This is a genomic window from Arthrobacter sp. BPSS-3, assembly GCF_044628475.1.
Taxonomy (GTDB): domain Bacteria; phylum Actinomycetota; class Actinomycetes; order Actinomycetales; family Micrococcaceae; genus Arthrobacter.
Genome location: NZ_JBIMMV010000006.1, coordinates 55048 through 109742 on the forward strand (window position 1 = coordinate 55048; position 54695 = coordinate 109742).

The following is a 54695-nucleotide window of genomic DNA, read 5'->3' on the forward strand; positions in this document are numbered from 1 at the left end:
CGTTCCTGAACGCGTCGGCCAGCGGCATCTTCGTCGCCGCCTCCGCCGGCAACTCCGGCCCCACCGCCAGCACCGTCAACCACGGCGCCCCCTGGGTGACCACCGTGGCGGCCAGCAGCTTCTCCCAGGAACTGCAAGGCACGGTCGAGTTCGGTGACGGCAGCAAGTTCCGCGGAGCCAGCATCATGAACCGCGAGGTCAAGGACGCCGGAGTCGTGCTGGCAGCCAACGCCGCAGCGGCCAACGCACCCTCCTCGCCGGCCCTCTGCGGCCCCAACACGCTGGACGGGACCAAGGTCGCCGGCAAGGTCGTCGTCTGTGACCGCGGCGTCGTGGACCGCGTCGCCAAGAGCGCCGAGGTTGCCCGAGCCGGCGGCGTCGGCATGATCCTGGTCAACCTCACCAACTCCTCCCTGGACGCGGACCAGCACGCGGTGCCCACGGTGCACGTGAACCCGCCCGCCACCCAGACCATCAAGGACAAGGTCGCGGCCAACCCGGGCATCAAGGTCTCACTGGTCAACAAGGACACCACCGGCCTGCCCCTGGAGGCGCAGCCGCAGATCGCCGGGTTCTCCTCCCGCGGACCGCTGCTGGCCACCGACTCGGACCTGCTGAAGCCTGACGTCACCGCCCCCGGCGTTGCCGTCCTGGCCGGCGTCTCGCCGATCGGTGAAAACGGTGCCAAGTTCGGCTTCATGTCCGGTACCTCGATGGCTTCCCCGCACGTGGCCGGCTTCGGCGCGCTGCTGCTGGGCAAGAACCCCACCTGGTCCCCAGCCGCGGTGAAGTCCGCCATGATGACCACCACCTCCGACGTCAAGCTCGCCGACGGCACCAAGAACACCGACGTCTTCGCCACCGGCGCGGGCGAGGTGGACCCGGCCCGCATGGTCGACCCGGGCCTGGTGTACGACGCGAACACCCAGGACTACCTGAAGTTCATCCAGGGCACCGGCGTGGACCTGGGCCTGAAGTCCAGCACCAAGGCTCGTGACATGAACGTCCCGTCCTTCGCCCTGGGCAACCTCACCGGGAAGATCGAGGTCACCCGCACGGTCACCGCCCTGACCCCGGGTGTCTACAGGGCCAGCGTCAACGTCCCCGGCATCAAGGTCAGCGTGGCTCCGGCGGCGCTGAACTTCAAGGCGGCCGGCGAACAGCGCACCTTCAAGGTCACCTTCGAGAACCAGGGTGCCCCGCTGGGCCAGTTCGCCATGGGCTCGCTGTCCTGGCAGGGCGCCGGCAAGACCGTCACCTCGCCGATCTCGGTCCGCCCGCAGTCCGTGGTGGCCCCGAAGGACGTCACCCTGACCACCAACCAGGGCACCGGCTCCGGTGACATCAAGGTGGTCTCCGGCACGAACAACCCGACCAACATGACGCTGGACGGCCTTTCCAAGGCCGACGCCACCGCCATCTCGCTGGTTCCGGGTCCGTTCACCGCCACGGCCGACGCCTCGACGTACATCAAGACCGTCCAGGTTCCGGCCGGCGTGCCGCTGGCGAAGTTCTCCGTGATCTCCTCCGATCCGGGCGCCGACTTCGACATGTACGTGGTGACCCCGCGCGGCGTGGAGCAGGTTGCGACCTCGTCCTCCAGCGAGACCCTCTCCATCCCCAACCCCGCAGCCGGTAAGTACACGATTTACGCGAACCTGTACGCCAGCCCGGGCGGCAAGGCCACCAAGGCTTCGGTTGAGGCGGCGGTGCTCGGCGCCAACGTGGGCAACGCCTCCGTCTCGCCGAACCCGCTGAAGCTGACCAACGGCAAGGCCGGCAAGGTCACGCTGAACTGGAAGGGCCTCGCGGCCGGTTCGTACATCGGCCGGATCACCTTCGAAGGTTCCAGCGACCCGACCTTCGTCACCGTCATGGTGAGCCCCGACGGCACCACCGCCGTGGCCCCCACCGCCGAGGACCAGGCCAGCAACACCGGCCCGGGCGACGAGGCGGGCACCGGCGACGCGGCCCAACTGGAGAAGGGCGCCCAGGTCAAGAAAGAACAGGCCAAGGTGGTCCCGCAGGATCCGGACAGCCCCAACAACGCTATCTAGCGGTAGCGCGTAACACCTGAACACAGCAGTGGCCTGCGGTCTTACCGCCGGCCACTGCTGTGTTCTCCTGCTGTTTGTTCAGTGTGCCTTGGCGCCTTGGCGCGTTGGGGCCTTGGCGCGTTGGGGCCCAGGGCTCGGCGCCGGGCGCCCGTGCGCCGGTCCGCCCCTGCGGCGCTTAGACCGCGCCGGTGGAACCGGCCGTCCCGCCCAGGAGCGGGGCCATGGACTTCCACCGGGAGATCTCGCAGCCGTCGGTCCGGCTGAAGCGGGCCTCGACGCCGCGGCCCCGGTACGTGCCGGTGACCACCGCGACCTGCGGGCCGCCGTACTGCTGGGTGCAGAGCTTCGGCGGCCCGGGCACGGGGAAAAAGATGGCCTCGCCGTGCTGCCGGACGGCTGCCAGCGCGGCGGCGGCGTCGGGGAGCGTGGATTCAGGGCCGGGCTCCTGGCCGTCCGCGACCAGCCGGAACACGTACTCCGGGCCGCCCGGCGCCTCGGTCAGCGTGATGGTGAGGTCCACCTCGGGATTCGTGGTCCGGTCGTGGGGTGAAGCTGCCGGCTCGCCGGCGCCATTGGTGGCGGTCATGGCGTTCCTTCCTGGGCTGCGGTGCGGGGCTGCTGGCGGGCGGCGGCCGTGAGCAGCGGGTCGAGTTCCTGCAGCAGACGGCCCCGCAACTCCTGGGCGGCGTCCGCGAAGCCGCGCTGCCGGTCCACATAGTCGGCCTTGCCCTCGGCGGTTTCGATCCTGATGGGCGGGTAGCCCCACTCGCTGAGGTCGTAGGGGGAGGCCTGCATGTCCATGGCCCGGATCTGCCAGGAGAGTTCGAAGCAGTCCATCACCAGTTCGCTCGGCAGCACGGGCGCCAGCTTGTAGGCCCACTTGTAGAGGTCCATGTTGGCGTGCAGGCAGCCGGGCTGTTCGAGGTCCCGCTGGTTTTCCCGGCTCGGCGAGAGGCTGTTCAGCGGCACGGCATCCGGGGTGTAGAACCGGAAGGCGTCAAAGTGCGAGCAGCGGATCCTGATCTCCTCCACCACCTGGTCCGTGCCCGCGGATCCCAGCCGCAGGGTGAGGTATTCGTGGCGGAGCGCAAACTTGTCCTGGCGGTAGACCATGGCCCATTCGTGCAGGCCGAAGCAGCCGAACTGTGCCGGCCGGGCCGCCGTGCCGGCCAGGATGATCCCGGCGAACTGCACCGCCTCGCGCCGTTCGGCCAGGAAGCGCTCGACGTCGACGGTCACCGCCGGGACGCCGTCGGGCACGCCCGCGGCGGCGCGTTCGGCGTCGTCGGCCGCGCGGTAGTACTTCCAGTCGGTGCGCGCGGCGGCGGCTGGGCCGGAGAGCACGACGCCGGCGCCCGGGTGCCAGCGCAGCAGTTGTCCGGGTTTCTGGGTGTAGTAGGTGAAGAGGAAGTCTTCCACCGGGTGCTTGCGTCCGGCCGACCGCCGTGCCAGGTAGGGGTCGGCGTAGGTCCGGACGCGTTCCTGGTGGGCGGCCTCCCGCCGGGTCCACTGTTCGTCTGTCAGGTGCTGCAGTTTAGCCAGCCCCGCCGCTCGAGCCCAGAACGTCCTTGGCGGCGTTCCATTGGGCGATTTCGCAGCCGTCGCGCAGGCTGAAGGTGGCTTCGACCGGCCGGTCGTCCACCGAGCCGGTGACCGTGGCCTCCTGCGGGCCGCCGTACTGCTGGGTGCAGGCCTTGTCCGTGGGCCGCGGCGCAGGACTGAGCAGGGCGGCGTTGGCCTTCAGGGCGGCGCAGGCGGCAGTGGCGGAGGGGTGCTGGCTTTCCGCCGCGGGGACGCCGTCGCGGCAGACCAGGGTGTAATTGGCCGGCTGGCCGCTGCCGCCGGGCTTGACCATGATGGAGAGCTCGGCGTTGCCGGCGCCCGGCCCGGCCGTGGGTGCCGCGGCCGAGGGGGACGGTGCCGCCGCGGTGGTCTCGGCGTCCGCGGACGGGGTGCCGCTGGTGCCGCTTGAGGGTGTGCCGGAGGAACTGCCGGCGGAGCTGGAGCCGGCGGGGGACGAGCCTGTCGGGCCGGGGCCGCCGGGGCCGCCGGGGGCGCCCGGCGAACAGGCGGCCAGGGCAGTGGCAGTGGCCGCGATCAGCAGCACGTGCATCAGGGGTTTGCGCATGGCGGACCTCCTCGGGTTGGTGTCCAGTCTATCGCCGGGTGGCCGCGATCAGCCGGGTCATGGCGGCATGGAGTTCGGCCACCTGGTCCCGGCTCAGTCCCAGCCGGGCCATCATGGTGCCGGGAATCGCCGTCGCGTCCCGGCGGAGGGCCGCGCCGGCCGGGGTGAGTCCGACGGCGAGGCTGCGTTCGTTGCCTTCGGCCCGTTCCCGGGTCACGTAGCCCACGGCCTCGAGCCGGCGCAGCAGCGGGGAGACCGTAGCCGGGTCCAGGTCCAGGGCGCCGCTGATCTCGCGGACGGTGCGCGGGCTGGATTCCCAGAGGGTCAACATCACCAGGTACTGCGGGTGAGTGAGGTGCAGCTTGTCCAGGACGGGTTTGTAGGCGGCCACCACGTTGCGCGAGGCGACGGTGAGGGCGAAGCAGAGCTGGTGTTCCAGCAGCAGGTCTTCGTCGATGAAGTCGGGGCTGGCGGTGGCGCTGTCGGTCATGGAACTCCTCGGGGCGCAAGACGATTAGTGCACTAATCATTAGCGTACACTGGTGGCATATCCGTTGCGAAGGAGTGGTGATGGCGAAGGAATCCGCCGCCGAGCGTTTCATGCGGGCAACCGGGAAGTTGCGGGCCGTGTTCGGTCCCGCCAGCCGCGGCTCGCTGGGTCACGACATGACCGAGCAGAACCGCCGGCTGCTGGCCCAGCGGGAGGCAGAGACCCGGCAGTGGGAGACCGTCCGCCGCCCCGACGGCAGCACCTACGTGGTGCCGCGGGACCCCGGGGACAAATCGCTCCGCTAGGCGGGAAGCCCCGGCTCATTTCCCTCCGTCGGGCGTAAAATTGAGGCACCGGCGGCCCCGGCCCGCTCGCAGGAAACGACGTCCCGGCCGGCGCGCCGTCCTTCCGCTCATCCTGTCAGCAGGGGAGGAGGTGGAAACCATGGCACATGCACTGCGCAGGGCCGCCCACAGCAGCCGGCTGCACCCGTCCACCTGGGTGCGGTTCGTCTTCGGCCCGGCCTCACGCGGAGACTACGCCGCCCCGGTGGTGCACCGGCACGACGACTTCGAACTCGCCTCCGAGCAGGAGCTCGCCGGCTTCGAGATTGAGACGGATGCGGCGGGGCATCACTACGCCGTCCGCCGCGAAGACCTTCCCAAGGAACAGGTCTGACCCGCTGTTCAAACGCGAAAGGGAGCGGCAGGCTGCCGCTCCCTTTCGTATGTCCCGCGTGAAGTGCCTTAACGTCCGGTGCCGCCGTAGACCGTCGCCTCGTCCTCGCTGTCGAGGTCGAAGGCCTTGTGGATGGCCCGCACGGCGTCATCGAGCAGGTCCGCGTGGGTGACCACGGAGATGCGGATCTCGGAGGTCGAGATCATGTTGATGTTGATCCCGGCCTCGGACAGGGCGGCGAAGAACCGCGCCGAGACGCCCGGGTGGGAGCGCATGCCCGCGCCGATCAGCGAGAGCTTGCCGATCTTTTCGTTGTATTCGATGTTCTCGAAGCCGATCTCGGCCTGGGCGGCGCGCAGGGCGGCCAGGGCGTCGGCGCCCTCGACGATCGGCAGGGTGAAGGAGATGTCCGTCCGGCCGGTCCCGTGGGTGGAGACGTTCTGGACGATCATGTCGATGTTCGAGTGCGCATCCGCGATGACCTGGAAGATCGCCGCCGCCTTGCCGGGGATGTCCGGGACGCCGACGACGGTGACCTTGGCCTCGGAACGGTCGTGTGCAACGCCGGAGATGATTGGCTGCTCCAAGGCAACTCCCTCTTGAATCGTGATCTTGTCGTCGGCGCTGGGCAGCACCCAGGTGCCTTCGTGCTGGCTGAATGAGGAGCGGACGTGCAGTGGGACGCCGAAACGGCGGGCGTACTCCACGCACCGCAGGTGCAGGATCTTGGCCCCGGAAGCGGCGAGTTCCAGCATTTCCTCGCTGGAGATGCTGTCGATCTTCCGGGCGGAAGGGACCACGCGCGGGTCGGCGGTGTAGATGCCGTCAACGTCGGTGAAGATCTCGCAGACGTCGGCGTCGAGGGCGGCCGCCAGGGCCACCGCCGTCGTGTCCGAGCCGCCCCGGCCCAGGGTGGTGATCTCGTTCGTGGTGCGGCTCATGCCCTGGAAGCCGGCGACGATCGCGATGTGCCCCTTGTCCAGCGCCGTACGGATCCGGTGTGGGTCGACGTCGATGATCCGGGCCTTGCCGTGGATGCCGTCGGTGATCATGCCGGCCTGGGAACCGGTGAAGGACTGGGCGGAGGCGCCGTATTTGTTGATCGCCATGGCCAGGAGGGCCATCGAGATGCGTTCGCCGGCGGAGAGCAGCATGTCCATTTCGCGGGCCGGGGCGGAGTCGGTCACCTGGGCGGCCAGGTCGAGGAGTTCGTCCGTGGTGTCACCCATGGCGGAGACGACGACGACGACCTCGTCGCCGGCGTTGTGCGCGTCGACGACGCGGCGGGCGACCCGCTTGATGCCATCGGCATCGGCCACCGAGGAGCCGCCGAACTTCTTCACGACGAGGTGTTTGGTGGCGCCCGGGATAACCGGCAGCCCCTGCGGCTGCGGTCCGGGGTGGACTTCGGTAGTGGGCAGACTCATGCGCGCACCCTCACTGGATCATCGGGGTTCTGGGTGAAGCAGCCAAACGGCGCGACCGAGTGGTGCGACGGCTGCTTCAGCCCAAGTTTATCGCCGCGGCCGGTCCGGCGTTCAATTGTGACCGGCGGGCGGACCCGCCGCCGGTGGCCGGTCCAGCCGGTAGCGCCAATAGTGGAGGCCCTTCCCGGCGCGGTCCTGGGTCGCCGTGAAGTAGTGGTCCGGGACGAATCCCAGCGTCTCAAGCAGCCTGCGGGAGGGGAGGTTGGGTTCGTAGACGCCGGCGAGGACCGTGCCGACGCCCCGGTCTTCGAACAGCCAGCGCACCAGGGCGCCCGCCGCCTCCCGCCCATAGCCGTGGCCGTGGTGGTCAGGGTGGATCAGGTAGCCGAGGGCGGCGGCGCCGGCCGGGATGGGTCCGGGGGCGGGCGGCGCTTCGGCGGTCCAGGTCCGGGCATCGCCGATCACCTCGCCGGTGGCGCGCAGGACCACGGCCCAGCAGAGGTCGAAGTGTTCCGGGGTGGAGGCCTCGGCCCGGGACAGCATGGTGTGCAACCGGGTGGAGTTCTCGGCGGGACCCAGCGGGGCGTGCGAGAGATACCGGGTGACCTCCGCGTTGCCGCGGAACCGCAGCAGGGCGGCCTCGTCCCCGGCCGTCAGGGGCCGGAGAGTCAGCCGTTCGGTGGGGATGGGGTCCGGGATCATTGTCCGGAACTCTACCGCCCGGCCTGCCGCCGGTCTGTTCCGGCCGGCGGCAGGGGTGCAATACTGGCCCGAAAGTCGGAACCGCACTGTGGGGGTTGCTATGAGCCAGAGGCCAGCGTTGAGATTGTCCGGCGTCGTGCTTGACGCCCCCGATGCCCGCGAGTTGGCGGACTTCTACCGCCGCCTCCTGGGCTGGGAGCTGGGGCAGGATGAGCCCGAATGGGTCACGCTGGTCTCCCCGGACGGCGGCGCGGGGCTCTCATTCCAGAGCGACGCCGGGTACGCGCCGCCGGTCTGGCCCGCCGGGCCCGGGGCGCAACAGATGATGATGCACCTGGACATCGCCGTCGCGGATCTGGCCGAGGCCTCCGCCCATGCCCAAGAGGCGGGCGCGACGCTGGCCGACTTCCAGCCGCAGGACGACGTGCGGGTGCATCTTGACCCGGCCGGACATCCGTTCTGCCTCTTCCTTGACGTCTGAGCCGCAGCCGACACCGACGGTGCGGCCTTCACGGAAGGCGCTGAGCAGGTGGGGTCGGAAACACCCGTACCTCGGTGCGTTGATCGGCCTGGTGGTGATAGCCATCGTGAGCACCTCCGCCTGGCTGGCCCTTTCCGGGCGGGAACCAGGACCCGTCATCTTTAGCGGCCTTTCAAATGTTGTCGTGTATTGGCTGATCACCGTGGTCTATCTGCGCGCGACGCGGAAGGAGCGAAAGGAACTCGCCGGGAAGGGACAACTGCGCGCCTTTCTTCGCTACCCGGATTCTCTGCCGGGTTCCCTGAGCGGTATCTGGAATCCCGGCATCGTCACCCCCACCGAGGGAGCGCTGCGGTTCCAACCCGCCGCCTACGAGACCCGTGAATCGTCCGGGCGCTCGACGAACTTCACGGTCGCGGACGTCTCTTAGCGCTGGACGATCACCGGCAAGGACCGGAAGTACCTGCCGGCGTCGGCCGGCTACGAAGCGGTCACCCTGGCCACCGATAAGGGGAGGGTGGAGCTCGCGGCGAGTCCGGAGTCGCTGGACCTGTTGGCAGTGATCCGCCCGCCCATCGGACAGGACGATCCCGGGCCGCGCGTTCACTGAGCCGGGCGCCTCCCTTTCCGGTCCTGCTTCGGGCTAGCTGAGGGCGTTGCGGCGGCCCTCGAAGGCGCGGCCCAGGGTGACCTCGTCGGCGTATTCGAGGTCGCCGCCCACGGGCAGGCCGGAGGCCAGACGGGTGACAGTGATACCGATGGATTTCAGCATCCGCGCCAGATAGGTGGCCGTCGCCTCGCCCTCCAGGTTGGGGTCCGTGGCGATGATGATCTCCTGGATCGCGCCGTCGTTGAGCCGCGTCAGCAGCTCTCGGATCCGCAACTGTTCCGGGCCTACCCCGGCGATCGGATTGATGGCGCCGCCCAGCACGTGGTACCGGCCCCGGAAGGAACGGGTGCGTTCGACGGCGAGGACATCCTTGGACTCTTCCACGACGCAGATGACCGACGGATCACGCCTCGGGTCACGGCAGATGTTGCACAGCTCCTGTTCGGTGACGTTGCCGCAGACCGTGCAGAACTTCACGCGTTCCTTCACCGTGGTGATCGCCTCGACCAGCCGCTTCATGTCCTGCGGGTCGGCCTCGAGGATGTGGAAGGCCAGGCGCTGGGCGGATTTCGGCCCGACGCCGGGTAGCCTGCCGAGCTCATCGATCAGCTCCTGGACTGCACCTTCGTACACAATTTCCTCGTTCGTTGGGGGTGGCGCCGCTCAGGGGCGCCGGGAGGGTTAGAAGCGCGGGGCGAGTGGGCTGCCGTCGAGGGAGCGCTCCTCAAGCAGCTTGCCGCCCAGGATGCGTTCGACGGCGGCGCGGCCGAAGACCCCCGATTCCTCGATGGTTTCATCGTCGGCGCTGGGGATGTCCTGCTCATAGGTGGCGGCGGCCGCGACGGCCCGGGCGGGCGCCTTGGCGCGTCCGGCCTCCGCCTCCGGGCTGTTCGACAGGCGCTGGTACAGGCTCTGCCGTCCGCCGGCAGGCGCACCGACGGGCGCAGGGGCCGTTACCGGGGGTGCCGCCGTGAGGACGGCCGAGCCGCCGGTCGCCGCGGCTTCCTGAGGCGCGGCGTGCGGGAGGCTCCCGGGGGCTGGGGCCGCCGGCGCAGGGGTGCTTTGCCGCGCAGGGGGCTGCGCCGTCGCGGGTTCGTAGCGGCGCGGCTCCGGCTCGGTGACGTGGGGTTCGGGTTCCGCGGATGCTGCGGGCCCTGCCACGACGTCCCGTCCCACGTTCAGCTCGGTGCCGACGGTCCAGACGCCCGGGGACTGTTCGACGGCGCGGGCCCAGGGATCCTGGGCCGGATCGGGCTTGGCCGTTCCCGTAGCTGCACCAGCGTCCGCGGTCGGGGTGGGGGCTGCAACGGGGGTGCGCTCGGCGGCCGGCGCCCGGCCGGGTGCCGGGTTGCCGGCGCGCACGGGCGTCGGGGTGGTCTGGACAGAGCCTGACGGCGACGGAGTCCAGTCCATCGGCGGCTCTTCATACAGCGGGGGAGCGTCCTCGTCGCGGGGCGGGCCCCAGTCGTCATCCGGGTCCGCGTACGAGCCGCCCCAGCCCTGGTCCGTGGGCGCCGGGGCGGAAGCGGACGCCGGCACGGGGGCGGCGGGTGTCGCGGGAGTCGATGCGGCTGAAGGTGCCGCGGCGGATGCCTCCGGCGAAGCGGCGCTGCGGTTCGCCGCGGGTGCAGCCGGAGCGGACTGAGAGGGAGCGGACTGGACCGGTGCGGACTGAGAGTGCGCAGACTGCGCTGGAGCGGACGGAGCCGGCGCAGCAACGGCGGCTTCTGCCGTCACAGGCGCTGCGGCGGCGGGCACCGGGGCAGCATCGCGTGGGGTTGCGGAGGCCGTCGCGGGCGCGGTGGCCGGGGCGGCCGCGGGGGCGAGGCCCCACGCTACATCGGCCGAGCTGGGGGCAGCAGCCTCGGGCTCAGTAGGCGCTTTTGGGTTTGGCTCAGAGCTCGCTGGGCTCTTGGACCCGCCGGCGACCGCGGTGATCTGGCAGTCGATGCCAATCGTCTTGTGGATCGCCTGGCGGAGGTTTTCGGCGTGGTCTCCGCGGCCGAAGGCCCCAGCCAGCCCGGCGGTGCTGAAGAGCAGCGTCAGGACGTGGCCCTCGACATGGCCCACCTGGGCGTTCGGTTCCACCAGGGCCCAGGTGCTCCGCTTGATCTTGGTCAGGGTCTGCAGGATTTCCGGCCAGGCGCGGCGCAGCACCTCCACATCGGGGCCCGAACCGGAGCCGGGTCCGGAAGCGGCGGGAGCGGCAGCCGGGGCGGCCTCGGCGGGCCGGGTGGCCCCCGGCGCGGCCGTCCCGGCGCGCGCGGGAGCCGGGGTAGCTGCAGGTGTTGGCGCGGGAGCCGACGCCGGTGCAGGAGCCTGCGCCGGAGCCGCGGCGTTGTCGGCGCCGTCGTGGGCGGAATCCGCAGCGGCTGCCTGGCTCGGGGCCGGGGACTGGCGCGGCGGCTCGGCCGATACTGCCGAAGCAGGCACGGGAGCGGCCGACTGGGCGGCGGCGGGAGGCACAGCCTGGGTCGGGGCTGCCGGTTCCGGTGCCCGAACTGCGGGGGCCTGACTTTCAGCAGGTGCCTGGGCCGCGGGCGCCACTGCGGGAGCGGCAGCAGCCGGGGGTGCCGCGGCGGCGGGCACTGCTGCCGGGACGCCGCCGTCGGATCCGGCGTAGTTGAGGCGCCGCTCCACGCGGTCGATCCGGGCGGCGATGCCACGTTCGGTCTGCTCCGCGCTGGGCAGCAGGATGCGGGCGCACAGCAGTTCAAGGTGCAGCCGCGGGGAGGTGGCGCCGGTCATCTCGGTGAGCGCCGTGTTGGTCACGTCCGCCGCGCGGGAGAGCTCGGCCGCGCCGAGGTTGTGCGCCTGGCTCTGCATCCGGGCGATCTGGTCCGCCGGCATGCCCCGAAGGATGGACTGGGCGCTCTCCGGCATCGCCTGGACGATGATGAGGTCGCGGAAGCGCTCCAGCAGGTCCTCGACGAAGCGGCGGGGGTCGTGGCCGGTCTGGATCACGCGGTCCACGGCGCGGAACACCGTGGCCGCGTCTGCGGCGGCCACGGCCTCGACGACGTCGTCCAGCAGCGAGGCGTGCGTGTACCCCAGCAGGGCCACGGCCAGCTCGTAGTCCAGGCCATTGGGCCCGGCACCGGCCATCAGCTGGTCGAGGACCGAGAGCGAGTCACGCACCGAGCCGCCGCCGGCGCGGATCACGAGCGAAAGGACGCCCGGCGCCACCGGGACGTTCTCCTGCTGGCAGAGCTGCTCCAGGTACGCCATCAGGGGCTCCGGTGGAACCAAGCGGAACGGGTAGTGGTGGGTGCGGGACCGGATGGTGCCGATCACCTTGTCCGGCTCGGTGGTGGCGAAGATGAACTTGATGTGTTCCGGCGGCTCCTCGACGATCTTCAGCAGCGCATTGAACCCTGCCGAGGTGACCATGTGGGCCTCGTCGATGATGAAGATTTTGTAGCGGTCCCGGACCGGCGCGTAGGTGGCCCGTTCACGCAGGTCGCGGGCGTCGTCCACGCCGCCGTGGCTCGCCGCGTCGATCTCGATGACGTCCAGGGAACCCGCGCCGCCGCGGGCCAGTTCCACGCAGCTGGGGCACACGCCGCAGGGGGTGTCGGTGGGGCCTTCGGCGCAGTTCAGGCAGCGGGCCAGGATGCGGGCGGAGGTGGTTTTGCCGCAGCCGCGCGGGCCCGAGAAGAGGTATGCGTGGTTGACGCGGTTCTTGCGCAACGCCGTCATCAGGGGGTCGGTGACGTGCTCCTGCCCGATGACATCCGCGAACGAATCAGGCCGGTAGCGGCGGTACAGGGCGGTAGTTACGGTCACGCTTAAACCCTACCAATCGGCACAGACATAAAAGACCCCTCATGCACCCGCCAGAGCCCGTTTACCCTTGCTACCTTCCGGTCCTGGGGGAGTTCAACAGGATGACGCCACATGAGGGGCCGTCGACTACTTTACCCGAGATCCCGGCCTGCCCCGAATTCGCTCCCAGGCAGGGGCCATTCACGCCCATCGGCACCCCGATTGGTCGACGGGCGGAAGTTCGGGTAGTCTAGTATCTGCTTTTGATTCAGAAGCAACTGGAGAATTCGCCTAGCGGCCTATGGCGCACGCCTGGAACGCGTGTTGGGTTAACGCCCTCGGGGGTTCAAATCCCCCATTCTCCGCGGTTGGCCCCGGTCCTATGGACCGGGGCCTTTTTGCGTCCTGGCTCCGGACCCGTCAGGCCCGGAATCCGAGGCGGCGGAGCCGTGAGCGGGCGGCCAGTTCGCTCGGACCCGTCCGGCCGAGGGCCAGATGGACGACGCCGAGGGTGGCGCGGGTGATCAGCTTCACCGGCAGCGGCAGGGGCCCCAGCCGGGCGGGCCGAAGTCCGAGCAGCTCGCGGTACTCCGGTTCCAGGCTGGCCACCCCGGCGGCGAACAGCACGCGGTAGCCCGGCCGGAGGATTGGGTGCAGGGGAGGGTGGCGGATGAAATGCACGGTTTCGGCAACCATCGGCCCGGTGGCGAGCGTCCCGCCGTCGTACCAGTCGCGGAGCTCACGGCGCATCTGCCCGGCACTGACCGGGGGCGACTCAACCCCCATCAGTTCCCCGGCCTGAGCCCATTCGCGGACGTAGGCGTCCGGGCCGCCGGGAATCGCGGACCCGAACATGGTGTGCGCCGTGAGGAAGGCATCGGTGAAGGCGATGTGGATCCAGCGCAGCAGTTCCGGGTCGCTGGCCGCGTAGGACTTCAACTCTCCGGCGGCGTCCCGGTAGTCGCCGCGGACCGGTTCGTGCAGGCGCTGCACCCAGGCCGTGGCCTCTTTCGCCGCCGTCGTTGACCCGTAGGTGACGGTGAAGATCCAGCGGATGGTGCGGGCCAGGCGCCCCAGCGGGTCCTCGCGGAAGTGTGAATGCTCGTGGACGCCGGTCAGGGCGCCGGGGTGGAGTGACTGCATCAGCAGTGCCCGGATCCCGGCCACGATTGCTGGCATGCCGCCGTGCACCGTCCAGACCGCCGAGCCTGGCAGGTGGTAGCCGGCGTCGTCGCCCTCCTCGAGACGGGCCACCCAGGGCGGCGCCACGTCTCGTGACCCGGTGAAGGTATGCCGGAGTTCGGCCTGGAAATTCTGCAGCATAGTGCGCATGGTCCATTCTGCGCCCGGATCCCGCCCTGCGGTACTTGGTGTCCGGCCCGCGACTACTGAGGTGCTACCCGAGTTTCAGAAAGGGTAGTTCGGACGGTTCACACCCCCTGCCGATTGTGGTCCCATGAAAAAGGTCAGCCCGCGTTATCGGCGGCTGAGGATGTGGGGTTTACATCGTGGGAAAGCACTGGGGAAACACGACCAGCGAACCAAAAACAAGAAAACGCATCGTGGCGGTGCGCTGCCTGTCGGGAGGGTTTTGCCTCTCGCTGGCCGTGCTGACGTTCGGGGTCCATGGAGTCACCGGCGCGGGAACCGCCGTGGTCTCGGTCGGCGTGCCGGACAGGGATGTGGCGGTCAGCCCCACGTTGCGGCCCGGGGCAGCGTTCACCGCCGCGGCGGGAACGACGGCGGCCACGACGGGCGCGGCGCAGGCAGCGGCCGCCGGGGCGGTCACGGCTGCTGGCGACCCAGCCGCGGGCTTCACCACGGATCCCCGGGCGCTGGTGGCGTACTCGCGCTCCGCCGTGCTCACCGGTACCAAGGACGGCACGCCGGGGGAGCTCAACGTCGCGTCTTCCGGGTTGAAGCGGCCCGCGGAGGGCTTCCTGATGGCACCCCTCGAGGTCCTGAACCCGTCGTCGCCGTTCGGCTTGCGGACCAGCCCGCTCTCCGGGGTGGCGGGGGAGTTCCACTGGGGCCAGGATTTCGCGGCGGCCTGCGGGACGCGGGTGTACGCCGCAGACGCCGGGGTGGTGCGCGCCGTGGGCTGGCACCCCTGGGGCGGCGGAAACCGGGTGGAGATCGACCACGGCAACGGCCTGATCACCACCTACAACCACCTGGAGGGGATCGCCGTGAAGAAGGGCGACTCGGTCCGCGTGGGTGAGGTGATCGCCAAGGTGGGCACCACCGGGTCCTCGACCGGCTGCCACCTGCATTTCGAGACCATCCTCAACGGCGTGCACAAGGACCCGCGGGACTGGACGCTCCTGCCCATCATCCAGACGGACCCGCTGGGTCCGCTGGAGATGACCAGCTACGCACCCGACGCCGGGTTGCCCTCCAACGCCTCGCTGGGCTGGGCCATCCCGGTGTCCGACGACGGCCGGCACGAGGTGGCCAACGGCGCCCAGGAGATCCCCGCCGCCCTGCTGCCGCAGCTGCCCGGCTACACCGCCTCCTACTCGCCCTCGCCCTCACCGACGGCGGATGCCCTCTCACCCAGCCGGCCGCCATCGTCCGCCACCGGGCAGGCGCCCGGCACCTCGGCGCCGGTGACCTCCGAGCCGGTCACCGGGGCTCCGCCGGCGACCGGCACCACGACCGGGTCCCCGACTACGAGTACGCCGCCTGCAAGCACCACGCCGCCGGGGACAACGCCCCCGGCCACCACCCCTCCGCTCGGCTCGGAGCCGCCGTCCACGCCGCCGCCGGTGACCACGCCGCCTGCGCCCCCGGCGACCACCCCGGCCCCGCCGCCGGTGACCACCCCGGCCCCGCCGCCGGTGACGGAGGCCCCGCCGCCCGTGGTGACCCCGCCGCCGGTCGTGGAGGTCCCCCCTCCGCCGCCGCCGGTGGTCGAGCCGCCTCCGCCGCCACCGCCCGTCGTCGAGGTGCCCCCGCCGGCCCCTGCGCCGCCGCCGGTGGTCACGCCGCCGGCGGTGACCTCGCCGGCCCCGGAACTCGCTGCCCCGCCCGTCACCGCGGATCCCGCGCCGAGCGGCACTCCGGCCCCCACCGGCACAGTCGCCCCCTGACCGCCTGACTCCCGGCCCCTTGGCCCTCCGGCGGCCGGCCACCCATACCGCCGCCCGTCGGCGTCGAATTACGGTTGTGACCACGCCGGGCTATGCTTCCGGCACGCCGACTCGACGCCCGGGAGGACCCCGCCATGACCGACCTTTTCTCCGTTCCGCTCACCCTCAACGACGGCACCGAAACGGACTTCGGCCGCTACCGTGGGCAGGTGGTGCTGGTGGTGAACGTTGCCTCGCAGTGCGGCTTCACGCCCCAGTACGCCGGCCTGCAGGCCCTGCACAACAAGTTCGAGGACGAGGGGTTTACCGTGCTGGGCGTGCCCTGCAACCAGTTCGCTGGCCAGGAACCGGGCAGTGACGCGGACATCGCCGAGTTCTGCGATCGGAACTTCGGCGTCACCTTCCCGCTGACCGCCAAGGCCGACGTGCGGGGCAAGAACCAGCACCCGCTTTACGCCCGCCTCACCAAGTTCAAGAAAGGCCTGCTGCCGGGCCTGGTGAAGTGGAACTTCGAGAAATTCCTGATCAACCGCGACGGCGAGATCGTCGCCCGGTTCGCCCCCACCGTGGAACCGGATGCCCCCGAGGTGATCGAGGCGGTGCAGGCCGCGCTCGCCTGAGGCACCGGTCGGGACCCTCGGCCCGCAAGGGCCCGAGGGGCCTATCCCTACGCGTCATCCCGTCCTAGACTGGCCGGACCCTCCGACGTTCGGGCCGGTTCGCGGCTTTCTTGCGGCGCCCGCCGGCAGCGTTATCGACGCTGGCCAGGAGGGTGCATCAGAACGCTTCGTGAATCACAACTGGGCACTCAGCATTGGGGTCCGTGAAACCAGGAGGAAAGTGATGACAGGAAACAAAGCCGTTGCCTACAAGGGGCCAGGAAAAGTCGAACTCATCGACATTGACTACCCCACTTTCGAACTCAAAGACGGACCAGGCGTCAACCCGGCCAACGTCGGCCGGCAGGTGCGCCACGGCGTCATCCTCAAGACCGTCGCGACGAACATCTGCGGATCGGACCAGCACATGGTCCGCGGCCGCACTACTGCCCCCGCCGACCTGGTGCTGGGCCACGAGATCACTGGCGAGGTCGTCGAGGTCGGGCCCGACGTCGAGTTCATCAAGGTCGGCGACATCTGTTCGGTGCCCTTCAACATCGCCTGTGGACGCTGCCGCAACTGCAAGGAACGCAAGACCGGCATCTGCCTGAACGTCAACCCCGACCGGCCCGGAAGCGCCTACGGCTACGTGGACATGGGCGGCTGGGTGGGCGGCCAGGCAAACTACGTCCTCGTCCCGTACGCGGACTGGAACCTGCTGAAGTTCCCGGACCGGGACCAGGCCCTCGAGAAGATCATGGACCTGACCATGCTCTCGGACATCTTCCCCACCGGCTTCCACGGCGCCGTGACCGCGGGCGTCGGCGTCGGATCCACCGTGTACGTCGCAGGCGCCGGGCCGGTGGGCCTCGCGGCCGCCACCAGCGCGCAGCTGCTCGGCGCCGCCGTCGTCATCGTCGGCGACATGAACGAGGACCGGCTCAAGCAGGCCCGGAGCTTCGGCTGCGAGACGGTCGACCTGTCCAAGGGCGGACCGGCCGAGCAGATCGAGCAGATCCTGGGTGTCCCCGAGGTGGACTGCGGCGTGGACGCGGTCGGCTTCGAGGCCAAGGGCCACGGACACGACGCCAAGGAAGCGCCGGCCACGGTGCTGAACTCCCTGATGGACATCACGGCCGCCGGCGGCGCGCTCGGCATCCCCGGGCTCTACGTCACCGGCGACCCCGGCGGCATCGACGAGGCGGCCAAGAAGGGTGCGCTCTCGCTCAGCCTCGGTACCGGCTGGGCCAAGTCGCTGAGCTTCACCACCGGCCAGTGCCCGGTGATGAAGTACAACCGCGGCCTGATGATGGCGATCCTGCATGACAGGGTCCACATCGCCAAGAACGTCAACGCCAAGGCGATCGCCCTGGAGGACGCACCGAAGGGCTACGCCGAGTTCGACGCCGGCGCCGCCACCAAGTACGTGCTGAACCCGAACGGCTACCTCAGCTAGGGCCCGTCCCACCGGGTGATCTACGGTCCGGCGGCCTCCTTCCTGCGCCAGGGTGCGCAGGTAGGAGGCCGCCGGATTACTTAATCCGCACGCGTAGCCGTGCCCGTTTTCAAAGCTGCCTACCTGAGTTTGCCCACGTCCAGCCGGAAATCTGGTTGGATAGAAGGTACTGAGAGGGATCGCTGGGGGGACCGCCTCCACCCAACCAGGAAGGTTGCAATGGAGCTCATCGAGGCCGAGCACCCACGGCCACGCCATTTCCTACTCCACGCCAGTGACGCGCACCTGCTGGGCGGTTCCGACCCGCTGCACGGCGTCGTCGACAGCGAGGCCCACCTGCGCCAGCTTTTCGAGGAAGTCCAAGCCTCCGGCGCGCGCCCCGAGGCGGTGATTTTCACCGGTGACCTGGCCGACCGCGGGGAGGCCGACGCCTACGCCAAGCTGCGCCGGATCGTCGAACCCGCCTGCGAGGCCATGGGCGCGAAGATCATCTGGGCCATGGGCAACCACGACGACCGGGCAAACTTCCGCACCGGCCTGCTCGACGAACCCGCCCACGACGGACCCGTGGACCGCAGCTACTTTCTAAACGGCCTGCGGATCATCACCATGGACACCTCGGTGCCCGGCTTCCACCACGGCGAACTCAGCCCGGAACAGCTCGACTGGCTCACCGCGGAGCTGGCCACGCCGGCGCCGGACGGCACCATCCTGGCGCTGCACCACCCGCCAGTCCCGTCCGTGCTGGACCTGGCGGTGCTGGTGGAACTGCGGGGCCAGGCTGCCCTCGGGGCGGTGCTCCGGGGCTCGGACGTGCGCACCATCCTGGCCGGGCACCTGCACTACTCGACGTCGGCCACGTTCGCCGGCATCCCCGTCTCGGTGGCCTCCGCGACCTGCTACACCCAGGACCTGAACGTCCCGGTGGGCGGCAGCCGCGGCCGGGACAGCGGCCAGGCGTTCAACCTGGTCCACGTCTATGAGCACACCATCGTGCACTCGGTGGTCCAGCTGGGCGAGGTGCTGCCGCCCGTGGGCGAGTTCGTCACGGCGGAGGAAGCCACCCGGCGGATCGCCGCGGCCGGCATCCGCATCCCGGACCAGGGCCGGCCGGAGAACCCGTCGTCTTCCGGGGACCGGAGCATGACGTTCCTGAACTAGGCCTGCGCCCCCAAGGTCAGCCGGTCCGGGAACGTCCCGGTTACTTCTCCCAGGGGGCCTTGATCGGGAAGTACTTCTCCAGGAAGTCCGTCACGATTTCGGCGCGCTCCTCGGCGGGGACCTCCGGGAAGCTGCCGTCGTTGAGGCAGAAGAAGTCCATGTTCCGCTTGGAGAGCAGCTTGGGCAGGTAGTTCAGGCCCGCCCGGGCGGTGGTGTCCACGTACCGCACCTTGGCCGTCGTCTGGGTCACGGCCCGGCCGGTGAGCAGCGCGTAGTAGTGGTAGAACGAGTTCGTCACCGAGATGTTGTCCGCGGCACGGAACCGGCTGGCCGCCGTGCGGGCGAACTCGTCCGGGAACTCCTGCTCCATTTGAGCGGTCACGCTGCGGCGCAGCGGCGCGGCCGTGTGCTCCAGATGGCGCGTGGTGATCCGGCCGAAGCGGTTCCACAGCAGCTTCCGGTTCACCCGGGCCGCGTTCTCGAACCCGCTCCGCTCGGCGTCGTTGTCGCCCAGGCCGATCCGGGTCTCCGCCTCGATGAACTTGGTGATGCCGCCCGGGGTGAAGAACATGTCCGGGCCCACGGTGCGGCCGAAGAACATGTCGTCATTGGAGTACAGGTAGTGCTCGGAGAGGCCCTCGATGTGGTGGAGCTGGCTTTCCACGGCCTGCGAGTTGTGCGTGGGGAGCACCGACGTGTCGGCGAAGAACTCCTCGCTGCGCACGATCGTCACGGCGGGGTGGTCGGCCAGCCATTCCGGGGCGGGGGAGTCCGTGGCGATGAAGATCCGCCGGATCCACGGGGCGAACATGTACACGGACCGGAGCGCGTACTTCAGCTCGTTGATCTGCCGGAAGCGTGCCTCGTGGTCGTCGCCCTCACCGACGACGACGCCGGCCATCCGGGCTTTGCGCGCGGCGATGTATTCGGGGGAGGAGCCGTCCACCCAGGAGAAGACGATGTCGATGTCGAAGTTGATGTCGCTGGCGTGGTCGGCGAACATGTTCTCGATCGTGGGCCAGGTGTGGCCGTAGCGTTCGACCGTGCCGCGCACCGCGTCCTGGGCCAGCAGGGTCCGGCGGGTCAGGGAGTTCTCGATCGGCAGGATCAGCTGGTCGCCCTCGAAGCTCCAGAGTTCCAGCTGCACGCCCGCGGAGGCGCCGAATTCGAGGCCGCCGTTGGGTTCCACGCAGGGCCGGTAGAGCCGGAAGATCCGGGCCTGGCGGTTCGGCGAGAGCTCGCCGTCGGCCACCAGGACAGAGGACTTCTTCTTGGCGTCCACGGTCATGGAGTAGAACGGCTCGTCCCGGCAGGCCTCCACCAGAGCGGCGCGCAGTTCCCGGCGGTTCTTCCAGTCCACGGCGATCACCGGGCGGTGGTTGTTGCCCCGGACCAGCAGGTAATCGATGTCGGCACGGACCAGCACCTCACGGACGAACAACAGGTCCTCGACCATCGACTGGTACGGGGTGCGGTTTTCATTGATCAGCGCGTAGCGGCCGTGCCTGCGGACAATGTCGCTGCGCGTTCGGAACCTGGCGACGGCTGCCGCTGACGTGACCTCGGCGTGGGCGTGGTCGTCCTCGGTGGCCTGGCTGCCGTAGTAAATCTCGTCCTGGATCAATGCGTCGGTGATGTCGATTCTCCGTTTTCCTGACTGGTCTTCGTGCTGGCCGCTTTGCTACTCGCATGATATCGCGGGCCGCCAAAACGGGCCGTCACACCGGCTCCGTATCAGCCGGCCAGGGCGGCCCGCCAGTGCCGCAGGAAGGCCGCGCCGGCGTCGTCGTGAATGACGTCCGCGCCCAGCCCCAGGTCCGCCGCGGTGAGCACCTCGTAGGGTTTGACCGGGATGCCGTCCGCCGGCCGGACATCCACGTGCTTGACCGGGTGGTCGTTGTGGAAGAGCCAGTCGGCCATGGCGTAGTCGGTCCGGGAATCGCCCACGGTCCGCCACGCCTGCGGGGTGATGCCCTGGGCGGCCAGCAGTTCGACGGCGCGGCTGGCGCCGAGGTCTTTGCCGAGCCGGACAGACTCGATGTCGGTGGAGATGATGGTGGGGTCGACGCGGTAGTCGATCGCGTCGTCGCTGTCCGGGACGTGGCGGTCCAGCCGGACGACGCCGAGGCCGTGCCGCTGCATCAGGTCCATGGCGTCGGCGTCGAACAGGGCCTGTTCGGCGCGGTAGTCGGCGTTGGCGACGTCGACGTGCTGCTCCACCGAGACCATGGCGCGCTTGGTTTCGTCGAAGAACATGTGCGCCGCGTAATCCTCCGCCACGAGCCGCCGGACGTCGTCGCCGAACGCGGCCGGGACGGCGAGGGCGTCATCGACGTGGACGGTGCCGGGGCCAGCCGCCGTGTAGCTGAACCAGACGGCGCCCTTCTCGCAGATCGCGTGGACGGTCAGGCCGGCGGGCATGCCGGCGGCGATCATCGGGTCCATGACCTGCTCGCGGATGAAGGCGTCCGAGCGGCCGGTGTTGAAGATGACGGGGATGCCGGCGGCGGCGAGGGCCAGCAGGTCGGCGATGATGCCGGGGGTCACGGTGCGGGTGACGGGGCTTGCGATGGGGCCGTCGACGTCGAGCAGCAGGGCCAGCGGCGGGGTGGAAGCCTCGGAATCTCTCATGCCTTCATTCTCTCAGCCGGTGCAGGGGGCCGTGGTTGGTCACTGTTTGGCCACAACCTCCGGCGCCGGGGCTCCGTGGATTCCCCTGACCCGGGTTGTTCCATAGGCTTGCATGGTGATCTTCAAAGCTGTGGGCGAGGGACGCCCTTACCCCGACCATGGTTTCCACACGCCCAAGGACTGGGCGGCACTGCCGCCGCGCCCGGTCCGGCTTGACGAACTCGTAACCACCAAGCGCACCCTGGACCTCGAAGCATTGCTGGCCGAGGATTCCACTTTCTTTGGCGACCTGTTCCCGCACGTCGTGGAGTTCCGCGGGGTGCTGTACCTCGAAGACGGGCTGCACCGGGCCGTCCGCACCGCGCTGCACCAGCGCACCGCCATCCACGCCCGAGTCCTGGTGGTCAATGGCTAGGAAGCCGCAGGACCCGACGGTTCTGCATGGGCATCATGTGGTGACGGGCTCGGACCTGCGGGCCACGTTTGTCGAAGAGGACGAACTCGAGAACCCGGACCGGATGCGGCGCCGGATCCTCCACGGGGTGGTCCTGGTGTTGCTGGTGGGGCTGCTGGTTGCCGCCGTGGTGGTGGCGATGGCCATCCAGAACGGCCAGATCAAGATTCCGACGGCGGAGCGGAGCCGCGCCGCGGTCTCGGCCTGCCCGGAGGCCACCTACGACTACGTTCCGCACGAGAAGATCCGGCTCAACGTCTATAACTCCACCAACCGGCCTGGGCTGGCGAAGACCGTGGCGGATGAGCTCGTGGCACGGAAGTTCGCCGTCGGTACGGTGGGCAACACCGAGTCCGGCTTCCACGGGGTGGCGCTGGTGGTGTCGGGCGCGGCGGGCCAGTCCTCGGCCTTCAGTGTCCAGCGGAATCTGCCCGGCTCCGACTACGTCCAGGACGGCCGCACCGACGCGACCGTGGACGTGATCCTGACCGGTGACTTCAAGGACCTGGCCAAGCCGGAACTGGTCGACCAGACCCCGGGCAAGCTCAGCTGCCCGCGGGAGACCCGTCGCGAGGCGGATGCCCCGGCGACGCCGGTGGTCCCGTCCGTCGTGCCGGCCAGCCCCAACCCCTAGCGGAACCTTTGAACTTCTAGACCGCAAAACCGTTAGGCCGTGAGGCGCACGGGACGGCCGGCGTCGTCGAACCGCGCTCCCGCGCCGAGCTGGACGAACCGCACCGTCCGCGCGATCCGGGCCTCCGCCTCGGGATCCGCCCCGGCGCCGTCGCCGCGGGCGGCGCTGGAGGAGAGCGTGCCGTGGATGAGCTGGGCGAGCTGCCCGATGTCCGCGTCCGGAAGGTAGTGCTGGGCGACGCCGTCGCGGAGGATGTCCTGCAGCAGGACGCTGAGTTCGCCCACGTGATCCGCCAGCTTCGCGAAGGATGCGGGGGAGAGGACGGCGGCCATCGCCGGGCCCGGCGGCAGGTGCCGGCGGCTGAGGTCCGCCACCTGCGCGCGCACGTACAGAGCCAGGCGGTCCACAGGGTTGTCCAGGCCGGCCAGTGCCTCGCGGAGCTCCACCAGGAAACGTTCGGTCTCGTCCAGAGCGTAGGCGATGAGGAGCTCTTCGATGTCCGCGTAGTAGTTGTAGACGGCGGTGCGGCCGATCTGGGCGTGCCGGGCGACGTCGGTCATGGTCAGCCCGGGGAGCCCGTGCGTGAAGAGGAGCTCGCCGAAGGCGGTGAGGATCCGCCGCTGGGTCTCGGCGCGTTGGGCGGCGTTGCTCGCGGCCGTAATCCTGGGCATACGGACACTTTAGCGCGATCTGTCAGTAAAGCTCCGGCGGGCGGCTCGTCAGCCCTCCGCACCGCCGTCGGCCCTCTGCGCGTGACGCGGAAATATCACTTGCCGGAAACGCCGCCGAAACGTGGGCGGGGCAAGCTGGGGACCATGGGAGCCCCGACGGCGGGGCGGACGCTGGGGAGGAGCATTTTTATGGAGGACAACGGGACGGCCGTGACGACTTGCGCGGAGCTGTCGGTGGGGGACGACGTCGAGGCATGGCACAACGGCAGGCTCTTCCACCGAGGGCGGGTGACCCAGACCGTGCCGCTGATGGAGCTTTTCTGGATCCTCGATTCCCGGACCGGGGCGAGGAAGCTGCTGGACATCGAGGCGCTGGAGGTCATCCGGTGCGCACCGGACCCGGCGGGCCGCGCCATGGATCTGGCACGGCCCGCCTGACGGTCGCTTAGCCTGACGGTTGCTTAGATCGCGCAGCCGTCCGGGCCGCAGGCCGCACCTTCGGCGCCGGCGGCGTCAACCATCACCAGCGGCTGGCTCTCCTGCCAGGCCTGGTCAAGGGCCGCGCTGAACGTCTCGGCCGGCTGGGCGCCCGAAATTCCGTACTTCCGGTCGATCACGAAGAACGGCACGCCGCTGACGCCCAGAGCCCGGCCCTCAGCGATGTCGTCGCGGACCGCGTCAGAGTACTTGTCCGTGGTGAAGAGCTCGTCGACCTCGGCGGCGTCGATCCCGAGCTCGAGGCCCAGCGACGTGAGGTAGGACCGGTTCCCGATGTCCTGGCCGTGCTCGAAGTGGTCGCTGAGCAGCCGTTCCTTGGCGACATCCTGCTTGCCGTGGGCCGCCGCGAGGTGGATCAGACGGTGGGCCGCAAAGCTGTTGGCCACCACCACGTCGCCAAACTTGTAGTTCAGCCCTTCCCCGGCGGCCTGCGCGGCCACGTGGTCGAACATGCCGGCGACCTGCTGCGGGTCCAGGCCCTTCCGGGTGCTCAGGTAGTCCAGCTCGGTGCCGTCATAGTGCTCCGGCAGGCTCGGGTCCAGCTGGAAGCTGCGCCACTGCACCTCCACGGAATCGCGGTGCGGGAAGGCGGCCAGGGCGGTTTCGAAACGACGCTTGCCGATGTAGCACCAGGGGCAGGCGACGTCGGACCAAATCTCAATCTTCATGCTCTCGACAACCGCGATGCCCCCCGGGGCATTCCCGGACGACGACGGCGGGGCGGCTCAGTCCGCGAGCGGACGCTCCAGCACGAAGTCGTGTTCCACAGTGTCGCCCAGGCGGAAGGACTTGGTGCCTACCTGCCGGAAACCGGACTTTTCGTAGAACCGGATGGCCCGTGCGTTCTGGCTGTTGACCCCCAGCCAGAGCCCGCGGGCACCGGTGGCGGCCGCGGCGGCGACGCTGGCCCGCATCAGCTCGGCGGCCGCGCCGACGCCGTGGTGGTCCGGGTGCACGTAGCACTTGCTGAGTTCGGCGGCCGGGGTGAGGCCCAGGGCGGAGGCCACGTCCGGATCCTGCGTCGGCCGGTCCACCAGCAGGCTGTAGCCGCGCAGGGCGCCGTCGACGTCGAGGACCAAGACCGTCACGTCCGGGTCGGCGAGGTAGTCCCGGAAATTCCGCTCGCTCAGGGTGTTGGCAATGTGCGCCGCAATGTCCTCCGGCCGCGACTCGGGCGGGCAGGCGAGCGGGAAGGTGACGGCGGCCAGCCCGGCCAGGGCGCCGGCGTCCGCGGGGGTGGCTTTCCGGATCAGGTGGGTCATAGCAAAACCCTAGTCCCGGTGCCGGGCGAGGAGTCAGTCGAACGGGTACGTGACGAAGGCGAAGTGGTCCGAGCCCGGCGCCCAGCTATTGACGTTCAGCGTTCCCTGCCCGCCGAACACGGCCCAGCTGTACAGCGGGGTGGTCCAGTCCTCGAGGGCGACGACGACGACCTCGACGTCGAGATTTTCGGGGTGGCCCAGCGTTCCCGCCGGGAACCGGAGGTAGCTGGCGAACCGCCCGTCCGGGGACAGATGCGGGAACCAGTCGACGCTGGCGCTCCTGAGCAGGCACTCCAGCCTGGACCCGTCGGGGCGGACCCGGGCCAGCTGGGCGTGTCCGGGACGGTCGGTGAAAGCCTCGGTGTTGAGGTAGATCCATGCGCCGTCCGGCGAATATTCCGGACCGTCGCAGTGGCCTGGTCCGGTGTCGACAGCGGTGAAGGGTCCGCCGTCCGCGGGCATGGTCACGAGTCGGCCGGGCCGGGAGAAGTCACCGGCTTCGATGGCCACGGCGGCCAGCCGGCCGCCGTCGGGACTGATCCCATGCAGGTAGTGCGCAAACCCGTCCGCTGCGGTGACCCGCTCGGCGTCGCCGCCGTCGATGCCTGCCCGGTAGAGGTGCCCGTCCTCGGCGGAGAGGTAGAGGCGGTCTCCACCGGGGGCGATCACGTGGTCGTTGTTGAGGGCGGGCACGCCCGTGACCCGGATGGCAGCGAGTGACCGGCCGACCAGTTGCAGCCGCCACAGTGTGCCGGCACCGTTGAGGATCAGCGCGGAACCGTCCGGGGTCCAGTTCGGGGCTTCCAGAAGCAGGCTGTCGGTGGAGCAGATCAGCTCACGGGAGCCCGTAAGGGCGGATCCGACCCAGACCTCGCAGCGTTGACCGGGCTGCAGGGTGCGTGGCACGGCCTACTGCGTGAAGGCTGCGTCGAAGGAGGCGCTCGAAGCCGGGAAATCAAACTTCTTGAGCGCCGCGAGGGCCTCCGGGGCGCCGTGCAAACGGTCCATGCCGGCGTCCTCCCACTCGATCGAGATGGGGCCCGTGTAGCCGATGGCGGTGAGGGCGCGGAAAGAGGATTCCCAGGGCACGTCGCCGCGTCCCGCGGAGACGAAGTCCCAGCCGCGCCGGGGGTCGCCCCACGGCAGGTGGGAACCCAGGACGGTGTTCCGCCCGGTGGGCCGGAGCTTTGTGTCCTTGCAGTCCACGTGGTAGATCCGGTCCTTGAAGTCCCAGATGAAGGAGACCGGGTCGATGCCCTGCCACATGAAGTGCGAGGGATCCCAGTTCAGGCCGAATGCTTCCCGGTGGCCGATGGCTTCCAGGGTACGGACCGTGGTCCAGTAATCGTAGGCAATCTCGCTCGGGTGGACTTCGTGGGCGAAGCGGACACCGCATTCGTCGAAGACGTCCAGGATAGGGTTCCAGCGGTCGGCGAAGTCCTGGTAGCCGGCCTCGATCATTTTCTCCGGGACGGGCGGGAACATCGCCACGTATTGCCAGATCGAGGAGCCGGTGAAACCGACGACGGTGTCCACGCCGAGAGCCCGGGCGAGGCGCGCGGTGTGTTTCATTTCCTCGGCTGCGCGCTGCCGGACGCCCTCGGGCTCCCCGTCGCCCCAGACCTTGGAGCCGACGATCGCCTCATGCCGGAAGTCGATGGGGTCATCGCAGACGGCCTGGCCCTTGAGATGGTTGGAGATGGCCCAGACCTTGAGGTTGTACTTTTTCAGGACCGCGAGCTTGGACTCGACGTACCCGGGTTCGTCCCACCGCCAGGCGTCCAGATGGTCGCCGGAGACGGCGATTTCCAGGCCGTCGTAGCCCCAGCCGGAGGCCAGCCGGGCGACGTCCTCGAAGGGAAGGTCGGCCCACTGGCCGGTGAACAAGGTGTACGGACGGCCCATATCAGGCTCCTTCGGGGGTCGTGGCGGGTGACATAGCTGGGGGCGTTGCCGGTGGCGTGGTGAGCTGGATGGTGGAACTCTTGGCGGCCGCGCTTTCCTCGATCGCGGCGAGGACACGTTGGACGTTCAGTCCGTCCTCGAACGACGGCGCGGCCGGCATCCCGCCGTCGATCGCTACCAGGAAATCGCGGATCTCGTGGGTGAAGGAGTGCTCCCAGCCGATGGTGTGTCCTTGCGGCCACCACGCCTCAATGTACGGGTGCTCCGGTTCGCTGACGAGGATGCGGCGGAACCCTTGTTCCCGGACCGGGAGTGTTGCGTCCAGGAATCCGAGCTCGTTTAGCGCTTCCAGGTCGAACAGGATGGTCCCCTTGCTGCCGTAGATCTCGAGTTTGAGCGCATTCTTTTGCCCGGTAGCGACCCGGGACACCTCCACCGAAGCGATTGCGCCGGAGGCCAGAACGAGCGTGGCCCACGCCGCATCGTCCACGGTCACCTCCTCCGGGCCGTCCCGGCCCGGACGGGTGGGGGTGAAGGTGTGCAGCCGGCCGGAGACCTCGGTGACCTGGTCCCCGAGCAGGAACAGGACTTGGTCGATCGCGTGCGAGGCGATGTCACCGAGCGCCCCGGACCCAGCGGTGTGCTTGTTCAGCCGCCAGGTCATGGGCGATTCCGGGTCCACCAGCCAATCCTGCAGGTAGGCGGCACGGACATGCCGCACCGTGCCGAGCCGGCCCTCGGCGATTAGCTCACGGGCCAGGGCCAGGGCCGGGACCCGGCGGTAGTTGAAGCCGACCATGGCCTGCACGCCGCGGGCGCGGGCAGCCCGGGCCGCCGCCGCCATGGCCTCGGCCTCGGTGAGGGTGTTGGCCAGGGGCTTCTCGACTAGCACATGCTTGCCGGCCTCGAGCGCCGCGATCGCGATCTCGGCGTGCATCCAGCCCGGCGCGCAGATGTCCACGATATCCACGTCGTCCCTGGCGATCACCTCGCGCCAGTCCGTGGCGGACTCCGCCCAGCCATACCTGGCGGCCGCCATGGCGACCCCCTCGGCGTCCCGGCCCACCAGGACCCGGCGTTCGAAGGCCGGCACGTCGAAGTAGCTGGCGACATTGCGCCAGGCGTTCGAGTGGGCCTTTCCCATGAACGCGTAGCCGATCATGGCCACACCGAGCGGTGCGGAGTGCTTCGGTGTTCTCGCCCCGGCGACGGCCGGGATTTCCTGGGAGGTCATGGCTGTTCCTAGAGGGTGGAAGCGGTGGGGTCCCAGTCCTCGGGGAGGGCTGCGGACACGGGGGCTGAACTGTCCACGTCGATGAAGGTGCCGGCTTCGATCGACTCGGAGATCGAGACCATCGTGTCCAGGACGTGGTAGGCGAGGTCGCCTGTGGCGCGGTGCGGGACACCGGAGCGGATGGACCGGGCCATGTCCAGCACCCCCATGCCCCGGCCGTTGGCCGGTCCGGTCGCGGGAACGACGGTCCAGTCGTCGTCCCCGGCGCGCCAGAGCCTGATATTGCCGTCGAAGTGGTTCGGGTCGGGCAGCGAAATGGTGGCTTCGGTACCGGTGATTTCCACGAAGCCCATCCGTTGCCGCGGGGACTCGAAGGAGAACACGCTGTGTGAGGAGGCACCGTTCTCGAACTGGGCCATGGCGGACACATGGGTGGGTACCTCGACGTTGAATTCTTCGCCTGCCTTGGCCCCGGAGCCGATCACACGGACGTCCTTGGCCTTGGAACCGGTGGCCGCCACCCGCCGGACCGACCCGAAGGTTTGCACGAGCGCGGTGAGGTAATAGGGGCCCATGTCGAACAGGGGGCCCGCGCCGTGCTGGAAGAGGAACGCCGGGTTGGGGTGCCAGGACTCTGGTCCAGGGGTTTGGAACGTGGTCATGGCGGTCAGCGGGGTGCCGATGTCGCCCCGTTCGATCAAGCGGCGAGCGGTCTGCAGGCCGGCACCGAGAAAAGTATCGGGCGCGGTGCCGAGCCGGAGGCCGGCGGCGTCGGCAGCCTTGAGCAGGCCGATGCCGGACTCGCGGTCCAGCGAGAACGGCTTCTCAGTCCAGACGTGCTTGCCGGCATTCACGGCGGCGGTGGCCACCTCGACGTGGGCTGCCGGGATGGTCAGGTTCACGATGATCTCGACGTCGGGGTGGTGCAGGGCCGCGTCGACGCCGCCGGACTGCGCGATGCCGTATTCCTTGGCGCGTGCCGCCGCGGCGTCTTCGAAGAGATCGGCGATGACGTGGACTTTCAGGTCGGGGAAGACCGTCAAGTTGTCCAGGTACTGCTTGCTGATGTTGCCCGCTCCGATGACGGCGACGCCCACCGGGCCGCGGCGGGTTTCAGGAGCCGAGCTCATGCGTCCACGCCCTGGGCGCTCGCAGAGCCTGCGTTCAAATAAGCCAGGGACTGGGCGATCCCGTCGAAGATGTCCCCGGAGTAGTCGTCGAATTCGACGACGCCTACCTCCAGTGCGTGGGCGGCGCCGATGACCTCCCAGACCGGGAGCTTGCCCTGGCCGGCGGGCAGCTGGGCCTTGGTGTCTGTGGTCATGGGGCCGTCCTTGATGTGGATGAAACGGACCCGGTCACCGAGCCGCTTGAGCAGGGCGGCAGGGTCCTGGCCGCCGACGGCCGCCCAGTAGGTGTCGACTTCCAGGACCACCTCGGTGTCCAGGAGGCCCGCAAAGTATTCCAGTGCGGTCTGGCCCTCCACGCTGGACTCGAGCTCCCAGGCGTGGTTGTGGTACCCGACCCGGATGCCGTATTCGGCGCCCTTTTTCGCGGCGGCGTTGAGCTTGGCCGCGGTGGACTGGATGTCCCCGGCCTCCTGCCAGTGCTCGGCCGGGAGGTAAGGGTCGATCACGGTGGTGATGCCCAGGTCCTTGGCGGCGGCGAAGATCTGGTCCTGGTCCTGGCTCAGGAGCGGCGCGTGGCCGGTGGGGGCGGTCAGGCCGTTTTCCGCCAGGGCCGCACCGAGTTCTGCGGCCGTGGCCACGAAGTTGTAGGGCTCGACCTGGGTAAACCCGATGGCGCTGACCTTCTTGATGGTGCCGGGGAGATCCTCGGCGATGGCGTTGCGGAGGGTGTACAGCTGAAGCGAGTACGACATGGGGTTCCTTTGCGGGTTAAGGGTGGTCGGGTGGGGGCTGGCCTAGCGGCCGGCGAGCGAGCCGCCGATGCCGCCCACGCTGAAATATTTGTTGAGGGTGGCGAACACGATGATCGGCGGGAGCATCATGATCACGGCCAGGGCCATGACCGAAGTCCAGTCGGTGGCGTTTTGCTGGAAGAAGGACTGCACGCCCATGGGGAGAGTGAAGATTTCATTGGAGCGCAGGAAGACGATGGCCACAAGGTAGTCGTTCCAGGCCAGCAGGAAGGCGAAGATCGCGGTGGAGAGGACGCCGGGGAGGCTGTTGCGGAGAACCACTTTGGTGAAGGACCCGAAGACCGAACAGCCGTCGATCCAGGAGGCCTCCTCCAGACTGACGGGGATCGAGTCGAAGTACGCCGCCATCATCCAGGTGGCCACCGTCATGGTGGAGCCGACGTAGATGATCGTGATGCCCAGCAGGTTATCCACTAACCCCATCCCGGCGAAGAGGATGAACAGCGGCACCACCGAGGTGATGATGGGCAAGGACTGCATCACGAAGAGCAGGAGCGAGTAGCCGGACACTGCCCGGCTGCGGCCGCGGGACAGGACGTACCCTGCCGGTGCGGCCACCGCGACGGACACCACCACGGTGGAGAGGGTGGTGATGAGGCTGTTTTGCAGCCAGGTGGCGGCCAGGGTGCCGGAGAAGACGCCGGTGATGTTCTCGAACGTCAGCCCCGTGGCGGTGCTGTGCGGGCCCGGGGTGAAGGCCAGGATCACCGTGACCATGATCGGGATCAGGACGATCGCGGTGATGATCAGGATCAGGACGAAGCGCCACCAGCGGCCGCGCTGGCCGGCTTCGGAGAGGGCCCGGCGGGGTTTGCCTGCTGCGCTGGTTCCGGGCGTGAGTCCGGCCTCAGGATGGGCGTGGAGGACTGCGCTCATTATTCGACGCTCGACTTTCGGATCTGGCGGTACAGGAGAACGGAGATGACCACCAGGGTCATGGTCATCAGGAAGGCGATTGCCACGCCGGGTCCGGTCGCGAAGTCCTGGAAGACCGTGCGGTAGGCCAGGACCACGAGGGAGGTCGTGGCGCTCACGGGGCCGCCGCCGGTCAGCAGGTAGATCGTGGGGAAATCGTTGACGCAGAAGATCGTCATCAGGATCCACGAGATGTAGGTGGAGCGCGCGATCAACGGCAGGGTGATCTGGCTGAACTGCTGCCACCGGGTGGCACCGTCCATGCTGGCTGCCTCATACACCGTGGTGTCTACGGACGCGAGGGCCGCGGAGGTCATCATCATCATGAAGGGAAAGCTCACCCAGACCTTGAAGACCATCACGGTCCCCGCGGCAAGCGTGGGGTCCGCCAGGAACAGCGGGGTGCCCATTCCGAGGTTGCGGAACATGCTCGGGATCAGGCTGTCGGGCGTGGCGACCAGCCAGTTCCAGGCGGTGGAGGAGACCACGATCGGAACCACCCACGGCAGCAGCAACAGCACCTTGAAGGTGCCGCCGGCGGGGATCCTGGTGCGCAGGAGCAGTGCCAGTCCCAGGCCCACCAGCCACGAGCCGAAGACGCCGACGATCGTGAACCACAGGGTGAACTGCGCCGCTTTCCAGAAGGCCGGGGAGGAAAGGACCGAGGCGAAGTTGTCCGTGCCCACAAAGTTTCCGGACTGCAGCAGGTCCCCGTCGTGGGTGGCCTGGATCGCGGCGTAGATCAGCGGGTAGCCGTGGATCAGGACCAGGAGGACGACGGAGGGAATCAGCAGCCAGAAGAAGGTCCGGGTGGTCTGCGCGCTGAGCTTGCTCTTGCGCTTCGCGGGGGACACTCCGGGTCCGCCGGGGGCCAGCCCCCGGCGGGCCCGGGCCAGGCCGGACGGTGCGGTGGAAGTTGACATGGCCGGGCCGTTACTTCTTGAGGACCGATTCGAGGCCCGACTGGAAGGTCTGGAGCGCGGTCTTGGCGTCGGCCTTGCCGGTCAGGATGGTCTGGCTGAACTGGTTCAGGGCCTGGCCGCCGTCCAGGGCCGCGAGGTTGGCGTTGAGGGTGGAGCCCTGCGAGGCGAAGGTCTTGGCGATGGGCTGCCAGTCCTTGACGATCTTGACGTTGTTCGGATCGTTCGCGAACTCGGGGATCTGCGTGATCGACTTGAAGACCGGGAGCGCAGACATCAGCTTCTGGCTCCAGAGTTCCTTAAGCTGGCCCAGGTAATAGACCAGGAATGCCTCCGACGCCTCCTGGGACGGCGTGTTTTTGTACATCATGATGTTATTCGGGAAGACGATGGTGGCCTTGTCCCCGTGCGGGCCGGCGATGGGGTCGGCCACCAGCAGGTCGCCGGAGGTGTCGCCCACTCGCTGCGGGACATTGACCTGGAAGAGGCCGTACCCGGCCTTGCCGTCCTTCCACTGCGCGGACATGTTGTCGGTGGTGTAGCTGACCGCCGCCGGATCGACGATGCCGTTGGAGACGAGCTCCAGCACGAACTCGATGGCCTCGACGTTGCGGTCGTTCAGCAGGTCCAGCTGGCCGTCCTTGTTGAAGACGCCGCCGCCGTTGTTCACCATCATCATGATCATCGAGTGGTTGCCGTAGTTGTTGCCCGCGCCCGCACCGGTCGTGAAACCGAACGCGCCGACCTTCTTCAGCGCCTTGCCGGCCTCGAGCAGGGACGGCCAGTCCGTGGGAAGTGCGACGTTGGCCTTCTCGAAGAGTGACTTGCGGTACCAGAAGACGCGCATGTCCAGCTGCCACGGCACGGCCACGTAGCCCTTGTCCGTCTTGAATGGATCCAACACCCCGGGCAGGAAGTCGTCGTAGGTGCCGTTGCTCTTGAGGGTATCGATGACCTTGTCGGCGTAGGCGATCTGACCCTGCTGCTCGAACTGGAAAGCCTGGAAGCCGCCGCCGGTGGAGACGGCGGGGCCGGTCTTGGAAGCGATCGCCGAAGAGAAGGTCTGGTAGAAGTTGTTCCACTGGATGATCTGGTAGCTGGCCTTGCTGCTGTTGGCCCCGGAGAAGCCCTCCGCGAGCTTCTTAGCTGCGTCGTTGTAGGCGGGGGTTGCCCACGGCATGTCCCAGAACTTGATGGTGCCGCCGCCAGCGGACTGGGTGGCGGAGCCGCCGCCGCAGGCTGCCAGGAGCGGGGCGCTGGCGGCGGCCGCGGCGAAGCCCAGGAATCCCCGGCGGGAGAAGGCGGAGGAGGATGTGTTGGTCACGATTTTTTCCTTTCATGGCCGGTCCGCTGGTGCAGGCCGGCCGTCTCGACAGTGAGTTGATGCGGAAGTTAGTGCTGGTGGTGCGGGTGGTGCAGTTCAGCCTGTGAGGTTCCGGACGAGCGCGGCCACGACGGCGAAGCGCTCCAGGTCGTCCAGACCGGTTCCGGAGTCGACGGCGGCGTGGAGCCGGAGCCAGCTCCGGCGGTGGGCCGACTCGAAGCGGGTGGGGAGTGTCGTGGCGCCGTCGGCGGTCACCGTGCGGACCTCCGCGGGCCAGGCCGCCGACGCCTCCGGGAGGGTGACGTCGGTCCGGCCGGTCCGGGTGAGGACCGATACCCTGGCGGTGGAAGGAAGCGCCGCCGTCGTCGTTCCGTGCAGGGCAACGGGCGCGCCGCCCGGCAGCCGCCCCGCCAGCAGGTAGCCGACGGGCTGCAGGCGGACCATCCGCAGCCCGGAGAGCTCAACCCCGCAGGCCAGTACGGCGCACAGGTGACGGGTCAGCAGGGTCCCGACCGGGGTGCCGGGAAGGGCGTAGGCCACGGAATCGCAGAGGACGGCGTTGGCCATGGCGCCGGCGATGGCGTCCAGGGCGGCGGGCGGCGGGGCGGTGAGCACAGGATTTCCCGCCCAGGCTTGGTCCAGTGCGACGGCGGCCCCGGCGGCCGCGGCTTCCGCGGCGAGGGCCCGGGGGTCTTCGGCGACGGGTTCGACGACGAGGACTCCGCGGGCGCCGCGGCGGATCGCCGCCGCGGCCCGCCAGGTCCATCCGGCGTCTCCGGCGACCGCAAGGACATCGGGCGCGCCGACGGCGGGAGCGAAGGACACGGGGAGCGACGCGAGCGCAGCCGCCGTCGTCCCGGCGACAGCGGTCTCCGCCGCGACGAGGAGCCGGGCGCTCATGCCCGGGCCTCCGCTGCGGCCGCGGCCGCCGGACGAACCCTGCCGGCCGCGGAGTCGGCGATGGCCAGAGCGAACTCCAGGTCGTCGATGAGGGTCGCGGCGGAGGGCGCTGTTCCGGTGCCGCGGGCCAGAGCGGCGAGGCGGCGCCATTCGCCCTCGTAGCCGTTGTGGCCAAAGGGACCGAATACCGTCGTTTCTTCCCGCGTACTGATCCGGGCCGTAGCCGATCCGGCCTGGACGTAGGACGGGGTGAAGTCGATCCGCAGGGCGGCGTCGTCGCCGATGGCTTCGAAGCTCCAGTCGGGCTCCCAGGTGTCGTTCATGGCGGCGCGGAGTTCGATGGCGGTGTCACCGGCCTGCAGGGAGAGGACGTAGCCGAAGGGTGCCAGCGCCTCGGCGTGGAGGACCCTGACGTCCGCGAAATCGGGGCAGAAGCGCCGCACCAGGGGCAGATCGTGGATGGCGAGCCCCATCACGCCGCCGGAGAGCATCGCGGCGTCGGCGTCCGTGCCGGCCTGGGGTCGTCCCGGCGGGGGAGTGCGGCCCACGACCTCGGTGGCGAAGTCCTCGAATCGGGGGTTGGGCGGCAGCACGATCGAGGACCGGATGGTGTGGACCTGCCCGGGCACGGCTCCCCAGGCGGTCTCCGCCGCGAGCCAGGCCGGATCGAAAGTGTGCATGGCGCCGACGATGATGGGCACGCCGGTTTCGGCCGAGACGGCGGCGATGGCCTCCGCTTCCTGCCCGCTCATGGCGAAGGGCTTTTCGCAGAGGACGGCCTTCTTGCCGGCCCGGCAGGCGGCGATCACCTGCTCGGCGTGGAACTGGTGCGGGCTGCAGATGGCCACAACGTCCACCTCGGGATCGGCGAGCAGTTCGACGGTGCTGGTGCTGAAGCGCGCCCCCACTCGAGCCGCCACGGACTCGGCGACCGCCGGGTCAACGTCCATGATGTGCCGTACCCGCAGAAGATCGCCCAGGCGTGCCAGGGAGGGCAAGTGGATTGCCTGCGTGACGGGTCCGCCCCCAAGAATCCCGACCCCCAATGGAGCGGCTGCCGCCTGTGGTTGGCTCGACACGTTGATTACCCCTTCGTAAGGCCAGCCCCGTCGGCGGAATCCCGCCGCCTACCAGTGACTTGGCTCACACCCAAGCTAGGGGGACTTTTGACGGGCGTCAAGCAAAAGTTGAAACATTTGCATCATTCTTTCCGTGGTGTGACATGCGTAAGAGCTTCGTGCTATCACTTACTCATGAGTACGACCACCGGTACAGATCCCGCCGCTCCCGACGCGGGCGGCAGCCTGTCCCGCGCCGGTGATCTCTTCCAGATCCTGCGCGACGGCAAGGCCCGGACGCGCGCAGAGCTGGCGCTGTCCACCGGGCTGGCGCGATCCACGGTGGCGTCCCGGATCGAGGCGCTCATGGTCTCCGGCTTGGTCGGCCCCGCAGGTGAAGCCAGCTCGTCCGGCGGCAGGCCGCCGTCGCGCTTCGCTTTCAACCCGGCCGCCCGTTCGGTGCTGGCAGTCGACGTCGGAGCCACCCACGTGATCGTCGCCGTCACAGACCTCAGCGGCACCGTCCTCGCCGAATGCCGGTTGAAGCAGGATGTCGCCGACGGCCCAACCGTGGTCCTGGACCGGGTCATTGAGGAAGCGCTGAAACTGCTCGACCGCACCGGCCGGACCAAACAGGACCTGGCCGGAGTCGGCATCGGGCTGCCCGGACCGGTGGAGCACGCCACTGGAATGCCGGTCAAGCCGCCCATCATGCCGGGCTGGGATGGGCACGACGTCGTCAAGCACGTCCAGCGTTCCCTCCCGGTCCCTGTCCTGGTCGACAACGACGTGAACATCATGGCCCTGGGTGAGCAGACCGCCCATTGGCCCGGGGACGAGAACTTCCTCTTCGTGAAGGTGGCCACCGGTATTGGTGCGGGCATCATCAGCAGCGGGGAACTTCAGCGCGGAGCCAATGGGACGGCCGGCGATCTCGGCCACGTGCGCGTACCCCGAGGCGACGAGGTGCTGTGCCGGTGCGGCAACTACGGGTGCCTCGAAGCGCTGGCCTCGGGGCCGGCGGTGGCCCGCGCATTGCTCCAGCAGGGCCTCGACGCCAAGGACGGTGCGGACGTGCTGCGCCTGGTGGCCGGCGGAAACCTGCAGGCCATCCAGGCGTTGCGGCAGGCCGGGCGCGATCTGGGGGATGTTCTCGCGACGGTGGTGAACCTGCTGAACCCCTCCGTCATTGTGTTGGGCGGAAGCCTTGGCCAGGCCGGGGAGCACCTCATGGCGGGCGTGCGCGAGGTGGTTTACCGGCGCTCGCTGCCCCTCGCCACCACGCACCTGCGCATCGGCCAGTCCCTCGCCGGGGACCGGGCCGCCATCCTTGGAGCCAGCCACATGGTCACCCAGTACGTACTTTCACCGGCCGTCATCGAGGCGACCCTACAAGCGGCCGGCTGAGCCGCCGCTACCTTTCCGCCGCTACTTTCCATCGGTGCCGCGTTCCCGCAGCCGTCACAGAGAACGGCTGCGACCGGGACGCCGTGATAGCAATGGGATTGATGAAAACATATTTCAGCCGGTCCGTCACGGCTCCGACCGAAGGTGCCCGCCCCGGGTGGGTGCTGTCGTGATGGCCGCCGCCAGACAGCCCAAGGCCTGGCTGATCATGCTGGCGATCGGACTGATCGCCCTGAACATGCGCGGCCCGTTCGTCGCGGTCGCCCCCGTGGTGCAGAACATGCGTACCGACCTGGGCTTCTCGCCGGTGGAAATCGGCTTCCTGACCGGCATCCCCGTGCTGTGTTTCGCCCTCGCGGCCCCGCTCGCCTCGCTGACGGGGCGGAAATTGGGGCCCGAGTTCGCCGTGACCCTGACCCTGCTGGGTGTGCTGCTCGGCGTCGTCGTCCGCTCCGCCGGCGGCGGCGCGCTGGTGATGCTCGGCACCGTGATCCTGGGCATCGCCATCACGATCGGCAACATCGTGGTGCCGCTGATCATCCGCCGCGACTTCAGCCCCGCACGGCAGGGCGCGGCCATGGGCACCTACACTGCGGCCCTGAACATCGGCTCCTTCGTGACCTCGATAGTGACCGCCCCGCTGGCCGAATGGCTCGGCTGGCGCCCGGCGATCGCGGCCTGCGCGCTGTTCGCCCTCGCCGCCGCCGCGGTCTGGGCGCTCGCCGTCGGGCGCCGCTCGATCCGCCCCGAAGCGATCCCCGGCTCGGACCCCGCCAAGGCGACCGGCGCACCGGCCTCACCCTGGATCACCGTGGCCCTGACGGCGGGCTTCGCCGGCCAGGCCTTCTCCTACTACGGCGTTACCGCCTGGCTTCCCAGCCTGCTGGCCGACGAAATCGGCCTGGCCCCCTCCGCGGCCGGCGCCGGCTCCTCGCTGTTCCAGATCCTGGCGATTGCCGGTGGCCTGGGCGTGCCGCTGGCGGCGCGATTCGCGTCGACGACTACGGTGGGGCTCACCCTGGGCGCCCTGTGGCTGACCGTTCCCGTGGGTCTGCTGCTGGCCCCGCAGCTGTGGTGGCTGTGGTCCGCCCTCGGCGGCGTGGCCCAGGGCGGCGGCATCACCCTGATCTTCATCGCCATCATTCAGCTGGCGCGCGACCAGGCCTCCGCGGGCCGGCTCTCCGCTATCGTCCAAGGCGCCGGCTACTCCTTCGGCGCCGTGGCCCCCACCCTGATGGGCTTCGTCCACGGCGTCTCGGCCTCCTGGACCGGACCGCTGCTGATGATCCTCGGCTCCGTGACCATGTTCAACATCGGCTGCGCCCTCTCCCTGCGGCACATCCCGAAGGCCGCGCACTAGGAACCAACCCGTCAGGCCCACGACCCGGGATCGGGTCATGGGCCTGACGTATCCGTTCGACGCCGTTGTCGGGCGGGAAGGGGTTCCGTTGCCGGGCTGCCGCCCCGGATTTCGGGGGGCCTGTTGCGAAGGGCGTGGCGGCCCGGCGGACGGAATTCTGTGCGGGCGATCCTGTGCGGATCCGCAGGTTAGGCGGCCACCAGGTCCGCCGCCTTGATGGCCGAGTCGGCACCGTCGCGGGCCTCGTGCAGGTACCGGTCGTAGGCGGGCAGGGTCAGGAAGGCCGGGAACTCGTTGCTGAGGGTGACCTCCTCGAAGATGTCGCGGGCGTCGGCGAACCGGTCCCCTTCGAAGCGTTCCAGCTTCGCGAATTCCTCGTCCAGCATGTCCTCGATCCAGTCGCGGGTGATGACGTCGCCCTGGTCCGTGATGGCCCGGGAGAAGATCCACTGCCACAGCTGCGAGCGGGAGATCTCGGCGGTGGCGGCGTCCTCCATCAGGTTGTGGATGGCCACTGCGCCGTTACCGCGGAGCCAGGATTCGATGTAGCGGATGCCCACCTCGATGTTGATCCGCACGCCGCGTTCGGTGATGGTGCCGGTGGTGGAGGCGATGTCGATCAGGGCGCGGTCATCGGGGGTGACGTCCTCGCGGAGGCGGTCCAGCTGGTGCGGGCGTTCGCCGAGGACACCGTCGAACACCTCGCGGCACACCGGCACCAGGTCCGGGTGCGCCACCCAGGAGCCGTCGAAGCCGTCGGCGGCGTCGCGGGTCTTGTCGGCACGGACCTTCTCCAGGGCGATGGCGTTGGCCGCCTCGTCCTTGCGGTTGGGGACGGCCGCGGCCATCCCGCCGATCGCCATGGCGCCGCGCTTGTGGCAGGCGCGCACCAGCTGTTCGGTGTAGGCCCGCATGAACGGCTGGGTCATGGTGACCTGGTCACGGTCCGGCAGGACGAACCGCGGGCCGCGGGTCCGGAAGTTCTTGATCAGCGAGAAGATGTAGTCCCAGCGGCCGGCGTTCAGCCCGGCGGCGTGCTCGCGCAGTTCGTAAAGGATCTCCTCCATCTCGAAGGCGGCGGTGATGGTCTCGATCAGCACGGTGGCGCGGATGGTGCCCTGCGGGATGCCCAGCAGGTCCTGGGCCAGGATGAAGATGTCGTTCCAGAGCCGGGCCTCGAGGTGGTTTTCGATCTTCGGCAGGTAGAAGTAGGGGCCCTTGCCCTGGGCCATCAGCCGCCGGGCGTTGTGGTAGAAATGCAGGCCGAAGTCGACGATCCCGCCGGCCACCGGCACGCCGTCGATCAGCATGTGCTTCTCCGGCAGGTGCCAGCCGCGGGGACGGACCACGATGGTGGGCAGTTCCTCGGCGGGGCGCAGCTTGTACTCCTTGCCCTCGGGGGAGGTGAAGTCGATCCGGCGCTCCAGGACGTCGGTGAGGTTCAGCTGGCCCTGGATGACGTTGCGCCACGACGGCGTGGAGGCGTCCTCCATGTCCGCTAGCCAGACCTTCGCGCCGGAGTTCAGCGCGTTGATGGCCATCTTCTTGTCCACCGGGCCGGTGATTTCGACGCGGCGGTCCTCCAGCCCGGGTGCCGGGGGAGCGACCCGCCACTCGGGGTCGTTGCGGATGGCGGCGGTCTCCGGGAGGAACCGGGGATCCTGGCCGCGGGTGATCTGCTGGCGCCGGTCTCGCCGGGCCTGCAACAGCTCCTGCCGCCGCTCCGCCGTCGCCCGGTGCAGCTTGGTGATGAAGGCCAGCGCGTCCGGCGTCAGGACCTCGCTCTGCCGGCAAATCGGCTGGGCGGTCAACGTGATGCCGTTGATGGTGAAGTTGTCAGTGAAGCTGTTCATTTCATTTGCTCCTCAATGCAAGAAGGAAGTTCGACGGCGGTTGGTGACGTACGCACGAGGTCGAAGGTGCCGGTGTTGCGGCAGCCTGCGTAAAAGGGGCCCTGCGGCCGGCGTCGTCCTCGCTCAGCGAGGTCGAGGCCGGCCGTGGGGAATAGCAGGCAGAGCAACGCCGGACCGAAGGCCGGACGCAAGCGCCGCCGTCGTAAGCGTTAGTGGAACTGGCCTTCTTCGGTGGATCCCACCAGGGCCAGGGTGGATGCGTTCGGGTTGAGCGCGGTGGCGATGTCGTCGAAGTATCCGGTGCCGACTTCGCGCTGGTGCTTGGTGGCGGTGTAGCCGCGTGCTTCGGAGGCGAATTCCTTCTCCTGCAGCTCGACGTAGGCGCTCATGCCTTCCCGGGCGTAGCCGTGGGCAAGGTCGAACATCGAGTAGTTCAGGGCGTGGAAGCCGGCCAGGGTGATGAACTGGAAGGTGAAGCCCATGGCGCCGAGTTCGCGCTGGAACTTGGCGATGGTGTCGTCGTCGAGGTGCTTGCGCCAGTTGAACGACGGCGAGCAGTTGTAGGAGAGCATCTGGTCCGGGAACTCGGCCTTGACGGCCTCGGCGAACTTGCGGGCCAGGGCGAGGTCCGGGGTGCCGGTCTCCATCCAGATCAGGTCGGAGTACGGGGCGTAGGCCTTGGCGCGGGCGATGCAGGGTTCGATGCCGTTGCGGACCTTGTAGAAGCCCTCGGCGGTGCGTTCGCCTGTGATGAATTCCTGGTCCCGCTCGTCGACGTCGGAGGTGATCAGGGTGGCTGCCTCGGCGTCGGTGCGGGCGATGACGACGGTGGGGGTGCCGGCGACGTCGGCGGCCAGGCGGGCCGCGTTCAGGGTGCGGACGTGCTGCTGGGTGGGGATGAGGACCTTGCCGCCGAGGTGGCCGCACTTCTTCTCCGAGGCGAGCTGGTCCTCCCAGTGCACGCCCGAGGCGCCGGCCTGGATCATGGATTTCATCAGTTCGTAGGCGTTCAGCGGGCCGCCGAAGCCGGCCTCGGCGTCGGCGACGATCGGCACCATCCAGTCCTCGACGGTCTGGATGCCCTCGGAGAACTCGATCTGGTCGGCGCGGAGCAGGGCGTTGTTGATGCGGCGGACCACGGTGGGGACGGAGTTAGCCGGGTAGAGCGACTGGTCCGGGTAGGTGTGGCCGGAGTTGTTAGCGTCCGCGGCGACCTGCCAGCCGGAGAGGTAGATGGCGCGGAGGCCGGCCTTGACTTGCTGCACGGCCTGGTTGCCGGTCAGGGCGCCGAGGGCGTTGGTGTACTTGCCCTCCTTGTGCTCCTCGGTGAGCTGCTTCCACAGCTTCTCCGAGCCCCGGCGGGCCAGGGTGTGTTCCTCGGAGACCCGGCCGCGGAGGCGGACGACGTCGGCGGCCGAGTAGTCCCGAGTGACACCTTCCCAGCGCGGGTTGGCAGCCCACTCGAGCTCCAGGGCGGCAGCCTGCTCGGTGGCGGAGTCCTGGGCGGACGGCTGCTGGTTGGGCTCAAATGCTGCGGTCATTACTGATCTCCTTTGATGGCCCGGGCCGGCGGGGCCGCCTCTTCGCGGGGACCCGCCGGATAATCCGGAGCGGTGAAACTTTCTGTGAGATCTACTTTTCTGCAGTTCCAAGAGGCTTTCTAGAAGAAACCTCTGGAAAGAAATGCACTTCTTCCCGTATTCTCAAAAAATGCATCCGAGCAGCTGGAACCGGCAGACCGCAGCCCCCGCCCTCCCCGCCGAACCCGAGGTGGACGTGATCAGCATGGGCCGCCGGGTCCGGCACCTACGCAAGGCGGCGGGCCTGACCCTGGACGACCTGAGCGCCGCCGTCGGCACCGCCCCCAGCCAGCTGAGCCTGATCGAAAACGGCAAGCGCGAACCCAAGCTGGGGCTGCTGCAGCACCTGGCCTCGGCGCTGGGTGTCAGCATCGACGAACTGCTCGGCGCGGAGCCGCCCAACCGGCGCGCGGCCCTCGAAATCGAGCTGGAACGCTACCAGCGCAGCCCGCTCTATGAATCCCTGAACCTGCCCAAAATCCGCATCAGCTCGCGGCTGCCAATGGATGTGCTGGAGTCCATGGTGGGGCTGCAGCACGAGCTGGAGCGACGGCTCAACGAGCAGGTGGCCACCCCCGAGGAGGCCCGCCGGGCCAACGGCGAACTGCGGGCCATGATGCGGGAGCGGAACAACTACTTCCCCGAGTACGAGGCGGAGGCGCAGAAGGTCCTCGCGGCCGTGGGCCACACCTCCGGTCCGTTGTCCCACCACGTCATCGCGGACATCGCCGCGCACCTCGGGTTTAGCCTCCATCACGTGGGCGACCTGCCGCATTCCACCCGGTCCGTGACGGACCTGAAGAACCGCAGAATTTACCTCACGCAGAACGCCCGCAGCGATCACGACCCCCGGTCGGTGCTGCTGCAGGCCCTGGGCCACTACGTCCTGGGCCACCAGACGCCCACCAACTACGGTGACTTCCTGATGCAGAGGGTGGCCACGAACTACTTCGCCGCGGCGCTGCTGCTGCCGGAGAAGGCCACCGTGGAATTCCTGCAGCGGGCCAAGCAGGCCAAGGAAATCGCCGTCGAGGACATCCGGGACGCCTTCGCCGTGTCCTACGAGACGGCCGCGCACCGCTTCACCAACCTCGCCACCGAGCACCTGGACCTGCGGACGCACTTCCAGAAGACGCACAAGAGCGGCATCATCTACAAGGCCTACGAGAACGACGGCGTGACGTTCCCGCAGGACCACACCGGCGCCATCGAGGGCCAGCCGTCGTGCCGGAACTGGACCTCGCGCGTGGTGTTCGATGTCCCGGACAAGTTCAGCGCCTACAACCAGTACACGGACACCCCTGCCGGGACGTACTGGTGCACGGCTCGGACCGAGCGCTCCGCGAACGGGGAATTCTCGCTCTCCGTGGGGGTGCCCTATGCGCAGGTGAAGTGGTTCCGCGGCCGGGACACCACCGAGCGGTCCAAGTCCACTTGCCCGGACGAGAGCTGCTGCAAGCGCCCGCCCGCCGCCCTGGCCTCTGAGTGGGCCGGCAACGCCTGGCCCTCGGCCCGGGCCCACTCGCACCTGCTCGCCGCCATGCCGCCCGGAGCCTTCCCCGGCGTGGACGAGACCGAGGTCTACTCCTTCCTGCAGGCCCACTCCGGTTCCTGACCCCTTAGTACGCACCCTCACATTCGGGGAAGGTTTGTCGGAGGGGCGACTATTGTGGCCAGTGTCAGCTCATCGACTCATCTCCCGGGAGCGTGCACTATGGCCAAGGAACTTGCCACCCAGCTTGTCGAACAACTCCAGGCTGCCGGCGTGCAGCGGATTTACGGGATCGTGGGCGACAGCCTGAACCCGATCGTCGACGCCGTGCGGAAGACCGGCGGGGCCGCGAAGGGCGGCATCGACTGGATCCACGTCCGGCATGAGGAGGCCGCCGCGTTCGCCGCCGCGGCCGAGGCCCAGCTGACCGGCAAGCTTGCCGTCTGCGCGGGCTCCTGCGGCCCGGGCAACCTGCACCTGATCAACGGACTGTACGACGCCAATCGCTCCGGCGCCCCCGTCCTGGCCATCGCCTCGCACATCCCGAGCAAGCAGATCGGCAGCAGCTTCTTCCAGGAGACCCACCCGGACCGGCTCTTCAACGAATGCTCGGTCTACTCCGAACTCATCAGCACCGCCGAACAGGCCCCGCGGGTGATGCACAGCGCCATCCAGCACGCCACGGCCCTCCGCGGCGTCGCCGTCGTCACCCTGCCCGGTGACATCGCCGGGCTGGAGGTCGCGGCCGAGACCCCGGCCCCCGCGGCGTTCCGGCCGGCGGTGATGGTGCCGGACCCGGCCAGCGTGCGGGAGCTCGCGGACGTGATCAACGACGCCGGCAAGGTCGCGATCTTCGCCGGCGCCGGCGTCGAGGGCGCGCACGACGAGGTGATCGCCCTCGCCGAATTGGTGAAGGCGCCGATCGGCCACTCTCTGCGCGGCAAGGATTTCATGCAGTACGACAACCCCTACGACATCGGCATGACCGGGCTGCTGGGCTACGGGGCCGCCGCCGAGGGGATCGAGGACGCGGACCTGCTGATCCTGCTGGGCACCGATTTCCCGTATGACCAGTTCCTGCCCGGGACCAGGACGGCGCAGGTGGACCGGGCCGCGGAGAACCTGGGCCGGCGCACCGACGTCGACGTCGCGGTCCACGGCGACGTGCTCCCCACCCTTGCCGCGCTGATGCCCCTGGTCACGCCGAAGAAGAGCCGCCGCTTCCTGGACGCGATGCTGAAGAAGCACGACCGGTTGATGAACAAGGCCGTCGGCGCCTACACGCGCAAAGTGGAGAAAACCCAGCCCATCCACCCCGAGTACGCGGCGTCACTGCTGGACCAGATCGCGGCCGAGGACGCCGTCTTCACCGCCGACACCGGGATGTGCAACGTCTGGACCGCCCGCTACATCAACCCGCTGGGCACCCGGCGGCTGATCGGCTCCTACCTGCACGGCTCCATGGCCAACGCGCTGCCGCACGCCATCGGCGCGCAGCTGGCCTATCCGGGCCGCCAGGTGGTCTCGGTCTCCGGCGACGGCGGCCTGTCCATGCTGCTGGGCGAGCTGATCACGGTGGCCGCGCACCGGCTGCCGGTCAACGTGGTGGTGTTCAATAACTCCACCCTGGGCATGGTGAAGCTGGAGATGCTGGTGGACGGACTGCCCGACTTCGGCGTAGACGTCCCGGACGCGAACTACGCGCAGGTGGCCCGGGCGCTGGGCTTCCATGCCGTCCGGGTCACCGATCCGGCGAAGATTGCCGACGCCTACCGGGAAGCGTTTGCCCACCCCGGCCCGTCGCTGGTGGAGCTGATCACGGACCCGAAGGCGCTCTCCATCCCGCCGAAGATCAAGGGCGCACAGGTGCTGGGGTTCGCCACGGCCATGTCCAAGGTGGTGCTCAACCGCGGCGCGGGCGAGGCCGTCAGCATGGCCCGCAGCAACCTGCGGAACATCCCGCGACGGTAGGGCCGGTGGTGGTGGGTTAGCGCGGGCCGCCCTGCCAGAGGGCGTCGAACGGGGCGCCGGAGGCTACCCGGTTGCGGATGCCGGCGGTGACGAAGTCCTTCGCGGCGCGGGCTGCCTCCAGCGGGGCGGCGCCCTTGGCCAGTTCGGCGGTGACCGCTGCGGCCAGCGAGCAGCCGGCACCGGACACGGCGACGTCGCCGACCTTCGGCGCGGAGAGCACCTCGAGGGTCTCGCCGTCGTAGAAGACGTCGACGGCGTCGGGTCCGGCCAGGCGCACGCCGCCCTTGGCCAGCACGGCGGCGCCGCTGAGTTCGTGGATGCGCACGGCCGCGGCCTTCAGGGATTCGACGTCGGTGATCTCCAGCCCGGAGAGCGACTCGGCCTCGAAGTGGTTCGGCGTGACGAAGGTGGCCAGCGGCAGGATCTGGGCCTTGAGCGCCTGGTCGGTGTCCAGGGCGTGGCCCGGCTCCTGGCCCTTGCAGATGAGCACGGGGTCCAGCACCACGTTGCGGAAGGCGCCCTCGGACAGGGCGGTGGCGACGGTGGAGATGGTGTCGGGGCTGCCCAGCATGCCGATCTTGACGGTGTCCAGCACCGACGGCGCGCCGGACCCGGCGCCGTAGGCCGCCGTCGTCGCCTCCAGCTGGTCGGCGATGACCTGCTGGTCCACCGTTACGAAGCGGTGGTTCCAGTTGTCCTTCGGGTCGAAGGAGACGATGCAGGTGAGGTTCACGATCCCGAAGACACCGAGTTCCTGGAAGGTCTTCAGGTCCGCCTGCGCGCCGGCGCCGCCGGTGGCCTCGGAACCGGCGATGGTCAGGGCGACGGCGGGGGTGGTCTGGGTGTCCACGGCGTTGGAAGTCATGGCTCCATCCTGCCACTGCCGAAAAGTGCTCCGCATTGTGCGCATGACCAATATGAACTAAACGGGAGTGTTCTGGATCACGGGACGTAAGGTGGCGGGCGGCGTTGCTCGCTGGCGGCGCCGAATCCAGGAAGGTTCATCGATGAGCACCCAACCGACCGAAGCGGCCCAGACCCGGAAGGCCGTCGGCAACATCCTCAAAGGCTCCGCGGGCAACCTCGTGGAATGGTATGACGTCTACGTCTACACGGCCTTCGCGGCCTATTTCCAGTCCCACTTCTTCAACTCCAAGGACGACCTGCAGGCCGGGCTCGAGGCCATGGCCGTCTTCTCGACGTCGTTCCTGATGCGCCCCATCGGCGCCTGGTTCTTCGGCCGTTACGCCGACCGCAAGGGCCGCAAGGCGGCGCTGACGCTGAGCGTGACGATGATGTCCGCCGGGTCCTTCGCCATCGCGATCCTGCCCACCCAGCAGGTGATCGGGCTGTGGGCCATGATCCTGCTAGTCCTAATCCGCGTCCTCCAGGGCTTCTCCGTCGGCGGCGAATACGGCACCAGCGCCACCTACATGTCCGAGGCCGCGACCACCAAGCGCCGCGGCTTCTTCTCCAGCTTCCAGTACGTCACGCTTATCGGCGGCCAGATGCTGGCCCTGCTGGTCCTGGTGGTGCTGCAGAACGTCATGCCCAAGGCCGACCTCGGCGAGTGGGGCTGGCGGATCCCGTTCGCGATCGGCGGCGTCGCGGCCCTGGTGGTGCTGTGGCTGCGCCGTTCCATGGAGGAAACCGTCTCCGAGGAGCAGATCAAGGCCGCCAAGGTCCCCGCCGTTCCGGGCCAGGCCCAGCCGGGCACCATGAAGCTGCTCTTCACCAGCTACTGGAAGCCGCTGCTGGTCTGCATCGGCATCACCCTCGGCGGCACCGTGGCGTTCTACACCTACACAAACTTCATCCTGAAGTTCATGAATGACACCTCCGGCATCGCCAAGACCGACACCTCGGTGATCAACTTCTGGGCGCTGTTCATCTTCATGCTGCTCCAGCCTGTCTACGGCATCATCTCGGACAAGGTGGGCCGCAAGCCGCTCCTGCTCTGGTTCGGCATTACCGGCGTCCTCTTCACCTGGCCGCTGCTCTCCACCCTCGCGGGCACCAAGAACCCGTTCACGGCCTTCCTGCTGATGATGGGCGGACTGCTGATCGTCGGCGGCTACACCTCCATCAACGCCCTGGTGAAGGCCGAGCTGTTCCCGGCCTCCATCCGCGCCCTCGGCGTCGGCCTGGGCTACGCGATCGCCAACTCGCTGTTCGGCGGCACCGTCCCGCTGATCGGCGCGGCGCTGCAGAAGGAGGGCCGGGAAGACCTGTTCTTCACCTACGTCACGGTGGCCATCGCGATCTCGCTGCTGGTCTACATCTTCGCGCTGAAGAACAAGAAGTCCACGCACCTGGACCACGAACAGGGCCACGCCTGGGACCAGCCGGTGGCCGTGGGCGCGGGGGTTGCCGCCTCGCCGGAGCGGGACGACGACGGCGTCCTGGACACCCCGCGGCGGTAGTCCGCCACTTCGACGGTTCCCTGCCGGATCGACGCTTCTAGACGTCTAATTGGCAGGGAACCGTCGAAACGGGCCTAGAGGTGGCGCCGCGCCGTCGTCGTTCCTGATGCGGGCCAGGCGCCAAACGCTGAACCGGCCCAAGGCCGTGGCGGGGATCATCGCGATCGTGGCCAGAGGCATGGGCGGGTCTTCGAAGACGCCAAACGGCATTGTGATGATTCCGCCGAGCAAGGCAAAGGCGCCCACATGCCACCACTGGTTCCGAACCGGCTGGAGGAAGACGCCCAAGGGGTGGCCTAGCGCCAAGCCAACGACGACGGCGGGTATGGCCCCAAACATGAGTGCGGCAAGGAAGATGGAGGCGGCGTTGAGTGCTGACGGCGGCAGGAACAGGGTCTCCAGGCTGAAGACTAGGCAAAAGGCGACGTGGGTGACCAGAATCCCGACCCAGATGGCACTCGGGACCAATTCCACTCGGATCGGGCGGTTCATCCCTGACGCCCGCGGCTGGCGTTCAGCGCCGTGTCGAGTGTCGGGTAGCGGTAGGTGAAGCCCGCGTCGAGGAGCTTGCGGGGCTCGACCCACCGGCTTTTCAGGACCAGCTCGGTTTCGGTGCGGATGACGATCGCGCCAATCTTCAGCAGCCAGGCGGGCGTGGGCAGCCCCAGGGGCATCCCGTAGGCGCGGCGCACCGACCGCATCAGCTCCCGGTTGCTGACGGCGGCGGGCGCGGCAACATTGACCGGACCTTTCAGCTCTTTCCGGAGGTGGAGAAAGCGGATGGTCCGGTACAGGTCCTCGACGTGGATCCAGCTGAACTTCTGGGCGCCGGCGCCCATGCGGCCGCCGAGACCCAGCCGGGCCAGAGTCGCGAACGGCCGCATCACGCCGCCGCCCGGGCCAAGGACAATGGCGATCCGGAGGGCCACCTTCCGGGTCACCGGCGCGGGGGCTTCCGCCAGGGCCGCTTCCCAGGCGCGGGCCACGTCCACGGAGAATCCCTCGCCGAGGTCGCCGTCGTCTTCGGTTTGTGGCCGGTCGCGGGCGTCACGGTAGATGGTGCCGGTACTGGCGTTGAGCCAGGTCCGCGGGGGAGCGGAACACCGGGAGAGAGCTGTTCCCAGGGCGCCCGTCGTGGAGACCCGGGACTCAAGGATCTCGGCCCGGTTGCGGCGGTTGTACCGGCAGTCCACCGTGCGTCCGGCGAGGTTGACCAGCAGGTCGGCCCCTTCCAGCGCCGCCGTGATTGCGGTGTTGTCGCCCCACGCCGCCGACGCTCGCCGGGACCGGCCAATGGTCCTGACGTTCCACCCATCCTCGGCGAAGCGACGGGAGATGTAGGTCCCGATGAAACCGGATGCCCCGGCGATGACTACTGTCGTGTTCTCCATGAATCCCCCGATTCGGTGATGGTGCGTCAGTCGGTGCGGAGCGCGCGGGCGAGGCTCATCGCGTCGTCCAGGATCTTTCCCACTCCGGGGATGCGGGCCAGTGAGACCCCCCGGGCCACCAGCGGGGCGATGCCGTCCACCAGAATCCGGGTCCTGCGTTGGCCCTCCGAGGTGTCGTAGACCCAGAACAGGGTGACTCCCATGTAGGCCATCCAGAGCAGGCCGGGCAGTTCGGAGCGCAGGCGGCGCGGCGGCGCGGGTGTGGCTCCCTCGACGACGTCGACGAAGATCTGCTGCGCTGCCTTTCGGGCATCGGACGAGGCCGGGTTGAAGGGGTTGGTCGGGGACGTGGGGCGGATTGCGGTGGCGATGAATTCGGCGCCGAAGCGATGGTAGGGCGCCATGGTGTCCAGTCCGGCATGCAAGGTGGCCTTGAGCCGGTCGCGAAGGTCGTGGATCCCGTCGAGGGCCTCCGCCGCCCGGGCGGCGTGGTCGGCCTGGATCCGCTGGTAAAGCTCCTGGACGAGTTCATCCTTTGAGGCGAAGTAGTAATAGGCGTTTCCTACCGACACTCCGGCTTCAGCCGCGATGGCGCGCATGGTGGTCTGCTCGAAACCGATCTCACGGAACATCCGCAACGCGGTCTCGGCCACACGCTGCCGGGTCTGTTCGCTCTTCGCCGCCATGATTCCCCATTTCTGAACGTGTTCAGAAAGTATCGCAGTTTATTTGAACATGTTCAATAAGTCGTTCTGGCCCCCGTTTCGACGGTTAGCCGCCGGACCGATGGGCGGAAGCGTCTATCCGGCGCGGAACCGTCGAAGCGGGTTCGCGGCACCCTCCCTGGCCTTGCCGAGAGCGCGCAGGACCCGGTACTTGAATTCCACCTCGTTAAACAGGTCTTTCCACTCGATCCTTAGGAAGGTCCAGCCCTGCTCCATCAGGGCCTTCTCGCGCCGCCGCTCGGCAAAGACGGCGTCCGCCACCGGACCGTAGTCGAAGTACTTTGCCCGCCCGTCGAACTCCAGAGCCACCCGGAGCTCCGGCCAGGCAAAGTCCATCCGGTGCTCGCCCAGCGGCGTGCGCACGACATATTGCAGCTCGGGCGGCTCGATCCCAAGCGGTCCAACAACTCCCGGGTCAGGCTTTCGCCGGCCGACTCGGCCCTTGGGTCAGCCAATTGCAGGGCGCGGCGCAGTGCCAGCACGCCGTTTCGCCCGGCGAGCCCTGCGCACATGGCCAGCAGCAGGTCCATGTCGGCGCCTAGCCGGGCGGCGTGGTCGACCAGGATGACGGACTGCTGCACGGAGAACATCCGGCAACAGTCCACCACCGTGCGTTCCAGCGACGTGCAGGGCAACCCCGCCACGAAACACAGATCACCGCTGGACAGGGCGCCGGTATGGGCGGCGACGTCGCGCCCATGGGAGACCGGGGACGGTGTGCCCGCCTGGGTGAGATGGACGCGCTGCTCGGCCTTCCACAGGTTCAGGCCGTGGAGGGCGGCAGCGGACAGGTGGCTGTAGGCGAAGGCGCCCGCCGACGTCGTCAGTGTCCCCAACGCGTGGGCGAAGACCAGTTGACGACGCCGGGCGGTGCCGTTGAGGGCCCGCCACCAGTCGCCACGGGCATAGCAGCCGCGGCGCACCCGGACGAGACTGCCATCCTGCACCAGCCGGGCGATGGTGCGGGACGTAAATCCGGCGGCAAGGAGATGGTCCGTGCGCCACAGGTCCGGTGTCGGCGGAAGTGTTGGGGCCATGCCACCAGCTTCGGTAAGGCATCCCGTGTCAGCCAGGGCTCACCGTGGTTATGTGGATACCCGCCGCTTCGACGGTTCCCCGCCGGGTAGACGTTCAGGAGCGTCTAGGTGGCAGGGAACCGTCGAAATGGGCGGGCAGGGGAGGCCGGGGAAGGGAAGGGCAGGGAACGACGCCGGAGGGACCCGGGTTCCTAGCCCTATACCGGGCCCTGCGGGCTAGCCCTTGAGGGTCGAGTCCAGGAGCTCCCGGAGTTCGCGGAAGTGCCGCTCGGTGGCCTCGGGGTGGAAGGCCGACGTGTCCGCCATCGAGTAGCCGTGCGGGGCGCCCTCGTAGATTTTGTTGCTGGCGGTCAGGCCGGCGGCGTTCAGCGCCTCACCCAGCCGGGCGACGGCATCGGTGTCCATGCTCCGGTCCTTGTCCGCGTGGCCGAAGACGAAGGTGGCCCGCGCGTGCTCCAGGCCCAGGTGCGGGCTGTCCGGCTCGTCCGTGGCGAGGCCGCCGCCGTGGAAACCGCCGCAGGCCGCGACCTGGTCCGGGTGGGCGGTGGCGGTGCGGACCGCGAGGCGGGCACCCATGCAGTAGCCGGTGACGCCAATCGGTCCCTCGGAGACGCCGTCGAGCTCGCGAAGATCGCGGACCCAGGCGTCGATGTCCGGGACGGCCTTGTCGCTGGTGAGGCGGCCGACGCGCGGGAACGCGGCGGCGCCGGCGGCCTCGCGGCCCTCCGGGGTGCTCATGTCGCCGGCCGGTGCCAGCTCCGTGGCCGTGCCCTCGCGGTAGAAGACGTTCGGGGCCAGGACGACGTAGCCCCAGTCGGCGATCCGCTGCGCCATCTCCTGAATGCGCGGGCGGAGGCCGAAGGCGTCCATGTAGAAAATGACGCCCGGGAACGGGCCCTCACCGGTGGTGGGGCGGGCGACGATGGCCTCGGCTGTGCCGTCTGCGGCAGGAATCTCGATGAACATCGGGTCAGCCTACCCGACGGTCCTAGGAGTAGTACCGGCGCAGGGTCTCGGCCTTGAACTCGAAGAAGCTGCCGTCCTCGATGGCGAGCCGGGCGTCGTCGACCATCTTCACCACGAAGCGCTCGTTGTGGATCGAGATGAGCGTGGCCGAGAGCATCTCCTTGGACTTGAACAAGTGGTGGATGTAGGCCCGGGAGTAGTTCTGGCAGGCATAGCAGTCGCAGCCCTCCTGGAGCGGCCCGAAGTCGCGCTTGTACTTGGCGCCGGAGAGGTTGAAGCGGCCGTCCGGGTGGTAGAACGCGGAATTGCGGGCCACCCGGGTGGGGGAGACACAGTCGAAGGTGTCTGCGCCGTTCTCGATCGCGGTGAAGATGTCGTCCGGTTCGGAGATGCCCAGCAGGTGCCGCGGCTTGTCTTCGGGCAGTTCCTCGTTGCACCAGCGCACGATCGTGCCCAGGTTCTCCTTCTCCAGGGCCCCGCCGATGCCGAAGCCGTCGAAGTTCATTGCGCCCAGGTCCCGGCAGGCCTTGCGGCGCAGGTCCTCGTACTGGGCGCCCTGGATGACGCCGAAGAGCGCCTGGTACGGCTTGCCGGTGCGTTCCCCGGTGAGCCGGAAGTGCTCAGTGATGCAGCGTTCGGCCCAGCGGCGGGTGCGTTCCAGGGATTCCTCCTGGTAACCGCGGGAGTTCTGCAGGGTGGTCAGCTCGTCGAAGGCGAACATGATGTCCGCGCCGATCTGGTGCTGGACGTTCATCGAGATCTCGGGGCTGAACCGGTGCTTGTCGCCGTTGAGGTGGCTCTTGAACCACACGCCCTCCTCGTCCACGTGGGCCAGGCGTTCCTTGCCGGGGGCGACGGCGTCGTCGGGACCGGAGTGGTCCACCGATTTCATGTCGATGACCTTCTTGAAACCGGACCCCAGGCTCATCACCTGGAACCCGCCGGAGTCGGTGAACGTGGGCCCCTGCCAGTTCATGAACTCACCCAGCCCGCCGGCCTCATCCAGGATGTCCGCCCCGGGCTGCAGGTAGAGGTGGTAGGCGTTGGCGAGGACGGCCTGCGCGCCGAGGTCCGCGACGGCTTCGGGCAGCACGGCCTTGACCGTGGCCTTGGTGCCGACGGCGATGAACGCGGGCGTCTGGATCTCGCCGTGCGGGGTGCTGATGGTGCCGGTGCGGCCCAGGAAGGCCCCGCCGTTCTCCGCCACCTGCTCCGGCGACGGCGAGCAGGTCTCGCTCAGGCGCTTGCCCACCCGGAAGGAGAAGTCGGACTGCTTGGCGGGCAGGGCGGAGGAGGGGGTGGTTTCAGGATTCGCAGGCACCGTTCAAGTGTGCCAGTTGCCGCGCGGAAGCCCCACCTCAGGGAGGGTGGCCCCGGGGGCTCCGCCGCAGGTGCGCCGCCCCGGGTGCGCCGCCTCAGGCGACGGGGTCGGTGGAGGGGTAGTTTGCCGCGCGCCAGGAATCCCAGACGGCACGGATCTCCTCGAGCCGGTGCGCGCCGAGCCCGTAGGTGGACACGATCACCAGGGATCCGCCGTCGGGCCGGAGCTCGGGGATGGCGGGCTGGTCTGCGATGATCACCAGGCCCTCGCCGTGCTCGGCGTAGTCCTGGACGGTCAGGCCCACCTGGTGGTTGCTGCGGAACCAGACCTTGCCGGAAACCGCTTCCCCGGTGGCCAGGGTCAGGGAGTACGGCTCGCCGGCGGCCGGGACATCGCCCACGCCGAGCTTGTCGATCACCGAGCCCGCGGTGCCCGGGACGGCGAAGAACAGCGTCTTCCGGCGGCCGTTGGGGTGGCGTTCCAGGGCGAAACGGAGCTGGTGCAGGAAGGTCAGCCAGCCCTGGGTGATGTCCTCGTCCCAGGCCGCCCACTCGGAGTTGTGGTCCACGGCGGCGCGGGTGATGCTGACCTCGGTGCCGCCGGGGACGGGCTTGAGGGTGAAGATGTCACCGCCGTCGACCACCAAGGAGGTGTGGTCCGCGCTTTCGATGACCTTGGGACCGAAGTAGATCGCGTTGATCTCCGCCGCCTGGTCCTCGGCCTCCCAGCCGTGCCACTGGGCCACCTTCGCGGGTTCCCGCAGCATGGTCCAGACCTGCTGCGCGTCGGCGTTGATCACCACGGACAGATTGTTCGTCATGGGCCCGAATGTACTCCGACCCCATCCCCGCGGGTAGGGCCGGGCCGGACGGAGTGCAGGCGTCAGCCGCGGACGAAATCCAGTTCGTTGGTGATCCGTCGTTCCAGTTCGGCGCCGCCGATGGTCTGGGATCCGCCGTGGGCGCGCAGGAACAGCAGGGCCTCGAGCCGCAGCAGCCGCCATTCCCGCTCGGCGTCCCGGTTGGAGTTGTCGATGGCGCGGAAGATTTCCTTGTCGTACAGGTTCGGCTCGTTCAGCGACCGCTGCCGGACCTTGGCGTTGATCCGGGCCTTGAACGGGTCCGTTTCCATGGCGTCGGGGGCACGGAGGAACTTCTCGTACACGGCGGCGCGTTCGTCGTCGCCGCGCTGCCGGCAGATGTAGCTGGCCAGTGCCAGGGCGGCCTCCACGGAGGCCCAGCGGCCCGGGTTGCCGTCGAACGGCAGCACGGTGAGCAGGTCCGCGACCGCCAGGGCGTGCTCCGCGTCGCCGAGGACCACGAAGAGTTCGTGCGCCAGGTCGCTGAGGTCCTTGAGGCAGCTGCCGGACTTGGTGTTGATGCCCTTGGCCAGCCGGTCGCTGAGCAACAGCACCCCGGCATCCTTGGGATGCGCCGCGGCAGCGGCCTCCACGACGGATTCGGGCGTGCCCTCGGCGGTGGGGATCAGGGCCAGGTCCGCTTCGCTGGGGCCGACGACGGCCGGCGGCGAGGCAGGCGGCGGGGGCACGACGACGGCGGGCAGGGACGCGTCGGCGTCGGCCTGCGCGGGGGCGCCGGCGTCGGCCGCGGAGACGGACTCCGCCGCACCGGGAGCTGAAGGAATGTCGGCGGGGGAATCGCCGGCCGACGCGGTTGATCCTCCCGAGGATTCCGGTTCCTGGATCAGCACCGTGGACCCGGCCGCGATGCTGAGCACGCCGCCGCCGGTCAGGGTGGCGCGCACCAGGGCGGGGGTGCCGAAGTCGTCGTTATCGACGGCGACGCTGGCGATTTCGGCGGTGCGCGTCGCGTCGGGCAGGAGCAGCAGATCCCCGGGCCGCAGAGATCCCGCCTGCCGTTCTCCATAGTTCACGGAAGCTGTGGGGTGGGTCATCTGGAGTCCTCAAATTCTTTTCGGTCCGCCCACCAGTCTACAAAGACCGGCGCGCCGGATCGGGGACGCGGGACGGCTGGGCCCCGGCGCCGCGGAAGCTAGTGGCCGACGCCGGCGAACGCGAGGGCCTGGCGGATCAGGGCGCCGCGGCCGCCGCTGAACTCAAGCTGGACGTCGGAGCGGAGCACCTCATCCGGGGTCATCCAGGTCAGTTCGAGCGCGTCCTGGCGCGGGGAGCACTCGCCGGTGACCGGGATGACG

The 54695-nt window shown here is 68.9% G+C and carries 53 protein-coding genes, 1 tRNA gene, 1 other RNA gene and 1 pseudogene (2 of these 56 only partly in view); 18 read left to right on the top strand and 38 right to left on the bottom strand.

Annotated features, from left to right (window positions below):
* Window positions 1–2057: the 3' portion of a S8 family serine peptidase gene (locus ACFVY3_RS10765; protein WP_400159826.1), read on the top strand. Its footprint begins 1114 nt before the window's first position; the window shows 2057 of its 3171 coding nt (coding positions 1115–3171); the start codon falls outside the window, past its left edge; its stop codon occupies window positions 2055–2057.
* Window positions 2058–2232: 175 nt separating this feature from the next.
* On the opposite strand, the gene ACFVY3_RS10770 is transcribed toward ACFVY3_RS10765, so the two are convergent.
* The 4 genes from ACFVY3_RS10770 to ACFVY3_RS10785 are packed head-to-tail and all read right to left on the bottom strand — an operon-like array spanning window position 2233 to window position 4675.
* Window positions 2233–2643: a serine protease inhibitor gene (locus ACFVY3_RS10770; RefSeq protein ID WP_364136408.1), complete on the bottom strand. Its 411-nt coding sequence runs from the start codon at window positions 2641–2643 to the stop codon at window positions 2233–2235.
* On the bottom strand, window positions 2640–3599 hold the full coding sequence (locus ACFVY3_RS10775) for a 3-methyladenine DNA glycosylase (protein ID WP_400159827.1): 960 nt from the start codon (window positions 3597–3599) through the stop codon (window positions 2640–2642). Before ACFVY3_RS10775 ends, ACFVY3_RS10770 begins: the two co-directional genes overlap by 4 nt.
* A complete protein-coding gene (locus ACFVY3_RS10780) occupies window positions 3592–4185 on the bottom strand; it encodes a serine protease inhibitor (protein ID WP_400159700.1) in 594 nt (197 codons plus the stop codon). Before ACFVY3_RS10780 ends, ACFVY3_RS10775 begins: the two co-directional genes overlap by 8 nt.
* Before the next feature lie 28 nt (window positions 4186–4213).
* Entirely contained in the window at window positions 4214–4675 is a 462-nt protein-coding gene (locus ACFVY3_RS10785; RefSeq protein ID WP_400159701.1) for a MarR family winged helix-turn-helix transcriptional regulator, read from the bottom strand.
* Window positions 4676–4755: 80 nt separating this feature from the next.
* Between ACFVY3_RS10785 and ACFVY3_RS10790 the strand changes: the two genes are divergently transcribed.
* Both ACFVY3_RS10790 and ACFVY3_RS10795 read left to right on the top strand, forming a co-directional pair.
* Window positions 4756–4980, top strand: coding sequence for a hypothetical protein (locus tag ACFVY3_RS10790; protein ID WP_290256738.1), 225 nt, complete (start codon window positions 4756–4758; stop codon window positions 4978–4980).
* Between the two features lie 139 nt (window positions 4981–5119).
* Window positions 5120–5353, top strand: a complete 234-nt coding sequence (locus ACFVY3_RS10795; protein ID WP_377972707.1) for a hypothetical protein — start codon at window positions 5120–5122, stop codon at window positions 5351–5353.
* A gap of 68 nt (window positions 5354–5421) precedes the next feature.
* Here the strand turns inward: ACFVY3_RS10795 and ACFVY3_RS10800 are convergent, their stop codons facing one another.
* Both ACFVY3_RS10800 and ACFVY3_RS10805 read right to left on the bottom strand, forming a co-directional pair.
* Window positions 5422–6780, bottom strand: coding sequence for an aspartate kinase (locus tag ACFVY3_RS10800; RefSeq protein ID WP_400159702.1), 1359 nt, complete (start codon window positions 6778–6780; stop codon window positions 5422–5424).
* 111 nt (window positions 6781–6891) lie between these two features.
* On the bottom strand, window positions 6892–7482 hold the full coding sequence (locus ACFVY3_RS10805) for a GNAT family N-acetyltransferase (RefSeq protein WP_400159703.1): 591 nt from the start codon (window positions 7480–7482) through the stop codon (window positions 6892–6894).
* Between the two features lie 100 nt (window positions 7483–7582).
* Between ACFVY3_RS10805 and ACFVY3_RS10810 the strand changes: the two genes are divergently transcribed.
* The gene (locus ACFVY3_RS10810) at window positions 7583–7963 is read left to right on the top strand and encodes a VOC family protein (protein WP_400159704.1); all 381 of its coding nucleotides are present in this window, start codon (window positions 7583–7585) and stop codon (window positions 7961–7963) included.
* A 106-nt stretch (window positions 7964–8069) separates the two neighbouring features.
* Window positions 8070–8393 (top strand): hypothetical protein, encoded by a 324-nt coding sequence (locus tag ACFVY3_RS10815; RefSeq protein WP_400159705.1) that lies wholly within the window; start codon window positions 8070–8072, stop codon window positions 8391–8393.
* Between the two features lie 213 nt (window positions 8394–8606).
* Here ACFVY3_RS10815 and recR read toward each other — a convergent pair whose 3' ends face one another.
* The 3 genes from recR to ffs all read right to left on the bottom strand — a co-directional run bounded on the left by recR (window position 8607) and on the right by ffs (window position 12483).
* The gene (gene recR / locus ACFVY3_RS10820) at window positions 8607–9206 is read right to left on the bottom strand and encodes a recombination mediator RecR (RefSeq protein ID WP_028272227.1); all 600 of its coding nucleotides are present in this window, start codon (window positions 9204–9206) and stop codon (window positions 8607–8609) included.
* Window positions 9207–9254: 48 nt separating this feature from the next.
* Window positions 9255–12359: a DNA polymerase III subunit gamma and tau gene (locus ACFVY3_RS10825; protein ID WP_400159706.1), complete on the bottom strand. Its 3105-nt coding sequence runs from the start codon at window positions 12357–12359 to the stop codon at window positions 9255–9257.
* A gap of 27 nt (window positions 12360–12386) precedes the next feature.
* An RNA gene (ffs, locus tag ACFVY3_RS10830) (signal recognition particle sRNA small type) lies at window positions 12387–12483 on the bottom strand.
* A gap of 135 nt (window positions 12484–12618) precedes the next feature.
* Between ffs and ACFVY3_RS10835 the strand changes: the two genes are divergently transcribed.
* Window positions 12619–12703: transfer RNA gene (locus ACFVY3_RS10835), tRNA-Ser, on the top strand.
* 55 nt (window positions 12704–12758) lie between these two features.
* On the opposite strand, the gene ACFVY3_RS10840 is transcribed toward ACFVY3_RS10835, so the two are convergent.
* Window positions 12759–13670: an oxygenase MpaB family protein gene (locus ACFVY3_RS10840; protein WP_400159707.1), complete on the bottom strand. Its 912-nt coding sequence runs from the start codon at window positions 13668–13670 to the stop codon at window positions 12759–12761.
* A gap of 230 nt (window positions 13671–13900) precedes the next feature.
* Between ACFVY3_RS10840 and ACFVY3_RS10845 the strand changes: the two genes are divergently transcribed.
* The 4 genes from ACFVY3_RS10845 (at window position 13901) to ACFVY3_RS10860 (ending at window position 18646) form a co-directional block, all read left to right on the top strand.
* Entirely contained in the window at window positions 13901–15430 is a 1530-nt protein-coding gene (locus tag ACFVY3_RS10845) for a M23 family metallopeptidase (protein WP_400159708.1), read from the top strand.
* A 134-nt stretch (window positions 15431–15564) separates the two neighbouring features.
* Window positions 15565–16050 carry a glutathione peroxidase gene (locus tag ACFVY3_RS10850; RefSeq protein WP_290256728.1) on the top strand — a complete coding sequence of 162 codons (486 nt, stop codon included), beginning with the start codon at window positions 15565–15567 and terminating at the stop codon, window positions 16048–16050.
* Window positions 16051–16273: 223 nt separating this feature from the next.
* Entirely contained in the window at window positions 16274–17485 is a 1212-nt protein-coding gene (gene fdhA, locus ACFVY3_RS10855; protein ID WP_290256727.1) for a formaldehyde dehydrogenase, glutathione-independent, read from the top strand.
* Between the two features lie 219 nt (window positions 17486–17704).
* Complete coding sequence (locus ACFVY3_RS10860; protein WP_400159709.1) at window positions 17705–18646, top strand: phosphodiesterase; 942 nt, start codon at window positions 17705–17707, stop codon at window positions 18644–18646.
* A gap of 40 nt (window positions 18647–18686) precedes the next feature.
* Here ACFVY3_RS10860 and ACFVY3_RS10865 read toward each other — a convergent pair whose 3' ends face one another.
* Window positions 18687–20102 carry a stealth family protein gene (locus ACFVY3_RS10865; protein ID WP_400159828.1) on the bottom strand — a complete coding sequence of 472 codons (1416 nt, stop codon included), beginning with the start codon at window positions 20100–20102 and terminating at the stop codon, window positions 18687–18689.
* Window positions 20103–20380: 278 nt separating this feature from the next.
* Window positions 20381–21277: a hypothetical protein gene (locus ACFVY3_RS10870; protein ID WP_400159710.1), complete on the bottom strand. Its 897-nt coding sequence runs from the start codon at window positions 21275–21277 to the stop codon at window positions 20381–20383.
* A 115-nt stretch (window positions 21278–21392) separates the two neighbouring features.
* On the opposite strand from ACFVY3_RS10870, the gene ACFVY3_RS10875 reads away from it, so the two are divergent.
* Together ACFVY3_RS10875 and ACFVY3_RS10880 are read left to right on the top strand one after the other, a co-directional pair.
* The gene (locus ACFVY3_RS10875; protein ID WP_290257291.1) at window positions 21393–21692 is read left to right on the top strand and encodes a type II toxin-antitoxin system VapB family antitoxin; all 300 of its coding nucleotides are present in this window, start codon (window positions 21393–21395) and stop codon (window positions 21690–21692) included.
* Window positions 21685–22365, top strand: a complete 681-nt coding sequence (locus ACFVY3_RS10880) for a LytR C-terminal domain-containing protein (protein WP_400159711.1) — start codon at window positions 21685–21687, stop codon at window positions 22363–22365. Before ACFVY3_RS10875 ends, ACFVY3_RS10880 begins: the two co-directional genes overlap by 8 nt.
* A 32-nt stretch (window positions 22366–22397) precedes the next feature.
* On the opposite strand, the gene ACFVY3_RS10885 is transcribed toward ACFVY3_RS10880, so the two are convergent.
* Window positions 22398–23036 (bottom strand): TetR/AcrR family transcriptional regulator, encoded by a 639-nt coding sequence (locus ACFVY3_RS10885; protein ID WP_400159712.1) that lies wholly within the window; start codon window positions 23034–23036, stop codon window positions 22398–22400.
* A gap of 210 nt (window positions 23037–23246) precedes the next feature.
* Here ACFVY3_RS10885 and ACFVY3_RS10890 point away from each other — a divergent pair, with 210 nt between their 5' ends.
* Window positions 23247–23474, top strand: coding sequence for a hypothetical protein (locus tag ACFVY3_RS10890; RefSeq protein WP_400159713.1), 228 nt, complete (start codon window positions 23247–23249; stop codon window positions 23472–23474).
* Between the two features lie 23 nt (window positions 23475–23497).
* Here ACFVY3_RS10890 and ACFVY3_RS10895 read toward each other — a convergent pair whose 3' ends face one another.
* The 12 genes from ACFVY3_RS10895 to ACFVY3_RS10950 form a co-directional block, all read right to left on the bottom strand.
* The gene (locus tag ACFVY3_RS10895; protein ID WP_400159714.1) at window positions 23498–24202 is read right to left on the bottom strand and encodes a DsbA family oxidoreductase; all 705 of its coding nucleotides are present in this window, start codon (window positions 24200–24202) and stop codon (window positions 23498–23500) included.
* 57 nt (window positions 24203–24259) lie between these two features.
* Window positions 24260–24796, bottom strand: a complete 537-nt coding sequence (locus ACFVY3_RS10900; protein ID WP_400159715.1) for a GNAT family N-acetyltransferase — start codon at window positions 24794–24796, stop codon at window positions 24260–24262.
* Window positions 24797–24829: 33 nt separating this feature from the next.
* Window positions 24830–25702 (bottom strand): TolB family protein, encoded by an 873-nt coding sequence (locus tag ACFVY3_RS10905; protein WP_400159716.1) that lies wholly within the window; start codon window positions 25700–25702, stop codon window positions 24830–24832.
* 3 nt (window positions 25703–25705) lie between these two features.
* A complete protein-coding gene (locus ACFVY3_RS10910; RefSeq protein WP_400159717.1) occupies window positions 25706–26701 on the bottom strand; it encodes a sugar phosphate isomerase/epimerase family protein in 996 nt (331 codons plus the stop codon).
* Between the two features lies 1 nt (window position 26702).
* A complete protein-coding gene (locus tag ACFVY3_RS10915) occupies window positions 26703–27935 on the bottom strand; it encodes a Gfo/Idh/MocA family protein (protein ID WP_400159718.1) in 1233 nt (410 codons plus the stop codon).
* An 8-nt stretch (window positions 27936–27943) separates the two neighbouring features.
* The gene (locus ACFVY3_RS10920) at window positions 27944–29065 is read right to left on the bottom strand and encodes a Gfo/Idh/MocA family protein (RefSeq protein ID WP_400159719.1); all 1122 of its coding nucleotides are present in this window, start codon (window positions 29063–29065) and stop codon (window positions 27944–27946) included.
* Window positions 29062–29817 (bottom strand): sugar phosphate isomerase/epimerase family protein, encoded by a 756-nt coding sequence (locus tag ACFVY3_RS10925; RefSeq protein WP_400159720.1) that lies wholly within the window; start codon window positions 29815–29817, stop codon window positions 29062–29064. The genes ACFVY3_RS10920 and ACFVY3_RS10925 overlap by 4 nt, the downstream gene beginning before the upstream one ends.
* 42 nt (window positions 29818–29859) lie before the next feature.
* The gene (locus ACFVY3_RS10930) at window positions 29860–30753 is read right to left on the bottom strand and encodes a carbohydrate ABC transporter permease (RefSeq protein WP_400159721.1); all 894 of its coding nucleotides are present in this window, start codon (window positions 30751–30753) and stop codon (window positions 29860–29862) included.
* Window positions 30753–31715: a carbohydrate ABC transporter permease gene (locus ACFVY3_RS10935; RefSeq protein WP_400159722.1), complete on the bottom strand. Its 963-nt coding sequence runs from the start codon at window positions 31713–31715 to the stop codon at window positions 30753–30755. Before ACFVY3_RS10935 ends, ACFVY3_RS10930 begins: the two co-directional genes overlap by 1 nt.
* 10 nt (window positions 31716–31725) lie before the next feature.
* Window positions 31726–33036 (bottom strand): ABC transporter substrate-binding protein, encoded by a 1311-nt coding sequence (locus tag ACFVY3_RS10940; protein ID WP_400159723.1) that lies wholly within the window; start codon window positions 33034–33036, stop codon window positions 31726–31728.
* Between the two features lie 96 nt (window positions 33037–33132).
* A complete protein-coding gene (locus ACFVY3_RS10945) occupies window positions 33133–33936 on the bottom strand; it encodes a hypothetical protein (protein WP_400159724.1) in 804 nt (267 codons plus the stop codon).
* The gene (locus tag ACFVY3_RS10950; RefSeq protein WP_400159725.1) at window positions 33933–35015 is read right to left on the bottom strand and encodes a Gfo/Idh/MocA family protein; all 1083 of its coding nucleotides are present in this window, start codon (window positions 35013–35015) and stop codon (window positions 33933–33935) included. The genes ACFVY3_RS10945 and ACFVY3_RS10950 overlap by 4 nt, the downstream gene beginning before the upstream one ends.
* Window positions 35016–35189: 174 nt before the next feature.
* Here ACFVY3_RS10950 and ACFVY3_RS10955 point away from each other — a divergent pair, with 174 nt between their 5' ends.
* Both ACFVY3_RS10955 and ACFVY3_RS10960 read left to right on the top strand, forming a co-directional pair.
* Complete coding sequence (locus tag ACFVY3_RS10955) at window positions 35190–36401, top strand: ROK family transcriptional regulator (protein ID WP_400159726.1); 1212 nt, start codon at window positions 35190–35192, stop codon at window positions 36399–36401.
* A 172-nt stretch (window positions 36402–36573) separates the two neighbouring features.
* Window positions 36574–37761: a CynX/NimT family MFS transporter gene (locus ACFVY3_RS10960; RefSeq protein ID WP_400159829.1), complete on the top strand. Its 1188-nt coding sequence runs from the start codon at window positions 36574–36576 to the stop codon at window positions 37759–37761.
* 188 nt (window positions 37762–37949) lie between these two features.
* Here the strand turns inward: ACFVY3_RS10960 and aceB are convergent, their stop codons facing one another.
* Window positions 37950–39614, bottom strand: coding sequence for a malate synthase A (gene aceB / locus ACFVY3_RS10965; protein ID WP_377972735.1), 1665 nt, complete (start codon window positions 39612–39614; stop codon window positions 37950–37952).
* Window positions 39615–39823: 209 nt separating this feature from the next.
* On the bottom strand, window positions 39824–41155 hold the full coding sequence (gene aceA / locus ACFVY3_RS10970; RefSeq protein WP_290256715.1) for an isocitrate lyase: 1332 nt from the start codon (window positions 41153–41155) through the stop codon (window positions 39824–39826).
* A 142-nt stretch (window positions 41156–41297) separates the two neighbouring features.
* Here aceA and ACFVY3_RS10975 point away from each other — a divergent pair, with 142 nt between their 5' ends.
* Together ACFVY3_RS10975 and ACFVY3_RS10980 are read left to right on the top strand one after the other, a co-directional pair.
* Window positions 41298–42809, top strand: coding sequence for a helix-turn-helix domain-containing protein (locus ACFVY3_RS10975; RefSeq protein ID WP_400159727.1), 1512 nt, complete (start codon window positions 41298–41300; stop codon window positions 42807–42809).
* A gap of 99 nt (window positions 42810–42908) precedes the next feature.
* Complete coding sequence (locus ACFVY3_RS10980; protein ID WP_400159728.1) at window positions 42909–44657, top strand: pyruvate dehydrogenase; 1749 nt, start codon at window positions 42909–42911, stop codon at window positions 44655–44657.
* Window positions 44658–44673: 16 nt separating this feature from the next.
* Here the strand turns inward: ACFVY3_RS10980 and ACFVY3_RS10985 are convergent, their stop codons facing one another.
* A complete protein-coding gene (locus ACFVY3_RS10985; protein WP_400159729.1) occupies window positions 44674–45522 on the bottom strand; it encodes a hydroxymethylpyrimidine/phosphomethylpyrimidine kinase in 849 nt (282 codons plus the stop codon).
* Window positions 45523–45664: 142 nt separating this feature from the next.
* On the opposite strand from ACFVY3_RS10985, the gene ACFVY3_RS10990 reads away from it, so the two are divergent.
* The gene (locus ACFVY3_RS10990) at window positions 45665–47080 is read left to right on the top strand and encodes an MFS transporter (RefSeq protein ID WP_400159730.1); all 1416 of its coding nucleotides are present in this window, start codon (window positions 45665–45667) and stop codon (window positions 47078–47080) included.
* Between the two features lie 45 nt (window positions 47081–47125).
* Here the strand turns inward: ACFVY3_RS10990 and ACFVY3_RS10995 are convergent, their stop codons facing one another.
* From ACFVY3_RS10995 to ACFVY3_RS11040, 10 genes and pseudogenes are all read right to left on the bottom strand, one after another.
* On the bottom strand, window positions 47126–47572 hold the full coding sequence (locus ACFVY3_RS10995; protein ID WP_400159731.1) for a hypothetical protein: 447 nt from the start codon (window positions 47570–47572) through the stop codon (window positions 47126–47128).
* The gene (locus tag ACFVY3_RS11000; RefSeq protein WP_400159732.1) at window positions 47569–48471 is read right to left on the bottom strand and encodes a TIGR01777 family oxidoreductase; all 903 of its coding nucleotides are present in this window, start codon (window positions 48469–48471) and stop codon (window positions 47569–47571) included. Before ACFVY3_RS11000 ends, ACFVY3_RS10995 begins: the two co-directional genes overlap by 4 nt.
* 26 nt (window positions 48472–48497) lie before the next feature.
* Window positions 48498–49157 carry a TetR/AcrR family transcriptional regulator gene (locus ACFVY3_RS11005; RefSeq protein WP_290256708.1) on the bottom strand — a complete coding sequence of 220 codons (660 nt, stop codon included), beginning with the start codon at window positions 49155–49157 and terminating at the stop codon, window positions 48498–48500.
* A gap of 114 nt (window positions 49158–49271) precedes the next feature.
* Entirely contained in the window at window positions 49272–49559 is a 288-nt protein-coding gene (locus ACFVY3_RS11010) for a hypothetical protein (RefSeq protein WP_400159836.1), read from the bottom strand.
* 578 nt (window positions 49560–50137) lie between these two features.
* Window positions 50138–50233, bottom strand: a pseudogene (locus ACFVY3_RS11015) (hypothetical protein); the annotation flags it as partial.
* Between the two features lie 216 nt (window positions 50234–50449).
* Window positions 50450–51199 carry a dienelactone hydrolase family protein gene (locus ACFVY3_RS11020; protein ID WP_364136470.1) on the bottom strand — a complete coding sequence of 250 codons (750 nt, stop codon included), beginning with the start codon at window positions 51197–51199 and terminating at the stop codon, window positions 50450–50452.
* Between the two features lie 22 nt (window positions 51200–51221).
* Window positions 51222–52520, bottom strand: a complete 1299-nt coding sequence (tgt, locus tag ACFVY3_RS11025; RefSeq protein ID WP_400159733.1) for a tRNA guanosine(34) transglycosylase Tgt — start codon at window positions 52518–52520, stop codon at window positions 51222–51224.
* A 94-nt stretch (window positions 52521–52614) separates the two neighbouring features.
* Entirely contained in the window at window positions 52615–53340 is a 726-nt protein-coding gene (locus ACFVY3_RS11030) for an SRPBCC domain-containing protein (protein ID WP_400159734.1), read from the bottom strand.
* A gap of 62 nt (window positions 53341–53402) precedes the next feature.
* Window positions 53403–54434: a DUF6707 family protein gene (locus ACFVY3_RS11035; protein ID WP_400159735.1), complete on the bottom strand. Its 1032-nt coding sequence runs from the start codon at window positions 54432–54434 to the stop codon at window positions 53403–53405.
* Between the two features lie 98 nt (window positions 54435–54532).
* A protein-coding gene (locus ACFVY3_RS11040) for an NUDIX hydrolase family protein (RefSeq protein WP_290256702.1) crosses the window boundary here: on the bottom strand, window positions 54533–54695 show its end. 377 nt of this gene lie beyond the right edge of the window; 163 of the gene's 540 nt are visible here — the last part of the coding sequence; its start codon lies beyond the right edge, outside the window; the stop codon is at window positions 54533–54535.

What these genes read in the sequence shown, in the direction of transcription:
- ACFVY3_RS10945 (WP_400159724.1), bottom strand. Translation starts at nt 33,936, where the DNA reads ATGAGCGCCCGGCTCCTCGTCGCGGCGGAGACCGCTGTCGCCGGGACG.
- ACFVY3_RS10930 (WP_400159721.1), bottom strand. Translation starts at nt 30,753, where the DNA reads ATGAGCGCAGTCCTCCACGCCCATCCTGAGGCCGGACTCACGCCCGGA.
- aceA (WP_290256715.1), bottom strand. Translation starts at nt 41,155, where the DNA reads ATGACCGCAGCATTTGAGCCCAACCAGCAGCCGTCCGCCCAGGACTCC.
- ACFVY3_RS11035 (WP_400159735.1), bottom strand. Translation starts at nt 54,434, where the DNA reads ATGACCCACCCCACAGCTTCCGTGAACTATGGAGAACGGCAGGCGGGA.
- ACFVY3_RS10935 (WP_400159722.1), bottom strand. Translation starts at nt 31,715, where the DNA reads ATGTCAACTTCCACCGCACCGTCCGGCCTGGCCCGGGCCCGCCGGGGG.
- ACFVY3_RS10780 (WP_400159700.1), bottom strand. Translation starts at nt 4,185, where the DNA reads ATGCGCAAACCCCTGATGCACGTGCTGCTGATCGCGGCCACTGCCACT.
- ACFVY3_RS10860 (WP_400159709.1), top strand. Translation starts at nt 17,705, where the DNA reads ATGGAGCTCATCGAGGCCGAGCACCCACGGCCACGCCATTTCCTACTC.
- ACFVY3_RS10990 (WP_400159730.1), top strand. Translation starts at nt 45,665, where the DNA reads ATGAGCACCCAACCGACCGAAGCGGCCCAGACCCGGAAGGCCGTCGGC.
- ACFVY3_RS11005 (WP_290256708.1), bottom strand. Translation starts at nt 49,157, where the DNA reads ATGGCGGCGAAGAGCGAACAGACCCGGCAGCGTGTGGCCGAGACCGCG.
- fdhA (WP_290256727.1), top strand. Translation starts at nt 16,274, where the DNA reads ATGACAGGAAACAAAGCCGTTGCCTACAAGGGGCCAGGAAAAGTCGAA.
- ACFVY3_RS11030 (WP_400159734.1), bottom strand. Translation starts at nt 53,340, where the DNA reads ATGACGAACAATCTGTCCGTGGTGATCAACGCCGACGCGCAGCAGGTC.
- ACFVY3_RS10870 (WP_400159710.1), bottom strand. Translation starts at nt 21,277, where the DNA reads ATGAGAGATTCCGAGGCTTCCACCCCGCCGCTGGCCCTGCTGCTCGAC.
- ACFVY3_RS10880 (WP_400159711.1), top strand. Translation starts at nt 21,685, where the DNA reads ATGGCTAGGAAGCCGCAGGACCCGACGGTTCTGCATGGGCATCATGTG.
- ACFVY3_RS11020 (WP_364136470.1), bottom strand. Translation starts at nt 51,199, where the DNA reads ATGTTCATCGAGATTCCTGCCGCAGACGGCACAGCCGAGGCCATCGTC.
- ACFVY3_RS10895 (WP_400159714.1), bottom strand. Translation starts at nt 24,202, where the DNA reads ATGAAGATTGAGATTTGGTCCGACGTCGCCTGCCCCTGGTGCTACATC.
- ACFVY3_RS10800 (WP_400159702.1), bottom strand. Translation starts at nt 6,780, where the DNA reads ATGAGTCTGCCCACTACCGAAGTCCACCCCGGACCGCAGCCGCAGGGG.
- ACFVY3_RS10785 (WP_400159701.1), bottom strand. Translation starts at nt 4,675, where the DNA reads ATGACCGACAGCGCCACCGCCAGCCCCGACTTCATCGACGAAGACCTG.
- ACFVY3_RS10885 (WP_400159712.1), bottom strand. Translation starts at nt 23,036, where the DNA reads ATGCCCAGGATTACGGCCGCGAGCAACGCCGCCCAACGCGCCGAGACC.
- ACFVY3_RS10790 (WP_290256738.1), top strand. Translation starts at nt 4,756, where the DNA reads ATGGCGAAGGAATCCGCCGCCGAGCGTTTCATGCGGGCAACCGGGAAG.
- ACFVY3_RS10795 (WP_377972707.1), top strand. Translation starts at nt 5,120, where the DNA reads ATGGCACATGCACTGCGCAGGGCCGCCCACAGCAGCCGGCTGCACCCG.
- ACFVY3_RS10865 (WP_400159828.1), bottom strand. Translation starts at nt 20,102, where the DNA reads ATGGTCGAGGACCTGTTGTTCGTCCGTGAGGTGCTGGTCCGTGCCGAC.
- ACFVY3_RS10925 (WP_400159720.1), bottom strand. Translation starts at nt 29,817, where the DNA reads ATGTCGTACTCGCTTCAGCTGTACACCCTCCGCAACGCCATCGCCGAG.
- ACFVY3_RS10840 (WP_400159707.1), bottom strand. Translation starts at nt 13,670, where the DNA reads ATGCGCACTATGCTGCAGAATTTCCAGGCCGAACTCCGGCATACCTTC.
- ACFVY3_RS10920 (WP_400159719.1), bottom strand. Translation starts at nt 29,065, where the DNA reads ATGAGCTCGGCTCCTGAAACCCGCCGCGGCCCGGTGGGCGTCGCCGTC.
- ACFVY3_RS10915 (WP_400159718.1), bottom strand. Translation starts at nt 27,935, where the DNA reads ATGACCTCCCAGGAAATCCCGGCCGTCGCCGGGGCGAGAACACCGAAG.
- ACFVY3_RS10975 (WP_400159727.1), top strand. Translation starts at nt 41,298, where the DNA reads ATGCACTTCTTCCCGTATTCTCAAAAAATGCATCCGAGCAGCTGGAAC.
- ACFVY3_RS10810 (WP_400159704.1), top strand. Translation starts at nt 7,583, where the DNA reads ATGAGCCAGAGGCCAGCGTTGAGATTGTCCGGCGTCGTGCTTGACGCC.
- ACFVY3_RS10900 (WP_400159715.1), bottom strand. Translation starts at nt 24,796, where the DNA reads ATGACCCACCTGATCCGGAAAGCCACCCCCGCGGACGCCGGCGCCCTG.
- ACFVY3_RS10980 (WP_400159728.1), top strand. Translation starts at nt 42,909, where the DNA reads ATGGCCAAGGAACTTGCCACCCAGCTTGTCGAACAACTCCAGGCTGCC.
- ACFVY3_RS11000 (WP_400159732.1), bottom strand. Translation starts at nt 48,471, where the DNA reads ATGGAGAACACGACAGTAGTCATCGCCGGGGCATCCGGTTTCATCGGG.
- ACFVY3_RS10850 (WP_290256728.1), top strand. Translation starts at nt 15,565, where the DNA reads ATGACCGACCTTTTCTCCGTTCCGCTCACCCTCAACGACGGCACCGAA.
- ACFVY3_RS10910 (WP_400159717.1), bottom strand. Translation starts at nt 26,701, where the DNA reads ATGGGCCGTCCGTACACCTTGTTCACCGGCCAGTGGGCCGACCTTCCC.
- ACFVY3_RS10995 (WP_400159731.1), bottom strand. Translation starts at nt 47,572, where the DNA reads ATGAACCGCCCGATCCGAGTGGAATTGGTCCCGAGTGCCATCTGGGTC.
- ACFVY3_RS10985 (WP_400159729.1), bottom strand. Translation starts at nt 45,522, where the DNA reads ATGACTTCCAACGCCGTGGACACCCAGACCACCCCCGCCGTCGCCCTG.
- ACFVY3_RS10960 (WP_400159829.1), top strand. Translation starts at nt 36,574, where the DNA reads ATGGCCGCCGCCAGACAGCCCAAGGCCTGGCTGATCATGCTGGCGATC.
- aceB (WP_377972735.1), bottom strand. Translation starts at nt 39,614, where the DNA reads ATGAACAGCTTCACTGACAACTTCACCATCAACGGCATCACGTTGACC.
- ACFVY3_RS10770 (WP_364136408.1), bottom strand. Translation starts at nt 2,643, where the DNA reads ATGACCGCCACCAATGGCGCCGGCGAGCCGGCAGCTTCACCCCACGAC.
- ACFVY3_RS10805 (WP_400159703.1), bottom strand. Translation starts at nt 7,482, where the DNA reads ATGATCCCGGACCCCATCCCCACCGAACGGCTGACTCTCCGGCCCCTG.
- ACFVY3_RS10955 (WP_400159726.1), top strand. Translation starts at nt 35,190, where the DNA reads ATGAGTACGACCACCGGTACAGATCCCGCCGCTCCCGACGCGGGCGGC.